Source organism: Aliirhizobium wenxiniae (genome assembly GCF_014201355.1).
In the GTDB taxonomy this organism is placed as follows: Bacteria; Pseudomonadota; Alphaproteobacteria; order Rhizobiales; family Rhizobiaceae; genus Neorhizobium; species Neorhizobium wenxiniae.
Map to the genome: position 1 here is coordinate 171689 of NZ_JACHEG010000007.1, position 56759 is coordinate 228447.

Genomic DNA, 56759 nt, shown 5'->3' on the forward strand with positions numbered 1-56759 from the left:
CGTTTCCACTCTCATGCGCTTCATTCACTTCAGGCTCGTTGGCCCGGCCATCATTGCGGTGGCGGTGCTCATCGCTGGCATGGCGACCATCCCTTATGTGGGCATTGCCCAGATTGACGCGGATCTTCGCCAGCGACAGGAGATGCTGGTCAAACACAATATCGACCTGTGGATCAGCGACATCGAATTCTCGCTGACCGCATGGACCATATGGGATGAATCCATCTCCAAGATCGATAACAGCTTCGATCTCGAATGGACCGACCGCAATATCGGCGCCTCTCTCATTGGAACATCCCGTACCCGCTTTGTCGCAGTACTCGACCACGACAATCAGCTGATTTATTCCCGTGCCGACGACAGTGTGAAGGATCGCGGCTTTTTCACCCGCGGCATTCCTGCCGTCGTCAAGGATGCGGCTGCCTTGGTTGCAAATGTCCGATCAAGAGAAAGCGGACGTGTCGTCGAGGGCATCCCGAAACCGGTCAGCATCAGCCGTATCGAAGTTCTGGGAGACGATGCGGTCCTGATGACGGCTGCGCTGTTTCAGCCGGATTTCGGAACCGCCAGGCCGAAGGGCGAACGCGCGCCGATCCTTATCACCGCTATGCCGATCACCGGCACCATTCAGGAATTCTTCGGCACCCGCTTCCTGCTCGACGATTCCCGGATCGGGACGCTTGCGGGTATCGCGCCGGATCGCGCTCATGTCGAGATCGCAGTCGGCCCGGGTGGCGAACCGCAGGTCCTGTCCTGGCGCCCGCCAAGTCCGGCCGCCGACCTTATGTACCGCTCGCTTCCGTTGCTCATCACCGTCGGCATACTTTTGCTGGCCACGGGCATATTCGCGGTCCGTATATCCAGAAACGCCGCACGCACGCTGCTGTCGCGCGAAAAACGCATGCGCCACGCCGCAACACACGACTTCCTGACAGGCCTCGCCAACCGGGCGCTGCTGCAGCCGGAATTCAGGTCGCTGAGCGAAAAGGCACCCCTCGCCGTTATTTGCCTCGACCTCGATGGCTTCAAATCGGTCAACGACACTTATGGACACGCGGCCGGCGACGACTTGTTGAAGATCGTGGCTTCTCGGCTACGTACGGGCATACGCGAGGCTGACAGGCTCTTCCGCCTGGGTGGTGACGAATTTGCGATCCTCATGCCGGAGGTTTCGGCAAGTCAGGCCGAGAGCATCTGCCGGGATCTTTCGCATTCGCTGGCACAACCGATCGGACTATCTAAGGGTGATGTATCGATAGGGGCTTCATTCGGCATCAAACTGGTCGAAAAGGGTGAGACTTCCTGCGATACGGCGCTAGGTGCAGCCGACGCCGCACTTTATCATGCCAAGGCGTCCCGTCGCGGCAGCGCGATCCTTTCGAGCGATATCCCGCTTGCCCGGCCAGAAGCCCCCGTTGTGATCCGTCGCAGCGCGTAGATACCAGCTATCGCCGCAGCAACCTCAGCGCATTGATCGTCACCAGCACGGTCGCCCCCGTATCGGCTAGGATTGCCGGCCACAATCCGGTGACGCCGATAATGGTGGTCACCAGAAACACGGCCTTCAACCCGAGCGCGATAGTGATGTTCTGCCAGATGTTGCGCATCGTGCGCTTCGACAGGTCGATCATGGCTGCAATGTCCGAAACCCGGCCATGCAGCACGGCCGCATCGGCCGTCTCCAGCGCCACATCGGTGCCACCGCCCATCGCGATACCGATATCAGCCGCCGCCAGCGCCGGTGCATCATTGATCCCGTCGCCAACCTTGCCGACGACAAATCCCTCGCGCTTCAGCTCGCCGACAATGCGGCTCTTGTCTTCCGGCATCAGTTCGGCGCGCACCTCGATCCCGAGATCCTTGCCGATTGCTTCCGCCGTGCGGGCATTGTCGCCGGTCAGCATCACCGTCTTGACGCCCACATCGGCGAGCAGCTTCAGACCCGCCTTGGCATCCACACGCGGTTCATCGCGCATGGCGATCGCGCCCGCCAGAACACCGCCGACGATCAGCACGGAAACCGTCTTGCCTTCATCATTGAGAGCGGTAATTCGGCGTGAATGCGCCATCGGCAGCGACACGCGCTCCACCGCCGCCTTCGGCGACCCGAGAAACACCTCTTCGCCCTCGACGATTGCCGTCACGCCCTTCCCACCCAGTGCCTTCGCCTCGCTTGCCGCTGGAAGGTCCAGCTCGTATTCGGCAACCCTTGCCAGGATCGCCATTGCCAGCGGATGGCTGGAACCGGTTTCCAGCGCCGCAGAAATCCGCAACACGTCGTCGGCATTGCGGCCGAAGGCGATCACGTCGGTCACCTGCGGCTTGCCCGATGTCAGCGTCCCGGTCTTGTCGAAGGCGACGGCCGTCAGCTTGCCTAGCGTTTCGAGCACGGCGCCGCCCTTCAGCAGCAGGCCCCGGCGCGCACCGGACGAAAGCGAGGCGGCGATTGCGGCAGGCGTCGAGATGACCAGAGCGCAGGGGCAGCCGATCAGAAGAATGGCCAGGCCCTTATAAACCCATTCACTCCAATCTGCGCCGGCAACGAGCGGCGGCAGGATAGCAACGAGCGCCGCCACGACCACGACGCCCGGCGTGTAATAACGCGAAAAACGATCGATGAAGCGTTCGGTCGGGGCCTTCTTTTCCTGCGCTTCTTCCACCAGCCGCACGACGCGGGCGATGGTATTGTCCTCGGCTGCAGCCGTCACTCGGATGCGCAAAGCCGCATCGCCATTGATAGTACCGGCAAACACCTGCTCGCCTTCACTCTTGGAAACCGGTGTGCTTTCGCCCGTCACCGGCGCTTCGTCGATCGCACTTGTCCCGGCAATGATGATGCCGTCGGCGGAAATCCGGTCGCCCGGCCGCACCAGAATGACCGAGCCGACAGCAAGGTTTTCCGCCGGCACCTCTGGTGTCTTGCCGCCCTCCTCCAGCAAAGCCGTCTTCGGCACCAATGCCGTCAGGCTCTGGATGCTGGAACGCGCCTTGCCGGCGGCAACGCCTTCGAGAAGTTCTCCGACCAGAAACAGGAAAACGACGGCGGCCGCTTCTTCCGAGGCATCGATGACGACGGCACCGACAGCGGCAATCGTCATCAGCATCTCGATCGAGAACGGCGTGCCTGCAAAAGCCGCCATGATCGCCCGTCGCGCGATCGGCACCAGACCGATCAGCATCGCGGCAGTGAAAACATAGCTGTCATAAGCCGGAATGAGATGTCCCAGGCCGTAGGCAATGACAAGCGCCAGCCCGACGACGATCGTCAGCCGCCCCTTCTTCGATTTCCACCACGGCCTATCCATCGGCGCATGATCGTGGCCATGCAGACCTTCGATTCCTTCTTGGTCATGGTCGTGGTCGGAGTGATCGTGTCCGCCGCCATGATGATGCACATGGTCATGCTCTCCATCGTGGTTGTGATCGCAGCCGGGGCCATGCTCGTGATGATCGTGCGGCTGGCTGATCTCCCCCCTTGTGGGGGAGATGCCCGGCAGGGCAGAGGGGGGTATGCCGCGCTCTGCCTTACTCTTCTTCCCCAAAGCCCTGAGCGAATAGCCAAGCCCGGAAACCTTCTTCTCCATGGCAGCAAGATCGGCACTGCCATCGTGGCTCACCGTCATCGTGCTAGCAGCGACGGAGACGGAAACATCCTCGACGCCCGCAATGCGCCGCACCGCCGTGTCGATCTTCGCCGCGCAGCTGGCGCAATCCATGCCGCCAACCTTGTAGCGCGCCTGATGCGAGGTTCCGTCTTTCGTCCGGCTATCCGACATGTCACTCTCCGCCATAACTTCGAGTAGCTCTTCTAGGACCTCTAGTGACTAGAGCTGCAAGGGGCTTTTTGCGAAAAACTTTCTCCTGCCGACAAAAACCGCAGTAAATGCGCCTTGAAAAAAGTGGACTGCCCGCCAAACAGGCTTGCGAGCCGATCGCTCAAAAAATAGAATTGCCCCCAAAGTCCGGGGGGTATTCCCGGTCAACCGGTTTTCCGAAAGGTCTTCGTCCCGTGAACGTCTCCCGTCTTCTTCGCGCGTCGGCTGTCGCCGTCATCGCCTCCCTCGCCGGCGCGTCCGCCGCCAGCGCCCAGTCGAAGACCCTCACCATTTCCTGGTGGGGCTATAACGGCGAGAAGATGAACGCCAATATCATCGAGCCTTTCAAGAAGATCTGTGGCTGCGACATCGTTTTCGAGACCGGCAACAATGCCGACCGCTTGAACAAGCTGCGCCTGCGCGACGGCAAGGGTGTCGACGTCATTTATCTCTCCGACAGTTTCTCGCAGCTTGGCATCGAACAGGGCCAGTTCCTTGAAATCGACCCCGCCAAGATCCCGAACCTTGCGGAAATCTACGAACTCGGCCGCCAGCCACAGGGCAAGTATGGCCCGGCCTACACGATCGGCCGCGTCGGCATCGTCTACGACAGTGCCAAGGTCAATCCGCCGATCACCTCGTGGAACGATCTGTGGCGCGCCGATCTCGAAAAGTCGATCTCGCTGCCGGGCATCACCACCACGGCCGGCCCGATGGTCGTGCTGCAGGCTGGCAAGCATGGCGGCACGGATGCGTTCGAGGATAGCGAAGCGGCCTTCTCCGCGATCGAGGAACTGAAGCCGAACGTCGTGAAGAACTACAATACCGGTTCCGAACTGGTGAACCTCATCTCCACCGGCGAAGTGCGCGTCGCGATCGCCCAGGACTTCACCCTTGCCTCGATGCAGGCTGCGGTCCCGACCATGACTTGGGCAAAGCTTTCCGACGGCGATATCGCCACCGTCAACACGGTCAATATCCCGAAGGGCTCGGAAAACGTCGAACTCGCCTACCAGTTCATCAACTTCGTGCTGTCGAAGGAAGTCCAGCAGAAGGAAGCCGAACAGGGTGTCGACGCTCCGATCAACACCAAGGTCGAGCTGACGCCGGAACAGGCAAAAATGTGGACCTACGGCGCCGAACAGGTCAACAGCCTGTCGCGTATCGACTATGCCAAGATGAATGAGGCCAAGACCGACTGGATCGACCAGTGGAACGAGCTGTTCGCGCAGTAAGCTCGGCGTAAAATTGCCCCTCACCCTAACCCTCTCGCCGCTTGCGGGGAGAGGGAACGTGCTCTACTCGACGTTTAAATGTGGCAGAACGGATGCGACACCCGCCCTTCTCCCCGCCTGCGGGGAGAAGGTGCCGGCAGGCGGATGAGGGGCCGAGCGAAATCGAGACGAAACTTATGAACAAATTCGCCAAATGGGGACTGACGCTGCCGGCGACGATTGCGGTCGTGCTGCTGCTCGTCATTCCCGTGGTCCTCACCATCGCCACCACATTCGGCGAGCCGAAGGGCGTATTTTCCACCTATACCGCCTTTTTCAACAGTGGCTTCCGCACCAACATCCTTTACCGGACGCTCAGGATCGCGCTGATCACCACGGCGATATCGCTCGTCATCGGCTTCCTGACGGCTTACGTCATCGCCCAGATGCCCGGCCGGCTGAAATCGATCGCCATCATCGCCGCCGTCTTCCCGCTACTGACCGGCGTCGTGGTACGCTCGTTTGCCTGGCTGATCATTCTCGGCAAGAACGGCATCCTCAACAGCTCGCTTCTGTCGCTCGGCATCATCTCCGAACCGCTGTCGATGCTCTATACCGAAGGTTCGGTCATCGTCGCGATGGTCTATCTCTTCGTGCCGCTGATGATCCTGACGCTGACCGGCGTACTCGAAGGCATTCCGCGTGACGTGGTGGAAGCCTCCGCCTCGCTCGGCGCAAAGCCTATCGCCACCTTCTTCCAGGTCATCCTGCCGCTCGCGGTCCCCGGCCTCATCGTCGGCGCGGTGCTTGTCTTCACCGGCAGCTTCACCTCCTACGCCACCCCGCAGCTTCTGGGCGGCGAACAGATGATGATGATGGGAACACTTCTCTACCAGCGCGCCATGGTCACCTTCGACTGGGTTGGCGCTTCCACCATCGCGGCAATCATGGTGGTCATCACCATTGCCATCGTTTCGATCATGAGCCGCATCGCGCGGCGTCTCAACCCGATGGCGGTGTAAGTTCCATGACAGCCCGTATCCACCCGCTTCTCGGAGCCCTCGCCATACTGGTCTTCCTGTTCCTGCTCGCGCCGCTGGTCATCATCATCGGCGCCTCGCTCAGCAACACGACCTATCTCACCTTCCCGCCGCAGGGTCTGACGCTGCGCTGGTTTGCCAATATTTTCGAGATCTCGGCATTCCGCAACACGGCGCTCACCAGCTTCCAGGTGGCGATCCTCGGCACCGGCCTGTCGCTGCTGATCGGTATTCCGGCAGCCTATGCACTGAACCGCTACCGTATCGGCCTGCCGAAATGGCTCGGCACCCTGTTCGTCCTGCCGATCCTCGTGCCGGAAATCGTCTTCGGTTTCTCGCTTTTGAAATCGGTCACGATCGGCATGGGCCTGCCGGTCTATCCGAGCCTGATCATCGGCCATGCGCTGCTCGTGCTGCCCTATTCGGTGCGCGTCGTCGGCGCTTCGCTCGCCTCCTTCGACTTTTCGGTCGAGGAAGCCGCCATCAGCCTCGGTTGCCCGCCGCTCAAAACCTTCTTCACGGTGGTGCTGCCGAATATTCGCGCCGGCGTCATTGCAGCCTTCATTCTCGCCTTCATCACCTCGATCAACGACGTGTCGATCTCGGTCTTCCTCACCGGTCCCGGCATTTCCACCCTGCCGATCCAGATTCTGGCCCATATGGAACAGTTCTTCGATCCGACCATCGCTTCCGTGTCCGTGCTCCTGATGCTCGTCACCGTCGGCGTCATGGCCATCGTCGAGATGACCCTCGGCCTCACCTTCCTGACCAAATAGACAAGAACGCCCCGATCCCATGACCGTATCGCTGACCATCGAAAACCTCTCCGCCCATTACGGCCAGACCCAGGTCCTGAAAGACCTGTCGATCTCGGTCGCGGCCGGCGAACTCGTCTCGCTTCTCGGCTCGTCCGGCTGCGGCAAGACCACGACGCTGCGCATCGTCGCCGGTTTCCTGCAGCCAACCTCGGGCAATGTGAAGCTCGGCGATCGCGACCTCACGACCCTTCCCGCCCATGCCCGCGATATCGGCCTGGTGTTCCAGAACTACGCGCTCTTCCCGCATCTCACCGTGCAGGAAAACGTCGCCTTCGGCCTGAAGCAGCGCGGCATCTCTTCCGCTGACCGGGCCAAGCGCGCAACCGCCATGCTGGAGCGCGTCGGCCTTGCAAACCTTGCCGACCGCCTGCCCGGTGCACTCTCCGGCGGCCAGAAGCAGCGTGTCGCGCTTGCCCGCGCGCTCGTCATCGAGCCGCCGCTGTTGATGTTCGACGAGCCGCTCTCCAACCTCGACGCCAAGCTGCGTGTCGACATGCGCGTCGAAATCCGCCAGCTGCAGAAGGCGAACGGCACGACCTCGCTCTACGTCACCCACGACCAGGAAGAGGCGTTTTCGATCTCTGACCGCGTGGCGATCATGAATGCCGGCCGCATCATGCAGCTCGATACGCCGGAAGTGCTCTATCAGAAGCCGGCCAACGCCTTCGTCGCCCGTTTCGTCGGTTTCGAAAACCTGATCCCGATGAAGACCGTCGCCCGTGATGGTGCGATCGTGACAGTGGAAGCCGCCGGCGGCGCAAGGCTGCATCTGTCGCAGGATGTGTTCGGCCCGATCAAGGACGATTTCGTGCTTGCCACCCGCCCGGATGGCCTGGTTGTCCGCCAAGAGGGGGAAGGCATTCCGACCACGCTCGGCACCCGCACCTATCTCGGCCGCGCGTACCAGTACAAATGTGAGACGGCCGCCGGCGAGATCACCGCGAACGGCGCCCTTTCGGAGCTGTTCGAACCCGGCGCCAAAGCTGTTCTCGTCCCAGTACCGGAGCAGTGCTGCATTCTCGCTCCCGAGAAATAGGCCGTCCTTCGCGCTCTGATTGAAACTGCGCCGCGCAAGCTTCGGTCAATATCGTTGTCCCTTGCCTTCACGCAGATGGAGGCATCTGGATACCATTCAGGCTTCCGCCTCGTGGTTCCTGCATAAAAAGGGAGAAAACATGGTCTACGAGTGGGATGCTCGAAAGGCGCGCCGGGCACGGCTCGTCAGGACTGCGATCGTTTGCCTTGCGATCACGATTGCATTTCTGCCGCTGTCCTACATCACCCTGGGGTGAATGTGGCGCTTATTGCAACTGCGTCACCTGTTTGGGTGACGATTTGCTTATGTTACTATGCTGTCATAAAGGCGGAGTTACCTGAGCTCCGATCTGACTTTCCAGCCTTTCGCCCCTCGCCCAACCAGCGAGGGGCTTTTTCGTTTGGCGACATCAGGCTGAAATGACCACGCGTTGCATCAAGAAAATATGCGCATATAATCTGCGTATATTCTGGAGGTTCTTATGCCGACATCCGCACGCAAAGCCGCCAACCTCTCGCTCGACAGCACGCTTCTCGCCCAGGCGCGCGAGCTGGATATCAATCTCTCGCGTGCCGCCGAAGACGGCATCGCCAAAGCCGTCAAGGCCGAGCGCGAACGTCGCTGGCTGGAAGAAAATGCCGAAGCGATCCGGGTCTACAACGAATATATCGAGAAGAACGGTCTGCCACTCGAAGAATATCGCACGTTCTGATGACCCGGTTCCATATCCACAAGCTCAAGGGCCGTGATGGCTTTATCATGGATCTGCAGGCTGATCTTCTCGACTCCATAGAGACCCGTGTTGTCGCGCCCCTTGTTCCTGTCGCCCAGATTGGACCTGTATTCGTTAAATTGAGTCCTCGTGTCGAGATAGACGGGCAAGCTTATTACATCCTCATCCCTTCGATGGCCTCGGTACCGAAACGGCTCATCGGCGAGTCCGTCCTTGATCTCTCCCACCACTCGGCCGAAATCACCGCAGCCACCGACTTTCTGTTCCAGGGCTTTTGAGAGGCCGCGCCGCGGGTAAACTCTCTCCTGCGTCAAGGAAGGCGACCAGAGCAACCGGATCAAGGCTCTCCGATAAAATTCGTAAAATCAATGACTTGTACTATTTTCGGAGCTGTGAGCAGGCATCAATAAACGCTCGCAACTTCGGCTGACTTTGCGCTGCCTTGGTAAAATACAGAAAGAGACCGTCGCTGCCGGGTGAGTAATCGAGCAAAGCGGGTTCGAGCAGACCACGGGCGAGTTCGCGGGAGGTGTGAAACGTGGACGAATATATGAGGCCGAGACCCTGACAGGCGAACTGGCGCATGAGTTCCCCATCATTCACAGTCATTGGCCCATTAGGTTCCAGACGGACGGTTTGCCCCTGGTCGAGAAACTCCCACCTGTAGATATCCCCCTTTTCCGGGCGTCGAAATCGAATGCACCGGTGTTGGGAAAGTTCGCCAGGTGTTTTTGGTCTCCCCTGTGCCTCGAAATACTCCGGAGAACCGAAAACGGCCCAGTTGAACGGTGGCGACAGCCTGATCGCGATCATTTCCTGCGGCACATAGGATCCGAGCAGGATACCCGCATCATACCCTTGAGCAACAAAATCGTGATGCTGATTGCTGACAGTTATGTCGACATTCACCAGCGGCCAGGCTTTCCGAAACACGGGCATGACCGGCTCCAGGATGTGCGGAATTGCAAGCCTTTCCACGATGAGCCGAAGCGTGCCGGAGGGCTCGCTTGAAGATTGAAGCGTCTCCTCGAAGCTTGCCTCAATCAAATGAGCGGCGGGCGCTACTTTTGCCAGGAGTCCCTCACCTGCTTCAGTCAGCGATATTTTTCTTGTCGTGCGATGAAATAGAGGAGTTGAAAGCCTGCGCTCCAGCTTCTGCAGCGCCTGGCTGATCGCTCCCGGCGTCACGCCAAGCTCCAAGGCTGCCCTCCGAATACTCCTGTGTTTTGCAATCGTCAGAAATTCAGACAGTCCGTCGAATGCATCATTACGCGTCATCTCATCTATCCAATCACATCGTTTTCAGAAGCATCCGTAGAACGCGATAACGCAGTTTCGCTAAACAATTCATATAGAACAAACGCGCTTATGTTTTCAATCAAAGTTGGACATATCACGGGGTGTCAACAACTTGAGGAACGGATATGTCCCTTTTAAACCACGTCGCTAGCATCTGCGTCGCGCTCGCCACCATTGTCGCGTTGCCTGGGAACTCTTTCGCCCAGACGACCGAAACCGCGAAGAAGAAAATTCTCATTGTTGTGTCCAGCCTGGACAAGAAAACACCCGAACTCGTCGGTGGCTACTGGTTCCCGGAGCTGACACATCCGGTGGAAGTGTTCGATGAGGCGGGCGTCGATTTCGATATCGCAAGCCCCAAGGGCGGGCTTTCCCCTTTCGATGGGTTCGACCTGAAGGATCCCGCAACACTCGCATTCTGGACCAACCCGGATCACCGCAACAAGATCGCCAACTCGATCAAGCTTTCTGATGTCGACGCCTCGCAATATGCGGCTGTCCAGCTTGTCGGCGGTCATGGTCCGATGTGGGACTTTACCGACGATACCGACCTACAGGATATTGTCAGGAAGATTTACGAGAGCAACGGCATCGTCAGCGCTGTATGCCATGGTCCGGCAGGCCTTCTGAACGTCAAGCTGAGCAATGGCCAAAGCCTGATCAAGGGGCGCAATCTCACAGGTTTTACTGCCGAAGAGGAAGCTTTTCGCCAGTATGACAAGATCGTCCCTTTCGAGCTCGAGGGCGCGCTGAAAGCCGCAGGTGCAACTTTCGAAGAGGCACCGATTTTCGAGAATAAGGTCGTTGTCGATGGTCGCCTCATCACCGGCCAGAACCCAGCATCGGCGAAGGCTTTCGCCGAGGCCATCGTGAAGGCACTCGAGACCAAGACGCAGTAATCCGAAACTGCCCGAGATGTCACGTCTCCTGCTTTAAAGACGTGACATCAACGCCTGTGAAATATTCGTCGGTTCAGGAATGCGCCACGGATTTATCTGCACGGCAAACAAATCGAGACTGCCTGCAAATCCGATGATGTTGTCTCGTGGCCTTTGTTCGCAACATCTGAAGGCGATGAGGCACCGCAGCAATCAATCCATCGTTGTCGTTCGTCGCAACCGTTGTTGCGTTTGAAGCGCCTCAAAACGCAAGTTCTCCAACAGGTTGCTGGAACCTGGACCGGCCCCAATGAGCGAAGGAACCAAGGTGGCATTTTCGGGATTTCAGATTTTCGTTGGAGCGGCTTTGGCGTTCATCGTGAGCATAGGGTGGCTTGTGCATTGCTGAAACATTCGCCAGTTGGCGTCTCCGGCAAACTCGGGGCGGTTCACATCGCCTGACCAGCAGACGCCGGATCAGGCCTACATCAATGCGCTTTCACCGATGATGGTGGCGAGATGATCGAGGCAGAAATCCACTTGGCGAAATGCCCGGAAGTGTTCAGACAAGCCGTGCCGCCTCCCACCGTTGCAAGCTCTGTTGAGGCGGAAAACGAGACTTCGGTTATGTATCGGATCTTTAGTGATGTGCGGGTTATGCCGGTTCCGCTTGCCAATATGTCCGTAAAGGATTTGATAAGGCTTTTCCCTCAGGCAGGGGCATGATCAGAACAAATAGATTACGATTGCGACGGTATTTTCAGCGTTTGACCCTAGCCTGTGCCTGGGCTGCATCCTTAAACGCCGGAAGTGCGATGGCGGAACCTGTCAGCATGACGGCGGATAAGCTTCTCGACATCTGTGCGTCAATGGACGCGCGGATCGCAAGCCAAAGAGGCGACGCGCTTGGTTGGCATAAGTTGACTGTTGAAGAGACAGAAGATTGGATCAGCACATATATCACCTATGATGCCCAGTCGGTTGAGATGGTCGGCTGGCAGAATACCGAAGGTGGGCAGCGCGAATCCCTTTTATTTTGGGCAACTACCCGCTCAAACGGGCTGAAGACCTGTTCCTATTCATCGTCAAATGTCGGAGATCTGCTCGACAATCTGACAGAACGATTAGGCTCCCCTCACAGCCTCGACAGGGACGACACCAAGAAGAACATCACGGCCAGGTGGGTGCGGAACGATGTCGAATATTCTTTCGTCCAGCTTCGTTCGTCAGTGATTGTGACCATAGGGCCCGCTCGCTGATACAGAAAGTGCGCCGGGTAAATTCTCGAGCGAGATTCAAAGCCCATTGCATTTGATCAAAGTGCGTCTCTCGAGTTAATCGACGTTTTCCTCGCACATTGAACCAGCAACATTGACGGCAACAATGCGCCACTAGCGGACATTGATGACCTCAAAAATCCCAGTCCTCATCTTCCGTGGCAACGGCCTTGCCGATGACATAGGATGACCCTGATCCAGAGAAGAAATCATGGTTCTCATCAGCGTTGGGAGATAGCGCGGAGAGGATTGCCGGGTTCACCTTGCAGGCCTCGGCTGGGAACAAGGCTTCATAGCCAAGATTCATCAGCGCCTTGTTGGCGTTGTAATGCAGGAACTTTTTCACGTCCTCGGTTAGACCGACCCCGTCATACAGTGCCTCGGTATATTTCGCCTCGTTATCGTAAAGTTCGAGCAGGAAGTCGAAAGCGAAATCCTTGATCTCCTGGCGCTTCGCCTCAGGTAGGAGTTTGACGGCGCGCTGGAACTTGTAACCGATGTAATAGCCATGCACGGCCTCGTCGCGGATGATAAGGCGAATGAGATCGGCCGTGTTGGTGAGCCTCGCACGGCTTGACCAGTACATCGGCAGATAGAAGCCGGAATAGAACAGGAAGCTTTCGAGGAAGACGGACGCAACCTTCTTCTTCAGTGGATCGCCTGATGCATATTGCTCCATGATAAGCGCCGATTTCCTCTGCAGGAACTCGTTCTCCTCCGACCAACGATAGGCATCGTCGACATCCGGTGTCGAGCAAAGCGTCGAGAAAATCGAGGAATAGGAGCGTGCATGCACCGCCTCCATAAAGGAGACATTGGATAGCACCGCCTCTTCATGCGGAGTGACCGCATCTTCCATCAGCCGCACCGCGCCGACACCGTTCTGGATCGTATCGAGCAAGGTCAACCCGGTGAATACCCGGATGGTCAGCTGCTGCTCGTTCGGTTTCAACGCCGCCCAGGATGGAATGTCGTTGGAGAGCGGTACCTTCTCCGGCAGCCAGAAATTGCTGGTCAGCCGGTTCCAGACTTCGAGGTCCTTGTCGTCCTCGATGCGGTTCCAGTTGATGGCGCGGATTGCGGATACGGTTTTCGGATTTTTTACCTGGATGTTCATGTCGGTCACCGGATTTAAAGAGCACAGGATACGCAGCCCTGCACTTCCGTGCCGGTCAGCGCCATCTGGCGAAGGCGGATGTAGTAGATGGTCTTGATGCCCTTCTTCCACGCGTAGATTTGCGCGCGGTTGATGTCGCGGGTCGTGGCGGTATCGCGGAAGAACAGCGTCAGCGACAGGCCCTGGTCGACATGCTGCGTGGCCGCCGCATAGGTGTCGATGATCTTTTCCGGGCCGATCTCGTAGGCATCCTGGTAATAATCGAGATTGTCGTTGGTCATGAAGGCAGCGGGATAATAGACGCGGCCGATCTTGCCTTCCTTGCGGATCTCGATCTTCGATACGATCGGGTGGATCGAGGAGGTCGAGTGGTTGATGTAGGAGATTGATCCGGTCGGCGGCACGGCCTGCAGATTCTGGTTATAAAGCCCACCCTGCATGACGGCGGCCTTCAGCCCAGTCCAATCCTCCTGTGTCGGAATATGAATGCCGGCAGCTTCAAAAAGCTCTGCGACACGTTCGGTTGAAGGCAGCCATTCGGTCTCGATGTATTTGTCGAAATATTCGCCGGTGGCGTATTTCGAATTCTCGAAACCCTTGAAGCTTTTGCCCTTTTCGACAGCGATACGGTTCGAAGCGCGCACGGCGTGATAGGCCACGGTGTAAAAATAGATATTGGTGAAATCGATGCCTTCGTCCGAGCCGTAGAAGATGCGTTCGCGGGCAAGATAACCGTGCAGGTTCATCTGGCCGAGGCCGATCGCATGGCTGTCGTCATTGCCCTTGGCGATCGACGGCACGGATTTGATGTTGCTCATCTCGGAAACAGCCGTCAGCGCCCGGATCGACGTTTCGATCGTCTGGCCGAAATCGGTGCTGTCCATCGCGGCGGCGATGTTGAGAGAGCCGAGATTGCAGGAAATGTCCTTGCCCATATGCTTGTAGGAAAGGTCGTCGTTGAACTCGCTTGCGTCACTCACCTGCAGGATTTCCGAGCAGAGATTGCTCATGGTGATGCGCCCGGCGATCGGATTGGCACGGTTCACCGTGTCCTCAAACATGATGTAGGGGTAACCGCTTTCGAACTGGATTTCGGCGATCACCTGGAAGAACTCGCGCGCCTTGATCTTCTTCTTGCGGATACGGCCATCCTCGACCATTTCCTGGTATTTTTCGGTCACCGAAATTTCCGTGAACGGTACGCCGTAGACGCGCTCCACATCGTGCGGTGAGAACAGGTACATGTCCTCGTTGTTGCGGGCGAGCTCGAAGGTGATGTCGGGAATGACCACGCCGAGCGACAACGTCTTGATCCTGATCTTCTCGTCAGCATTTTCCCGCTTGGTATCGAGAAAACGCATGATGTCGGGATGATGGGCGTGCAGGTAAACGGCTCCTGCTCCCTGACGCGCACCGAGCTGGTTGGCATAGGAAAAACTGTCTTCCAGAAGCTTCATGACCGGGATGACGCCGGAGGACTGATTTTCGATCTGCTTGATCGGCGCGCCCATTTCGCGAAGATTGGTCAGCGAAAGCGCCACGCCGCCGCCACGCTTGGACAGTTGCAGCGCCGAATTGATGGAGCGGCCGATGCTCTCCATGTTGTCTTCCACACGCAGAAGGAAGCAGGACACGAGTTCGCCGCGTTGCTTCTTCCCGGCATTGAGGAAGGTCGGTGTCGCAGGCTGGAAACGTCCGGAAATGATCTCGTCCACGAGATCACGGGCAAGCTTCTCATCGCCACGGGCCAGCGCCAGCGCCACCATGCAGACACGGTCCTCGTAGCGCTCAAGGTAACGTTTTCCGTCAAACGTCTTCAGCGTGTAGCTGGTGTAATATTTGAAGGCACCGAGGAAGGTCGGGAAGCGAAACTTCTTGTCATAGGCATGACCGAAGAGGTCGCGGACGAAATTGAACGAATACTGGTCCAGAACCTCCTGCTCGTAATAGCCTTCGACCACGAGGTAATCGAGCTTCTCGCGCAGGTTATGGAAGAACACCGTGTTCTGGTTCACATGCTGGAGAAAATATTGCTTGGCCGCCTGCCGGTCGCGGTCGAGCTGGATTTTGCCGTCTTCGTCATAGAGGTTCAGCATGGCGTTCAGCGCATGATAGTCCAGCGCGGCTTCGGCGCTTTTCTTCGGCTTGTCGAGCACTAGCGTGTCCAAAATCGTTCCAATCCGTGTCTGACGTTGTCGACATCCTCCGGCGTGCCGAGAAGCTCGAACCTATAGAGGAACGGCACTTGGCACTTGGCGGATATGATGTCTCCGGCAATGCCATAGGCCGCGCCGAAATTGGTGTTGCCCGCGGCGATCACGCCGCGGATGTGGCTGCGGTTATTCGCATCGTTGAGGAAGCGGATAACCTGTTTCGGAACGGCCCCCTTCGCTTCACCACCGCCATAGGACGGAACGATCAGAACGAAGGGATTTTCGGCGTGCAATGTCTCGTCGCTGCTGATCGGAATGCGCCGAGCCATCAGCTTCAGCTTTTCAACGAACCGCCGCGTGTTTTCCGACTTGCTCGAAAAATAGACGATCTCGCCCATGATCTCAGGCGTGTGCTGCCGCCAGACCGCTGATCATGTCCGGACGAAACCCGGCCCAGTGCTGTTCTCCTGCGATCACGACGGGAACCTGACGATAGCCGAGACCCTGCACGAGCTCGTAGGCTTCGATATCGGCGGAAACGTCAACGACCGTGTAGTTAATGCCCTGGCGATCCAGGGCGCGGGTGGTCGCAGTGCATTGAACGCAGGCAGGCTTGCTGTAGACGGTGATGGTCATGGTTTTCCTCGTGTCGGAAGGCGTGCGAAAGCGATCGGACAGCCGCCGATGTCCGGGCAAAAATGATGGGAAATGAAGGCAGGCGTTGGCGATTGCCGGGCGTTTATCTGCCCGTCATTCGCGCTGACGTGTATCGAAACTCAAGATCATAAGACTTCACCCCGAAGTGGCTCATGCGGGAAATCAGGGGAAGCGCACGCACGGCAACATCCCGCACGCATACGCGACCTTCCGGACACCCCGCCCGTGGACGTTTTCGTTTGAGGCAGGTCTCCTGGCTCGCGGGTCGTCGCATCCATCTCACCTTCCCGAAACCAGATGGTTTCAGTGGTTACCGAGCGGATGCTCGTCGCTCACAGTTGCGGGGGCAGCTTCGGCATTGTTCCGCCTGTCATAGGCATCACGCACCGTATTCCCGTCTTAGCTTCCGACGCGAATCGGAAGAACCTCGAACACTAGATATAGTAGACGACATGAAATTTCCGTCAACGACTATGATGTTCGAGTTTCGGAAAGTCTGGGGATTGTTTGGTGCAGATATCAATGGCCGTGCAGGACCGACGCTCGCGCCAAGTATAGCAACATCAAAATGGGGCCGACTGCCAAACTGCAGACTCGTACCGCTGGTGCGATAAAGAGGATGTTTGGAAGATTGTCGCGTTCAGGCGGCAAACTGCGAGCTTGGCCAGTATGCCGTCGCTAACCACGACCTGCCGCCGACGATCGACGGGCCACCTCGTGTAAAGGGGGCCGTCAGACCGCAATCCTGCGGTTAGCGCCACTGGCTTCGGCTGCGAACTTTGCGGCCTCGTGTTCCAGCAGTGGTGGAGCGAACAGATAGCCCTGAACACTTGTCCCGCCCAATGCTGTGAGAGCCGCGAGTTCTTCTTCAGTTTCGACACCCTCGATCACGCAATCCAACCCCATGTCTGCACTTAGTGCCAGCAGAGATTTCACGATCTTATAGCTGGACGGCCGCAAATGCAGATCCTTGACGAAGCTGCGATCAATCTTGAACTTTGTCAGCGGCAAGGCGTGAAGGCGCGTGAGGCTTGAGTATCCGGTTCCGAAATCATCAAGCGAGATCCCGCATCCCAGTCTTCGAAGGGTCTCGACGGATTGCGTGACCTGTTCAAAATCGTGGGCGAAAGCCGTTTCGGTAATTTCGAGATCAAGGCGCGTTGGATCAAAGCCACTTCTCTGAATGATGCCCACCAGCATTAAGACGCTGTCGTTGGAGTTCAAGTCGTGGGCAGACAGGTTGAACGACAGGCGCAGAGATGGTCCCCACAGCGAGGCCGCGGCCAACGCCTTCCGGAGGAGCGGCTTCGTAAGTGAGCCGACGATTCCCGCTCGTTCTGCGATAGGGATGAAGCAGGCTGGAGAGATTTTGCCAAGCTGAGGGCTATCCCAGCGTGCCAGAGCTTCAAAACCTATCGTCTGTGGGCCACGGACATCGATAATCGGTTGGAAGACCACTGACAGCTCGTTTTCGAGATCGGCCTGCTTCAGTGCACTTTCTATCTTCGCTTCGAAATTGATTTGATATTCATGATCAGAGTCGAACAACACCGCGCCACCGCGCTGCCTCTTCTTGGCGTGGTATAGCGCATAATCGGCGCGCTCGAAAAGCTGCTCGCAGTTCAGAGCAAGCTCGGGAAACACTGCGATCCCCATTGAGGCCGAGATATGCACCGTACCTTCCGGTAAACGGTAGGGCTCCCTCAGCTTGGCCGCGATGGCGTTGGCATTTATTACTAACTGTGTATTTTCCGGTGGCAGAGGAGCGATGATGGCGAATTCGTCACCACCTAGTCTGAAAGCCGTGCTGGCTGTCAAAGTGGTTGATAGGCGTGCGGCAACCTCGGCCAGGAGACGATCACCAACCGAATGGCCGTAAAGGTCGTTGACGGGCTTGAAACCGTCGAGATCCATGACGCCAAGAGCCAACCGTACTCCATTAGCTTGCGCTCTCGCCAGTTCGGTCTCCAGTTCTGCAAAAAACGCACGCCGATTGCCCAGTCTGGTCAAGCTATCGAGGTTGGCGAGCTTGAAGTTCTCGCAACTCAGTGCCTCGCTTTGCTGTTTCGACACCACCATGCTTTCGAAGTTTCGGTAGTTTGTCAGAAGTATGGACATCATGCCGGTGCAAACGAGCAAGACGTTGATCGCAATGGCAACAAATGTTGGCTGTGCCGTCGAGGCGAAGAAAGCGATAAACGCGCCATTGACGATGAGTGTCACGATAAAGGCCGCCGAACGCACATACATCAGGCAGAAGATGCAAGAGATGACGGTAATGGCCATGTAGAAGGCGACATGCGAGCGGGTATAGGCATCGCCATATGGGATCAGCGCGAAAGACCAGAGTGTGAAAGCCACGGCAATGCCGCCCGCAAGCCGATTGGTGCGCAGGAGTGCAGCATGCGCAAGTTCTGGAGATGGATCTGAATTTTTGGTTCGTAACCAGAAGATCACTCTTAGCAGGCAGCCGCCCGTAAGCAGCGACGGTACACCAAGCGTCAACCACGCGGGCGCGATCCGCATGTGCGTCATAGCAAGCGCCCAGGTGCTAGAGAGCAGGATGAAATACATCATCGGCATTTGTCGCGTGAAGGCCCGATATTGAGCTTTGAGAAGCTCAGGATTCTCCTTTTGCACCGACATGAAGTTCCGGATACCGCGCCACGCAATGTGTGTATTCATAAGTTCGCCCATCAACTGATGAGCGGCTCCTAACATACGCATCATTACAATCGCGCAAATTAGCACGGTTAATCAAACTTGCAGGAGGCCGGTGCCACCTTGCCCACCCGTTACGGGATCCGAGGTCCAGGTGCATTGATCCAATGACCGCATTGGGCCGAAAGCCGTCACGGCAGGAATGCGCCAACAGCGAACTTTCCGGACGCGTCGAATCCCGTATAAAGCAATTTGAGCAATTTCGCGGAGATGGCGATGGAGACTGTAACGCTGTGGCGGCCTGTGGGTCCGGTCGAGCTGAATTTGATGAAGCAGAGTGGTATGAAGGCGTTTCCACCTCGGCTGCCTGATCAACCCATTTTCTATCCTGTTCTTTCTGAAGATTATGCCATTCGGATCGCAAGGGATTGGAATGTCAGCCGGGATGGCGCTGGTTATGTGACGCGCTTCGAAGTCCTGACGGCGTTCCTGACTGCCTACGCTCCGCAACATGCGGGCGGCCGAGCGTTGAGGGAATACTGGATACCGGCTGAAGACCTTGAGAGTTTCAACAAAGCCATTGTTGGTGAAATCGTTGTGACCAAGACGTTCGAACAAAATCCGAATGGCGTCGACCACAACTGATGAAAGTCGACTTGGGGCCGAAAGCGGACCCCACCGCCCTGACATCCTTCACTAGGGGACGATGAAGTCAACGCGCTCCGCGCCGATGTAAAAATCGGAGGAGCGAACCTGTTCAACTGTACGCTCTGTATCGCCTAGGCAGTCAAAGTCGACAAACGTGATGCCGCCTTCAACCGTGATCGCTATTCCAAAAGAAATCACGCTTTGGGTTGATTTGGTGCGCTGCTCGATTCTAAATTCACGAGCATTGTGGAAGTCGATCCGGCAAGATCTCCATGTCGGCTCGTCTGCATCGTCGTCCTGGCATGTCAGCGTGATTTGGATATGCGGAAGAGTGCGCTCCGCATAGTCTACCGATATTGCTCCGAGAACTGAGTCATTGAAGTGGTCAAACCGGCAAAGTACGTCGGATGTCGAGTACGGGATTAGCATTCGGGCGCCTGTCTAAAGATGAACTTGATCAGAGCAGCACAATCCTGTGGCGCCTGCAACCAAGTGATTGAACACCCGCACCCTAACATCTTCGTCGTGACGGTTTGACCGCTTTGCGCCACAAGCGGACATCATATAACCCATGGTAGCGCGTAAACATTCTCGCGAGCTATCGAAAGGTCAATATGCCCAAAGAGGCTGCAGTCATCTCGCTCAAAGAGAGCTTGAGTTCTCACAATATTGAACTCTTCAAATTTGGCACGCCGCTCCTGTCCATCGCAGAGCGGCTTGGGCCACCGAAACGCTGGATAACCAATGCATTCGATCAGCCGGTACCCTTGTATTGGCTCTATCCTGGTGGTCTCGAACTGTCTTTCGAACCAGAGCCGCCCTACGTGTTGACAGCATACAAGCTTTCTCCAGTGGGTGCCCATAAAGGAAGGACAACAAACTTTAGCTACTATGTTCGTATGCGCAACGATTTTCCCATGCTTGAGACTTCGGTTTCGGGCTTCTTGCGAAGTGGTTTATGGGACTTAGAAAGGGTGAAAGTCGGCATCTGCGCCGAACCAAATTATCCCGTTCTTGATATTTGTATCGGATGCCTACGGATACCTTTCCTCATGAGTTCTGAAAACGAGGAGGCACTTGAAGATCAAATCTCCGACTGCGGAAATGATCTAAAAAGGAGGATCGCCTTACTTGATCCGGCTTGTGATTTCTTCGGAGCCTACTTTTCACTTGAAGACGTGGAAGCTGAACGGTTCCCGAGAGATGGCTGGACGACGATTAGCGGTGAAGAATACCTTCGCCAGCTTGACTTAGCGTGACAAGCGTCCACTTCGGTCGGGCCGCTTGTTGTCATCGAGCTCGATAATCTCGCGGCCAATGCAGCGGAACGGCCCTGTTTGTCGTCATATCCACGGCCTTCGAAGCGTTCTCTTCAACAAAGCGCAGCGCCTCTTTCAGAGTTGCCGGGTACTGCACACCAAGCCGATAGTACGGAAAGACGTTTGAAATCAGGAATGATGCCACCGCCCACCCCTTCGTGTCATCTGCAGATCGTGGACGGAAATCTGAGCCAGCCCTATAGGTCATACCAGAGCATCGTGGACACGTTTTCTGCGTCGCATCGGCGGGGCACTTGAAAACCCGCTTGCAGTCCAGACAAGCATATTTGGTAAGCGAGACTTTCATTTGGATACCGTAAAGTAGGTGGCCGATAATTGCTCAACGATCACCTTCGCACAACTGCGGAACGACTGCTTTGGGCCGATACCGGTCATCGCGGGCAACTGCTGCCCAAGACCCAGCAAAACGAGATGCCGGCTAAACGTTCCGAAAGACGGTCTCCTTGAGATCCGGCACAAGGCCGGGGATGATTTCCAACTTCCATGCAATCATTTCAATATCTTGGACAAAATTTCATCCCCTCCCTCGCGCCCCGTGCCTACAATCTCCCCGTTCCGTCACGGATACACCGGCAGTCGTGTCGGCGAGGCGGGACCGGCGCTGGTGGTGAAGGGAGGACGTGAACCGTCACCACCGGGGTCTGCGGAAAATGGTCTCCCTCCGGCGACACGGGGGAAGCGGCAAGGTTTTCGGACCGGCCTGCCGCTTCTGATGCCCGAACGGCGCGTCGGACGTGCCTGTGCGGCACACATGGTGGCCTCAAGGATGGTTTCGCCGGGCGTTCAAGTCCGCTCGTGAAAGCGGGAATCCCGGCGGCGGCGACATGGAGGGTTGGCGATAAGTCGTTTCGCCCGTTTTCCATCAAGCCAGACGAACATCATCCGGCAAGGCAACGGCAGAGGGACCGAAGTCGCGGATAAAAACTGCCGAACGGGGCGCTGAGAGGTGTCACCTATAAACTAAACTCAAGAGGCAGCTTTCAGCGCCCCGACCGACTTCTGGCCCAGGCCAGCGATAAAAATCCGATGATCGCCAAGGGCTTATTCCGTTTTGGAAACCATACCGAAAATCAGGCGTCCATCCTGTCCACATCACACCAATAAGTATGACTTTATTGACGATTGTTCTCGACAGCCGCACCGCCCCCGCGCTATCGAAGGGCGCAATAAATCTCGGGAGGAAATCCGAAATGCCTAAGCCTGTGTCGATCATCCTTGACTGGGGCACGAGCTCGCTGCGCGCAGCGCTCGTGTCGGAAACGGGCGAAACGCTCGACACTCGAGACACGACGAGCGGCGGCATCCAGTTCGTTAAGGACGGCGCTTTTGAGGCTGCGCTGATGGAAACCGTCGGCAGCTGGTTTGCCTCCCACGGCCCGCTTCCGGTGATCGCCTCCGGCATGATCACCAGCCGCAACGGCTGGATCGAAGTGCCTTATGTCGATGCACCTGCCGGGGTTGCGGAACTTGCCGCCGGCACGAAACAACTGACGCTTGAGAACGGCGCAACCGTCACCTTCCTGCCCGGCATGCGAGATCCGGCGGCAAAGCCGTTTCCGGACGTCATGCGCGGCGAGGAAACCCAGATCGTCGGTTTCGGTCTGGACAAGGATTGCACCGTCGTCCTGCCTGGCACCCACAGCAAATGGGCACGCGTCGAGGGAGGCCGCATCGCCGGTTTCCAGACCTACGCGACGGGCGAAGTCTTTTCGCTTCTCACCAAACATTCCTTCATCGCCAAGGCGCTGGAACCTGCCCCCGGAGCCGAACCAGTCTGGTCTGCCTTCGATCTCGGCGCAGAGTTTGCAGCAAGTGACGCCCGCGCCGCCGATGCCTTTCTGTCCGCCGTCTTTTCCGCCCGTACAGGCGTGCTCGCTGGCGTCCTGAAGGCCGAAGATATCGGCGACTACGTCTCCGGCCTCGTCATCGGTTCCGAATTCCGCCAGGCCCGCGCCGCCGGCTGGCTCGTTCCCGGCGAGGCGATCGGCATTGTCGGCAACAACGTGCTGAACAGCCGCTACGGCCGTGTCGCCCCGCTCTTTAATCTCACCGTTATCCCGAGCCCGGCAGATGCCGCCAAGCGCGGCGTGCAGCGGATCGCCGGCCAATTGCAATTGACGAAATAAGGACGTTTCCCATGAACCTCCACGACGCGCTGAAAGAATGCAACCTGATCGCCATCCTCCGCGGCATCAAGCCGGAAGAGGTCGAGGCCGTCGGCGAAACGCTGATCGAAGCCGGCTGGCGCATTCTGGAAGTGCCGCTCAATTCGCCCGATCCGCTGAAGAGCATCGAGAAATTGCAGAAGCGCTTTGGCGACAAGGCGCTGATCGGCGCCGGCACCGTGCTGACGCCTGCCCAGGTTGCCGATGTCGCCGCCACCGGCTCGAAGGTCATCATCTCGCCGAACGCCAACCTGTCGGTCATCGAGGCGAGCGTCGCCAAGGGCATGGTCAGCCTGCCCGGTGTCGCCACCCCGACGGAAGCCTTTGCCGCGATCGGCGCAGGCGCGACCGGCGTCAAGGCCTTCCCGGCCGAAGCCATTCCGCCTTATGTCATCAAGGCCTGGAAGGCCGTTCTGCCGAAGGACATTCCGGTTCTGGCCGTCGGCGGCGTGACGCCCGATAACATGAAGGCTTTCGTTGATGCAGGTGCCGCCGGTTTCGGCATCGGCGGTTCGCTCTACAAGCCCGGCGACAGCGCTGAGGCGGTCGGCGCGAAGGCAAAGCAGTTCATCGAGGCCATGCGCGCCATCAGATAGTCGTTTCACCTCTCGCTTCCTTCTAGCTTCCGACGCAATCGGCAGATAATTTGACTGCCGATTCGTCGTCCCTGAGAGACGACAGGAAGATTTGAAGGAGCCTAAGGTTGACGGATATGAAAAGCGGCCTGGTTGAACTGAAACCGCAGATCACCGTCATCGGTGTCGGTGGTGGCGGTGGCAACGCCATCAACAACATGATCGAAGAGGAACTCCGCGGTGTGGAGTTCGTCGCGGCAAACACCGATGCACAGGTTCTGGCGACCTCCAAGGCGTCGCGCCGCATCCAGCTCGGCGCCCAGATCACCGAAGGTCTCGGCGCGGGTTCGCTGCCCGATATCGGCCGCGCTGCAGCTGAAGAATCCATCGACGAGATCATGGATCATCTTGCCGGTTCGCATATGTGCTTTGTCACCGCCGGCATGGGCGGCGGTACCGGCACGGGTGCGGCACCTGCGATCGCCCGCGCCGCGCGCGCCGCCGGCATCCTCACCGTCGCTGTCGTCACGAAACCCTTCACCTTCGAAGGCCAGCGGCGCATGAAGACGGCCGAAGCGGGTATCCTGGAATTGCGCGATGCGGCCGATACCGTCATCGTCATTCCGAACCAGAACCTCTTCCGCATCGCCGACGCCAAGACCAGCTTTGCCGACGCCTTCATGATCGCCGACCGCGTGCTTTTTTCCGGTGTCGGCTGCATCACCGACCTGATCGTCAAGGAAGGCCTGATCAACCTCGACTTCGCCGACGTGAAATCGGTCATGCGCGGCATGGGCCGCGCGATGATGGGCACCGGCGAAGCTTCGGGCGACAATCGTGCGCTGGCAGCGGCGGAACTGGCGATTGCCAATCCGCTTCTCGACGACATCTCCATGCGGGGCGCCAAGGGTGTGCTGATCTCGATCTCCGGCGGTTCGGACATGACCCTGTTCGAAGTCGACGAAGCGGCAAGCCGCATCCGCGACGAGGTTGAGGCGGATGCCGATATCGTCGTCGGCGCGATCTTCGACCGCAATCTCGACGGAAAATTCCGGGTTTCGGTGGTTGCGACCGGTCTCGACGGCGATCGCGGACCAGCACCGCATCCGGCCGGCTGAAGAAACAGCCTTCGTGACGTCCCCAGACGTCACGCCCGTGTTATTGTCTTACACCGAACAGATCGATCATCTGTTCGGTGTTTTGTTTTGCGGCGCTCCGCCCGGTGGCTTCAGCCCGTCGAAGGAGGTCAGTAAATATTAAAATATTCTAATTCTTCCTGTGGCTGAAGCCAGAAAGACACTTCAACCAAACATGACTGTGAATTACAAAATCTTCATTTGACGCTGCAGCGTCAAATATTCACCGTTTACTCCAGCCGCCATGATGGCGGTTAGAGGCCCGCACGATGTCATCATGTCATCGTGCGGGCTTCGTCCTCTGACCGCCTTCCAGCGCAGGTCAGATTTCCTTGATCAGCTGCTCTGCAATACGAACGCTGAGTGCCGCACCCGTCAGTGTCGGGTTCATGCAGGATGCGGAAGGCATGACGCTGGTGCCGGCGATGAACATGTTCGGATGGTCATGCGTGCGGCAATCGCGGTCGACGACCGAATCCGTCGGATCGTCGCCCATGCGCGTCGTGCCCATCACGTGCTGGCGGTTCTGCCATTTGACGTCGGTCGACAGGACTTCGGCATCCAGCAGTTCGGCGATCTTGTTCAGGTCCTGCAGGCCACGGTCACGGCCGGCATTCCAGTAGTCGGTGACCGAATAATAGAGAACCGGAACCGGGATACCGAGCGCATCGAACTTGGTCTTCGAAGGCGTGACGCGGTTTTCCGCCAGCGGCAGCGGTTCGAAATCGATCGCCCAGTTGAGCGAACGGGCCGAATATTTGCGGATCTGCTCGTCCAGCTTGGAGCCGAGAATGCCCTTCTTGATGAAACCCTCGGTCATCTGCTGGGTCGGCACGGTATTGCGCACCTTGATCTTGTAGCTCGGATAATCCTTGCGGAATTCGCCGTCACGCTGGTTGAGATAGACTAGAAGTTCCGTCGGGCCTTCACCCGGCCACATGTCTTCCTTGGTCAGCATGTTCATGCTGATACCGGTATGGTCCATCAGGTTGCGGCCAACCTGGTCGGAGGAGTTGGCGATGCCGTTCGGATACTTTTCCGAGGTGGAGATCAGCAGAAGCTTGGCGCTCTCGATGCCGTAGGCAGCAAGCACGAAATACTTTGCGGTCAGGCGATGTTCGGAATTATCGGGCTTCTTGTACCAGATCGCCACGATCTTGCCGTCGTCGCCGGCTTCGATCCTGTAGACCGGCGAATTGTCGAGCAGCTTGGCGCCATGACGTTCGGCCTCGTCGATATGCATCGAGCCGTCATATTTGGCGCCGATCGGACAGACCGGATTGCAATTGTTGTTGCCGGCGCAGACCGGGCGGTTGCCATAGGGACGCGAGGCGCGGCCATGCGGTTCGAGCACCGGATTGAAGCCGCCGACCGAGAGCTTTTCCGCCAGCGTGTCGAACATGTAGCTGGTGTTGAGCTGCTTCATCGGGAAGGGCATCGAGCGCGGCGGCATCGGTCCGCCACCCTGACCGCTCTCGTCCTGGCCGTCCGTACCGGTGACGCCGAGTTCCAGTTCGGCCTTGTTGTAATACTGCTCCAGATCGTCGTAACCGATCGGCCAGTCGCGGCCGCGGCCGTAGAGTGACTGGAGCTTGAAATCGTTCGGGATCATCCGCCACAGAGCCGAACCGAAATGCCAGGTCGTGCCGCCGACGACGCGCAGATAGGAGGTGTTGTACTTCACCGGCCCTTCATATTGCAGGTAGTCGCCATAGGTGGATGGCGCCCAAGGCATGCTCGGGAAGGGCGAACCCGCACCTTGCAGCTTGGCATTGGCAAGCGACAGCTTTACCGGCGCATTACGATAGGTCTCGACGATCTCGCGGCGATTGACGCGCGGACCGGCCTCCAGAACGATCACCTTCTTGCCGGCCTTGGCGAGATTGGCGGCAACGATGCCGCCCATGACGCCCGAGCCGATAACGATCAGGTCCGCATCATAGGATGTGTTAGCCATTGTCTTTGTTCCTGTCAGATCTTGCTACCGGGCTTAGGTCCCCAGGCATTCGGGCCGGGACCATAGGACGGGACGGTAAGGAGGCCCTTGGTCGGGCGGTACATGAGCGAATCCGCGTAGGTGATCAGCTCCGCGTCTTCCGGCTCGCCGACAACACCGAGATACCAGGCGGAAACCACTTTGGTGGCGGTCTTCATCAGCGCCGGATCGGTACCGGTCAGCGCCAGAAAGCCGTCCATGTTCGGCACGCCGGATTGCTTGATAAGCCCTGAGAGTGCCGCAAGGCTGGCATCGAGATCGGCATCGCGCTTCTTCAGTGCCGCAAGGAAGCGGGCGCCGAGAACCGGGTCGAGCGTATATCCGGTCAGGAATTCCGACAGCTGGGTGAACGAAGCGACACTGTCGTCGGCGGCAAAGGCCGAGACCGGGCCGGCGAAGCTGGCGGCAAGGGCCAGACCGCCGAGGGCGGCTGTGCCCCGCAGCAGGCTGCGACGGGAAAGAGCTTGGCCGAGAACGGCCGGGGAAGAAGGATCAAAAGGCATCAGGATCTCCGGTGGAGCGTTCAATGCTGAAAGATGAAAGCGATACGAGGCTCAGCCGAGCGCCGGGCGCGAACGACGGCGGCGCGACAACAGCCAGACGATTACGGCAAGCACGATGACGGCGGCGGCGATTGCAGCAGGTGCCGCCAGCGGCGCCAGTTTGACGATCAGAGGCTTCTCGCCACCATCGCGGATGCGTGCCACATCGGCGACTGTGACCTTGACCGACGGGTTGCCGTAATTTGTCAGAACATAGTTGCTGACATCGGCAATATCCTTGTCGGACAAGCGATCCGTGTAGGACGCGTCGGCGCCGAAGGCCGGCATGAAGGCGACGTGATCGCCAACCTTACGGTGCAAGCCGTAGAGGATGGTCGAGACGAGATTGTCGGGACGGTCCTCGCCGGTCGCGGTGTTGTGGAACAGCGACGGATAATGATCGTTGCCCTGCCCTTCAACCTGGTGGCAGGCGGCACAGCTGCCGCTGAAGATGTGATATCCGTTTTCTTCCGGCGACTGGCCGGGAAGGCCGCGCAGCGAAGCTTCGACGACGGCCGAAGCCTTGCCGAGATCGGCACGCGAGGTCTTCTCAGCCGACCCGATCGCCGGAACGTCCTTGAGATAGGTGACGATCGCCTTAAGGTCGTTGTCGGAAAGATGCTGCAGGCTGTTTTCGACGGCTTCCGCCATCGGGCCGGCGGCCTGCGCCTTGCCGGGGACATTGCCGGTCTTGAAATACTGGATCAGCTGATCGTCGGACCAGCCGCCGATACCGGCATGTTTGTCTGAGGTGATGTTGGGCGCATACCACGAACCGACCGAACCACCGGCAAGCGCCTGGCTTGCATCTTCGGCCATGAAGGCGTTGCGCGGCGTATGGCAAGTGGCGCAATGTTCCAGCGCGTCAGCGAGATAAGCGCCGCGGTTCCATTCGGCGGACTTGGCCGGATTGGGCTGGAAGCGCGTCTTGTCGAGGAAGAGCAGGTTCCAGACCGCCATGGAGGTGCGGATCGAGAAGGGGAAAGGCAGCTCGGTCTTCTGCGGCTTGTGATCGTCCGGCTTCACTTCGTTCATGAAGTAAGCGTAAAGCGCCTTCATGTCGTCATCGGTGATCTTGGCATAGGCAGTGTAAGGCATTGCCGGATAGAGATGGCTGCCATCCTTGGCGACCCCTTCACGCACCGCGCGCGAAAAATCCTCTTCGCTGTAATTGCCGATCCCGTCCTGCTTCGACGGCGTGATATTGGTCGAGAAGATCTTGCCGAGCGGCGTGTCGATACCGTAGCCGCCGGCAAAGGGCGTGCCGCCATGCGGCGCGGTATGACAGGCGGCACAGTCGGCTGCCGTCGCAAGATAACGACCGCGCGCCACGAGATCGGACGCATCGTCTGCGAAGCTCGCGCCGGCCGATGCGACCAGCGCGGAAAGACAGAGAATGGCGGGGCGGAGCGAGGCGGAAATCGGCGCAAACAAAGTGCTGCCGAAAGACGTACCGGGCGAGACAGGAGGCTTAGGCATATATCCCCGTGCTTTCATCAAGCATGAACAATCGATATCGGTTCCAGACATGCCTCCCACACGCAGGGCCGATTTTCATCGCCGCAAACCGGGGTGGCACATCGAGAAAATGCCACTCGTATTGAAGCAATTCTTGAACAAAAAAGCTTGATTAACGGGTTCAGGATTAAACCTGAGGCGTGTCGATGTGTCGCGGTGCGACTTGATCTGTGTCATAGCGCCGCAAAAGATGGCTTGTGTAGTCAGTTTGTCGTACAAACAGCCTTCACCAAATGTGAAAGCTCCGTGTCATGAAATTCGACCTTACAGATCTCAGGATATTTCTCTCGGCCGTCGAGGGCGGAAGCCTTACCGCAGCGGCCCAGCAGAACAATGTCGTGGTGGCTGCGGTCAGCGCGCGGTTGCGCAAGATGGAGGAGTCTTTCGGGCTTCCGCTCGTGGAGCGGACCGGACGAGGCATCAAGCCGACCCTGGCCGGCGACATTCTGGTCGGCCATGCGCGCAAGGTACTTGATGATACGAGAAAGCTCGAAGTGGAACTCGATGCCTTTTCGGAAGGGCGTGGCGGCACGATCCGCCTTCTGTCGAACACCAACATGCTTTCCGAGCATATGCCTCAACTGCTGGGATCATTCCTGCGGCAGAACCCGGACATATTCGTCACCGTCACGGACAAGCCCAGTCTCGAAGTGGTCAACCTGCTGAGAAACGGTGAGGCCGATATCGGCATTGTCGCATCATCGGCCGACATGACCGGTCTCGAGCGCTGGCGCTTCGTGCCGGACAGGCTGGTGCTGATCGTTCCTCACGACTGGGCTCTGGAAGGACCGGTTGCCTATGCGCGAATTCTGGATCATCCGCTGATCGCGTTGAGCACGACGGTCGCCCTGTCGCAATTCCTGCGGCGGCTGGCCACCGAGCTTGGCAGACGAGCGAATATCCGCATCCGGGTCGAGAACTTCGAGTCCCTTTGCCGAATCGTAGAATGCGGTGCAGGCCTTGGAATCGTGCCGGAAAGTGCTGCCCGGCGGTATGGCCGTGACATGGGTTTTCGGACGCTTGAGATTGCCGACGGCTGGGCGGAACGCGAACTGTATGTCTGCGTGAGAAATCAGCAACAGCTTCCCCTCTACGCGCAGAAACTGCTGCTGCATTTTCAGACCTATGCCGAGGAAGCGAAAAATGCGGCTTTTTGCGAGGACGTAATCATTAAAGTTTGAAACATTGTCGCAGATTTGACCATCGTCAGTTTCGATCAAAATCCGGAATGACAGTAGTTCATTTCGATGCAAGAAACCCAATCGGGGAATAGGGAGGGTATTTCTTACGGCGAAAGTTTAATTCATGGATGTTTCAGAGTTTCACGATCATTCGCAATTATATCGCGAAATAGAAATCCCGTTCGATTTCACCGAGATCTTCTTCTCCAGGACGGATACGCGGGGAAAAATCCAGTCCGGCAACGAGGTGTTCCAGCGCATAAGCGGCTATTCCTGGAGCGAGCTTGCGGGAAAACCCCATAACATCATTCGCCATGAAGGCGTGCCGCGTGCGGTATTCTGGTTGCTGTGGGACCGTCTGAGACAAGGTCTCCAAACCGGCGCCTATGTAAAGAACAAGAGCAAGGAGGGCCGGTTCTATTGGGTTTATGCCATCATAACTCCGTGCGAAGGCGGTTATCTCTCTGTTCGCATCAAGCCGAGCAGTCCGATATTCGGTATCGTGCAGGCGGAATATGCCGCCCTTGCCCGGATGGAGATTGAAGAGAAACTGTCACCGGCGGAAAGCGCAACGCGACTGATGACGCGCCTTTCGGCTCTCGGTTTCGAAACTTACGATGCCTTCATGGCAACAAGCCTTTCTGCCGAATTCTCGCTGCGTGACGAGAACCTGCAGAAACAGTCGAGGCAGACACTTGCGCTCTATGGACGATTGATGCCCTCTGCCTCGCGGCTTCTGACCGCGGCGCGGCAGATCTCTGAAGGGTATCTCACCTACCGGTTCGTGCCGCTCAACCTGCTGGTTCATGCAGGCCAGATCGGGGAAGCGGGTGCGGCGATCGCAACCATCTCGACGAATTACAACACGCTGTCGGAGGAAATAGAGCGAGGGCTGGACGGCTTTCTGCATGCCGCCCGAACGGTCTCCCACACCATCAATGTCGGGGCGTTTTTACTCGCAACCTCCTACGTACAGCAGGAAATCGCCTGCAGTTTCAGCGCGGAAATCCCCATCGAGGGAGTAGACCATGCGACCGAGACGAATTTTCTGGACCAGCAGAAATCGACCTACCAGGCGGAAGCACTAAAGAGCCTGACCGGCATCGAGGACGAGTTGAAGATCTTCTTCCAGATGGTCTCCGAGATGAAGCGGCTGGCCTCCGGGCTTGCGGCAATCCGTATCATGGGCAAGGTGGAATCCGGGCGGCTGAGCGTTGCCGTCGTCAACGATCTGATCATGGATCTGGAAGCATTTCAGGATATCGTCCAGCGCGGGCTTTCGGATATATTGCAGGCCAATGATGCGCTCAGGATGGATACGTCGCGGCTGCTTGAGGCCTATGCCGCCGAAGACGCCTGACATCGGGCGCAGCTGAAAAATACCGAAACAAACCCGAAATCCGGCTGCGATAAAGTCGGGCGATAAGGCTCCATCGTTTCAGCGATCGGAGCCTTTTCCCTCTCCGGAAACGAGAAGGCCGTGTGAGCGGCCAAATCCGCGAAACCTCGATACGAGAGGACAGACAATGTTGAAATACGCCACCATACTTCTGCTGATGACGGCTGCTACCGCCTCTGCGCAACAGCTGTCGATGAGCGACAAGCTGGCGCTGCGCGACAATTGCAAACAGGACATCCAGAAACTGTGCGCCGACATCAAGCCGGGCGGCGGCCAGCTCATGGCCTGCGTTCAGGAGAAGAAGGCCCAGCTTTCACAGGAATGCGCCGCAACGCTTGCGGACCTGAGGGCCAAGGCGGCCAGGAACTAACCTGACATTTCTACCCGCCACCAGACCGGGCCTTTCGAGCCACGCGGTCTGGTGGCCTGGTCCGTGCTTAAGACACTCAAGCCGGCGAACATGGATCGGTGACAGGAGATCCCTAATGAATATCATCATCAGCATCACCGCCTCTGCATTGTTTGGCCTTGCTGCCCTTCCTTCACCCTCTACCTCCTTCGAAACGACCCAAGCCTCATCTCTTCGGGCACAATCCGGTGAGGCTGATATTGCCTGCGTCGCCGAAGCCTCGGCCTTTGTCGAGGTTGCGGATCTCGCCTATCTCTACCGCGAGAACGGTGAGGTCTTTGCCGGTGCGATCGAGGAACTGCGTGATCAATTGCTGGACTGCCTCGCGACCTTCTATGATGGCGAGGGGCAAAGCGCCTATCCGGCCGGCGACCGGTTGAAACTGATCTGACAGGGGAGCGACAGTCTCAGCGCCCCATTCCTTCGACCGGCAGACAGACGGTGGCGACAAGACCTGAACCTGCCGTCCTGTTTTCAAGCGTGATCGTGCCGCCATGCGCATCGAGGATTTGCCTGACGATGGCAAGGCCGAGGCCAGTGCCGCCATGGCTCCGGTTTCGCGACGGTTCAGCGCGGAAAAAGGGTTCGAAGACGAAGGGCATGTCCTTCTCCTCGATCCCCGGCCCGTCATCCTCGACGATCAGGCAGGCCATGCCATCACGTCTTTCGGTTCTTATCCAGGCATGCGTGCCGTAGCGCAAAGCGTTGGACAGAAGATTGTCGATCACCCTTCGCAGCGCCTTTCGCGGCAGCCGGACATTGAGGGGATCAGCAGACAGGGCCAGGTGAACGGTATCTCCGGCGGGAGCGACTTCCATGGCCGAGGTGCCGACCGCTGCATTCAGCTCCACCGTTTCCGCTTCGGATCCGGCCGAGCTTTCATTGGCGAACAGAAGCACGTCGTTCAGCAACTGCTCCATGGTCTCGACATCAAGGATTGCCTTGTCCCGATGGGTGCCTGCCGGCATCATTTCCAGCCGCAGGCGGAAACGCGTGAGGTAAGTCTTCAGGTCATGCGAGATCGCCCCGAGAAACAGGGTGCGGTTGTTGACGAGGCCGAGAATGCGACCCTGCATGGCATTGATCGCCCGGATCAGGGTTCTCAGTTCCCTTGCCCCCCGCTCCTTCACTTGAACCGGCTCGATGCGGTTTCCGAGTTCATCGACGGTTCGCGCCAACTGGGCAAGCGGCCGCGTTTCGCGCGCCACGGCAAGGACGGCGATGATCGCGACGACGATGCCGAAGAAACCGGCGAGAAAACCGACCGGCAGGTTCCAGACCCGCAATGTCGTCTCGTCGGAAACCGAAAACCGGGCCATCTCTCCGGACTTCAGCCCGACGACAAAGGTCATCAGCGACGAATTGCGCCGATGCTCGCCGGAACTGACCACCCCCACCCGGACACTCCGCCCGGGTTCGAGATCATCGATCATCTTCTGAGTAAGCACGCCCATACGTCTCAGGCTGAAGTCATCCTCGAAGCCTTCGGGCATGGTGGAAATAACCGAGACCTGGAACCCGGAGACGCTCGATACAGCAAGCACGTCCTCACGGTTACGGATATCAGTTTCATCGAGCAGGCGAACGACGGCGACAATACGCTTGGCGATGGCGAAAGGCGGCGGGGGCGATCGCTCGCCATGCAGATAGGAGATCACCACGACCAACTGGCTGACGAACAGCGCCGCCGTGACGATCAGCGCAATACGGGCAACGATGCCGATTTTTCTCAACATTTAGCCGTCCGTCACAGTCGGGTTGAACAGATAGCCGACATTGCGCACGGTCGTGATCACCCGGACATCCGGAGGCAGGCAGGCGGCGAGCTTGGTTCTCAGACGCGAGATCGTCACGTCGATCGTCCGGTCATAGGTTTCAGCCGACGATCCACGGGTGAAATCGAGCAACTGGTCGCGTGAAAGAACCCGCTTCGGCCGTTCGAGGAAACAGGCGAGAAGATCGAATTCGGTGGTGGTGAGCGGCACGCTCGAACCGTCTTCCGTCATGATGCTGCGGGCCTGCGGATCGACGACGAGACCGGCGAAGCGTTTGACCGAATTGCCATGTTCCGATGCCGTTCCCCGCCCCGTCGTGCGGCGCATGACTGCCCGCATGCGGGCAAGCAGTTCGCGCGGATTGAAGGGTTTGCCGAGATAATCATCGGCGCCGAATTCCAGCCCGACGATGCGGTCGATCTCGGCGGTCTTGGCTGTCAGCATGATGATCGGCACCTGGGAGCGCGCCCGGATGCGCTGACAGAATGACAGCCCGTCCTCGCGCGGCATCATCAGGTCGAGAATGATCAGATCCGGCCAGCGACGCTCGACCAGCCGGTCAGCCGATGGCGGGCTGTCGGCGGTCTGCACCAGATAACCTTCGCCGGTGAGGAACTCGTCGAGCAGGTCGCGAATTTCCGGATCGTCCTCGACCACCAGAATTTTCAACTGTTCATCCATTTAACACTGCTCCATCACCCCACCGGGCACGAGCCTATCAGACAGCGCTGCGATTTCGAGACGATTTCGGATTTGTTGCAATTTGTTGCAGGGCCGCCCCGGTGCTGGGCCGATTTGCATGACTGCCTGCAAAATTCTGTAGCAAAGTTGAAACAACCGTTCAAAACTGGCGCGGGAAGATGGCGGCCTCTTCAACACAAGGAGCCGAGCTTTCCATGTCTGCAACTCACCTCTCAAACGACATCCGGGCGGCAGAAGTCCTCGCTTTGATGCCCGCCATGCGGAAGGCCGCGTCTTTGACGATACTGGCGCTGCTGGTGTTCTTCTCTTTCGCAGGCATCAACAAGGCTGCCGCGGCGATCAACGGCGTGGCGGTGACCAGCGTCAACCTGCGCGCCGGGCCGAGCACACGCTATCCGGTGGTGATGGTCATGCCGCAGAGTGCATCGCTTGCCGTCTACGGCTGCACCGGAGACCGGTCCTGGTGTGATGTCAGCTGGTCGGGCGCCCGCGGCTGGGTCGCCGCGAGCTATATCCAGGTCTTCTACAACGGTCGCCCGACCGTGCTGACTGCATCCATCGCACCGGTGGTCGGCATCGCCACGGTCGCCTTCAGCGTCGCATACTGGGACGCGCATTACCATTCGCAGCCCTGGTACGGGCACTGGGACCGCTATTACGTCGGCGGCGGATCGCGTTCGGTGGTTGCCGGTTGCGGAGATCGCGGCTGCGGCGCTGCGGCCGTGACTCGCGGTCCTTATGGCGGCACACGTGCGGCGGCCGCCGGATGCCATGACGGGAATTGCGGCGGGGCTGCCGTGACCAGAGGCCCGAATGGCGGCGGGCGTGCAGCCGTCGGCGGTTGCGGTCCGGAAAAATGCGGCGGTGCGTCGGTCACGCGCGGGCCGCTCGGCAACACGCGCATTCGTCACGGCTCATTCGACCGGCCGTGATGGGATAAAGCGGTTCCGCTTTTCTTGCGAAACCGCTCTATCCATCTTTTTCAACGCAATTCCGGACGCAAAACCGGTTCCCACTTTTGCTGGAATTGCTCATAGCCCGGCTGCGGAACACCAGCCGGGCTATCTAACGCTTTTATCCGTGTGCGAGATCGAAGACGTGATGGTGGATATGCCCGTCGAACATTTCCAGCAGGCCTTTCGTCATCTCGCGGCTCTCGTAGCGAACCGGAGAATCCAAGGCAGCGGCAAGCGCCTCGCGGCTGTCATAGGCGGTCCACAAAACCATCGGAAAGGGCGGAGCCCCCTCGTCCCGTTCGACGGCGTAAAGAACCTTGACCTCGCGGATGCCAGGAAAAGCCAGCCACATCGGCATCAGCTTTTCCGCCACATAGGCCTTGAAGGCGCCTTCCTTGCCGGCATGGATCGAGCCTTCGAAAAATGCCTGACGGATGATCATCGCTGGCTATCCTCAGTTGACGGTGGTCGGCGGCTTTTCGCCGGCAAAATAGGCGGCAAGGTTTTTCAAAACCATCTCGCCCATGCCCATCCGCGTCTCGACCGTGGCGCTGCCGACATGCGGCAGAAGCACGGTGTTCGGCGCGGTGAAAAATTCCTCGCGGATGTTCGGCTCGTTGACGAAGACGTCGAGGCCGGCACCGGCGATCTTTCCGGCAGTCAGCGCGGCGAGCAGCGCATCTTCATCGACCACGGTGCCGCGGGCAATGTTGATCAGATAACCATTCGGACCAAGGGCTTCGAGCATCTCGGCATTGACGATATTGAAGGTCTCGGCATTGGCGGAGATGACGACGCAGAGGACATCGCTGTCCCTGGCAAGATCGAGCGGCGAAGCACAGGCCTTCCAGTCCGTGTCGGTGACCGGAGAACGGTTCCAGTAGCGAACATCCATGCCGAAGGCTTCCGCCTTGCGGCCGACGGTCTTGCCGATCTGGCCGAGGCCGAGAATGCCGAGCCGCTTGCCCTTGGGGCTGGTTGCGAGCGGGAAACCGCCCTTTTTCCAGTTGCCGCTGCGGACATAGCTATCGCCGGCGACGACCTTTCTGAGGACAGCAAGGATGAGGGCGATGCCGACATCGGCGACATCATCGGTCAACACGCCGAGCGTGGTCGCGACATCGACATTACGCTCGCGGGCGAATTTCAGGTCGATCCTGTCGGTGCCGACGCCGTTGACGGCGACAACGCCGAGGTTCGGCAGCTTTTCGATCCACTCGTTGGAGATACCGCCGCCGCCGCCGGTCGCGGCCGCACGGATGCGCGGCAGAGCTTCCTCGATCGACTGTTTCTGGCTCGGGTCATAAGCGCGATGCACGGTGTAGAGGGCATCGAGCTGCTCCTCGATCGGCTTCATCATCTGTTCGAGAAGCAGGAGGTCCGGTTTCATCTGCAGTATCCTTGTTAAGCTTGGATCAGGCGATCTGGCCGAGGAAGTTCTTCAGACGCTCGTTCTTCGGGTTTTCGAAGAATGTATCCGGCGGCCCCATTTCCAGAATTTCACCGCGATCCATGAAGATCACCCGGTCGGCCACCTGACGCGCGAATCCCATCTCGTGGGTTACGCAGAGCATGGTCATGCCTTCCTTGGCAAGGTCGATCATCGTATCCAGGACCTCCTTGACCATTTCAGGGTCGAGTGCGGAGGTCGGCTCGTCGAACAGCATGATTTTCGGGTTCATGCAGAGCGCACGGGCGATAGCCACACGCTGCTGCTGGCCACCGGAAAGCTGGGCCGGGTATTTCTCGGCCTGTTCGGGAATACGGACACGTTCCAGGAAACGGCGGGCGGTCGCCTCTGCTTCCGCCTTGGAAATGCCGCGCACCTTCATCGGCGCGAGCGTGCAGTTTTCGAGCACGGTCATGTGCGGGAAGAGGTTGAAGCTCTGGAAGACCATGCCGGTTTCCTGGCGCACCAGATCGACATTCTTGCCACCGGCGGTCAGGTCGTGACCGTCGACGACGATACGGCCCTGCTGGATGACTTCCAGCTGGTTGATGCAGCGGATCAGCGTCGACTTGCCGGACCCGGACGGTCCGCAGATGACGATGCGCTCACCGCGATTGACCTCAAGATTGACCTCTTTGAGGGCGTGGTAGGCGCCATACCACTTGTTGACGCCTTCCATATGCACGGCCAGATCGGAAGTCCCGCGCACGGCCGCCGCAGTTGCGTTCGCTTTTGCCTCGGTCATGCGAGGAACTCCTTCAGTCTTGAATTACTTCTTCGCTACGAAATCCGGCAGCGGCGAACCGAGCCACTTTTCATGGATCTTGTTGAGTTCGCCGTCAGCCTTGGCCTTTTCGACGAAGGCGTTGACAGCGGTCAACAATTCGGCCGAACCCTTGCGAACGGCGATACCCTGAACCTGCTGGCTCAGCTGCAGTTTCTGGTCGAAACGGCCCGGAGCTGCCTGCTCGATCTGGGTGGCGACGACGTTGGAAACGCCGATCAGCTCGACCTGACCGGACAGCAGTGCCTGAACGGCGCTGGCATCGTCATCGAAACGCTGGATCTTGGCGTCCTTCGGAGCGACCTTGGTGACGGCCGTATCCTGCGTGGATGCACGGGCGACGCCGATCGTCTTGCCCGACAGGTCTTCCGGCTTGGAAACCTTGGTGTCGGAAGCGCCGAAGACGCCGATCGAGATGCCGGCATAGGGCTGCGAGAAATCGACATTCTTGGCGCGTTCCTCGGTAATGCCGAGCGAAGCGACGAGCAGGTCGACCTGATTGCTCTGCAGGTAGGGAATGCGGTTCGGGCCGGTGACCGGAACGATCTGGACCTTGACGCCCCATTCCTTGCCGAGCAGCTTGGCGACGTCGGCGTCATAGCCGTCTGGCTCGTTCGACGTGTTCATGATGCCGAATGGCGGGAAGTCGACCATCATGCCGATCTTGACCGTGCCGGCCGACTTGATGGTTTCGACCGTCTGTGCCGATGCGAACGAAGCGGTTGCCCCGATGACCAGTGCGGCGCCGATGCCGGCCATTGCCATGCGTCTCGAAATGCTCATGTTCCTACCCTTTCTTGTCCACCGGCATCCTCCCGCCGGCAAAGGACCGGTCAACGCGTTGTCGACCGGGAAAACTTCACTTCCATGCGACGTGCGAGCAGCGACAGCGGCCAGCACAGGATGAAATAGACTGCAGCCACGGTGCCGAACACCATGAACGGGCTGAATGTCGCATTGTTGATGATCTGGCCCTGACGCGTGAGCTCGGTGAAACCGATGATCGCGGCAAGCGAGGTGCCCTTTATCAGCTGCACCAGAAAACCGACCGTCGGGGCAATCGCAATCCGGCTTGCCTGCGGCAGGATGATGTAGCGCATGCGGTTGAAATAGCGCAGGCCAAGGGCGGTTGCCGCTTCACGCTGGCCGGGCGGGATCGCCTCGATGCAGCCGCGCCAGATTTCGCCGAGAAACGCACTGGCATGCAGGGTCAGCGCGACGGCTGCCGCGATCCACGGATTGATCGCGAAGCCCAAAATGTTCATGCCGAAGAACACCAGGAAGAGCTGCATCAACAGCGGCGTGCCCTGGAAGATGCGGATGAAACCAGTGGCGAGCAGGCGAGGCCATTTCGCATCGGAAACGCGGGCAAGCGCGATCAGAAGACCACCGATACCACCGCCGGCAAAGGCGATTGCGGAGAGCGCAATCGTCCACTGCGCCGCCATGACGATGATCCAGAATTCGTTGATGCCAAAAGGTCTGATAAGCATGGTCCAGTCCTCCTCAGCGGCTCAACGGATATCGGAAGGCGGCTTTCTCGATCATCGAGAAGACTGCCGAAAAACCGATCGACATGACAAGATACATAGCGGTGATGACGATATAGACTTCGAAGCTGGCGAAGGTCGCAGACTGCAGATCGTTACCGGCGGCCGCCAGATCGTCGGCCGAGATCGCGGAGACGACGCTGGAGGTCAGCATCAGATAAATGAACTGGCTGGTCAGGGCCGGATAAACGGTCCGAAGCGCCGGTTTCATGATGATATAGCGGAAGATCTGCAGCTTGGAGAGGCCAAGCGCCGTGCCGGCCTCGACCTGGCCCTTTTGGATCGACTCGATGCCGGCGCGGATGATTTCCGTGCCGTAGGCGCCGAAATTCACCACCAGAGCAACGAGCGCCGCGCTGTTGGGCGACAGCCGGATGCCGAGAGACGGCAGCCCGAAGAAGATGAAGAAGATCTGCACCAGGAACGGCGTGTTGCGGATGATCTCGATATAGGCATCGATCACCCAGCGCAGCGGCGCAACCCGCGAGGTCTTGCCGGCGGCACAGAGGATCGACAGGATCAGGCCGATCACCATCGCCGCGCAGGACAGCTGCACCGTTACCCAGGCGCCGAGCAGGAGCTTGTCAAAACCCGCCAATACGGGCTCGAAATTGAAAGTGTACAAGGGCTCCTCCGCGCTCGCATGCCGCACCTCCATGCGACGATTTAGATCGATCTAAATCAGTTGTCCGACAACGTCAACCCGATTCTTGGCGCCTTCCCAAGCTGCTTCCACGCCAAATGGCGCTTGATTGGCGAATATGCAGTTGCGGTGCGTTCACGAGTTTGCGAGGCGCCAGATCCGGCTGGGCCAGGCGATCCAGAAGCAGCTTTGCAGCTCCCTCCCCGATCGCTTCGGGAAAGGTTGCAACAGATGTCAGGCGCGGGCGCATTGCCTCGGCATCCGCGACATCGTCAAAACCCACCAGCGAGAAATCGCGACCAATGCTGATGCCGAGATCATAGAGCCCGGCAGAGAGGCCGAGAGCAACGACATCGTTAAAGCAGACAACTGCGCTCGATCGACGGGAACCTTCGGTAAACAATCCGGCCGCCTCCGCGATAGCGGCAATCTGGTGCGGCACGCGGATGACATTTTCGGGGTCGAGCCCACGCGCCTCCATTGCGTCACGAAAGCCGTCGATCCGCTCCTGGTAGGCCGAATGAATCGGACCATGCAGGGCGAAAGCGATATCCCGGTGCCCGAGTTCCGCCAGATGATCCACCGCCTGGCGCATGCCGAAAGCATAATCGACACCGGCATAGTCACAATCGTCGGTGACGCGCCGCAAGACCTGAACGAGTGGCAGGTCCCACTCGACCATCTTTTCGACCAGCGACATCTCCGTTTCAGCGGCCGGGCAGAGGATAATGCCATCGACGCCGTGTTCGCGCATGCGCGTCAGCAATGTTTCCTGACGGGCAACAAGGTCTCCGCTGTTGACCAGGATCACCACCATGCCGGCCGCGTCGATGATCCGATCAATGCCGGCGAGCAATTCGGTGAAGAACGGATTGACGAGGTTGGGAATGACCACCCCGATTGTCAAGCTGCGATCGGCCCTGAGCCTTGCCGCCCCCATATTGTAGACATAACCGAGCTCCTGCATCACCGCCTCGACCTTGGCACGGGTCTCGGTGCTGACCAGCGGGCTCTTGCGGATAACGAGCGACGCCGTTGCGCGCGAAACGCTTGCATGACGGGCAACATCAAGCAGCGTGACGCGATTTTTCTTTCGGCCTTCGGATAACATGGCTGTGCATCGCCCTCCCGAGCCGAAGCAGTATTGCGCCTATAGATTGATCGCTATCAATCTTCGGTCAATCCTTTGGCGAGCACGAAAATGGATTACCCTCAGTTTCCGACAGTCTATCCTATCGCTCCAGAGCGACCGTCTTGATCACCGCAAAAACTGGTTTGCCGATGACAAGCTGTAGCCGCTCCACCGAGAGCGTGGTGATGCGGGCAAGCACGATATCGGCACCAGAGCGGATGTGGATACGCGCCATTCCCTCGCCATCCGGCTCGATTGCCGAAACATGGCCTTCGATGATGTTGAGCGCGCTCAGGCCTTCCGGGCGGATCGTCGCGACCATCACATCCCGTTCCGGAATATGAATGCGCACGCTCTGGCCGGCGACAAGCCTTGCGGTCGGCACGGTCATGCTGGCCGCCGAGAGATTGACCGTTGAAAGGCCGTGCGCAGCATCAACCATCTGGACTGTGCCAGACAGTACTGCACCAGCTTCCCGACGGTCGGTGGATGGCAGGGAGAGAATTTCGGATGGTGTACCGGTTGCTTCGACCCGGCCATCCTTCATCATCACCACCTTATCGGCGAGCTGCGCCACCTCGGCAACCGAATGACTGACATAGACGATCGGCGTTGCTGTCTCGTCGCGCAATCGCTGGAGATAGGGGAGGATTTCGGCCTTGCGGGCTTCGTCAAGTGCTGCGAGCGGCTCGTCCATCAACAGCAGGCGCGGCGCTGACAGCAGGGCCCGGCCGATTGCCACGCGCTGCTTTTCGCCACCCGACAGGCCGCCGGGCCGCCGTTCCAGCAATGCGTCGATGCCGAGCATCTGGATGATGCGGTCGAACTCGGCTGCTTGCGCATTCTTCGGCGCGAACCAGCGGCCATAGGTGAGGTTCCGACGGACCGAGAGATGCGGGAAAAGCCGGCCTTCCTGAAAGACATAACCGAAACGCCGCCTGTGCTTGGGCACGAAGATGCGCTTTTGCGTATCGACCAGCACTTCGCCATCGATCACCAACCGGCCATGATCGGGTTTCGAAAGACCTGCAATGATCCGCACCATCGACGTCTTGCCCGACCCCGAGCGGCCGAACAGCGCGGTGACCCCGCCTTCGGATGAAAAGCCGGCATCGAGCGAGAAGACGCCGAGTTTCTGTCTTGCTTCGACGAGAAGGGTCATTCGGGGCTCACCCTTTTTCCGACGACATGAGCAAGCAGTTCCGAGGCGAGCAATGCGGCAAAGGAGATGACGATCGCAACGATGGTGAGGCGCATGGCACCTAGATCGCCGCCCGGCACCTGGGTGAAGGTGTAGATGGCCGCCGACAGCGTCTGTGTTTCGCCCGGGATGTTGGAGACGAAGGTGATCGTCGCGCCGAACTCGCCCATCGCCTTGGCAAATGCGAGGATCATGCCGGCGATGATGCCGGGCAGGATCAGCGGCAGCGTGACAGTGAGGAATACCCAGGCAGGGCTTGCGCCGAGCGTTCCGGCGGCCTCCTCAAGCTTGCGATCGACGGATTCGATCGACAGTCGGATGGAGCGCACCATCAGTGGAAAGCCCATCACCCCACAGGCAAGGGCAGCTCCGGTCCAGCGGAAGGACAAAACGATGCCGAGATATTCGTTGAGAAAGGAGCCGATGACACCGCGACGGCCGAACAGCACGAGCAGGATGAAACCGGTAACGACCGGCGGCAGGATCAGCGGCAGGTGAACGATGCCGTTGAGGATCGACTTGCCCCAGAATTTTCCTCGCGCCAGAAGATAGGCGGTGACGATGCCGAACGGCAGGCTGACGATCATGGCAATGCCGGAGACCCACAGACTAAGCCTGATTGCCACCCATTCCTCATCGCTCAATACCAGCCAATCCAACGCTTCACTCCGCATGAAAACGGCCTCCGCTGAAGCGGAAGCCGCAATTTCCTGTTATTCAAGACGTTACTTCAGAACCGTAAAACCTTCCTTCTCGAAGAAGGGGGCGGCCTTGGCGGACTTCAGATAGTCGAGATAGGCGGCAGCATCCGGCGCCTTGGATTCGGACAGGATGGCGATCGGGTAGATGATCGGCGCATGGCTTTCTTCCGGGAAGGTGCCGACGACGGCGACACCCGGATCGGCAGCGGCATCGGTTGCGTAGACGATGCCGTAAGGCGCTTCACCGCGGGAGACGAGCGCAAGGGCGGCACGCACGCTTTCGGCACCGGCAACGCTCTTTTCGACCGAAGCCCAAGTACCGAGCTTTTCGAGTGCAGCCTTGCCGTATTTGCCGGCCGGAACGCTGTCCGGCGCGCCCATGGCAAGCTTGCCGCCGTTCAAGAGAGCGGCGAGGTCAAAACCCTGCTTGATATCAACCGGCTTGGCATTTTCCTTCGGTGCGACCAGCACGATGCGGTTACCGAGCCAGTTGGACTTCGTGTCTTCCTTCACGAGCTTCTTGTCGGAAACATATTTCATCCAGTCGAGGTCGGCCGAGATGAAAATGTCTGCCGGCGCACCAGCCTCGATCTGTTTTGCAAGCGCCGAACTTGCTGCATAGGAGGCAGTCACGTCCTTGGCGGTTTCAGCGCTCCAGGCCTTGTTGGCTGCGTCGAGCGCGTTTTTCATGCTGGCGGCGGCAAACACGGTGACTTTTTCCTGCGCGGAGGCAGGCGTCATGGCCGATCCCATGACGGCGAAGGTCATTGCGGCCGCAACTACGGCTTTATTGATCCAGCGACGGTCAACGATTTTCATTGTAAGGCTCCCTCAATCATCGAAATATCCCGGCAAATATATCGAGACGCGCCACCTTGGCCAGCGTTATATTTATCGGGATATAATGATTTTTCGAGGAGTGCTTTTGTCGATCGCCACGCACGCAGCAATCCCGGCTTGGCGGGCGAGCGTATACATCGCTGGAGGAGGTCGAGAAACCTCCTCCAGTAGTCGATGCTCAATCCTTCCATTCGATCCGGTTGAGGAAAATGCTTTCGTTCGGCGTCGGCGTGAAGGAGACCTGTTCGGCGGCTCCGTAGACGACTGAAGCCTGATAGAGCGGGATGATGAGGTTTTCCGCATTCACCTTTTCATGCACCTTCTTGTAGGCAGCCAATCTCTCGTCCTGCGAGAGCGACTTGCGGGCCAGATCGAGCGCTGCATCGATCTCGGCATCCTTTATGCTCGACCAGCCGCTAGAGGAATGCAGCAGAGGATAGAGAATTCCGTCGGCATCCTGGCAGCCGCAGCTCCAACGACTGAAGGCGATTGCGGGGATGACGCCAGGCCCGCCCTGCATCTGCTTCAGCCAGTTGGGCATGTCGGTCATCTCGATCTCGATCTTCATGCCGGCATCGTTGAGCATCTGCTGGATCGCCTGCACGACGCGCTGGTCGTAGACCGGAGAGGTCAGCAGCTTGATCGGTGTATCGGCGCCCGGCGTGGAGGAGATGATCTCTTTCGCCTTGGCCGCATCGAAAGGCGGCGCCTCGATGCCTTCGACCCAGCCCATATGGGCGGGTGATGCGATTTCCGGAACCGGCTTTTCTCCGGTCGCCAGGATACCCTCTGCAATGCCGACCTTGTCGATCGCCATGGCGATTGCCTCGCGAACCGCAGGCTTGTCGAGCGGAGCCTTGGTGACATTCATGCCGAGATAGGCGACACGCTCCGTATTGCCGACCAGTGCCTTGCCCTTGCCCGACGACTGGATCTGCGCAACGAGGTCGCCGTTCAGATAGGTCGCAAGATCACTCGCACCGGCCTGCAGATTGGCAACGCGGGTAGCCGCATCCGGCACGGCGCGGAAGACGGCTTTCGGGAAGGCTCCCTTGTCACCCCAATAGGTATCATTGCGCGCGAGCGTCACCTCGACGCCGCGCTGCCATTTTTCGAACTTGTATGGGCCGGAGCCGACAGGGCTGAGATTGAAGGCGTCCTTGCCTACTTTCTCGACCACGGCCTTCGGCACGATCGACAGTTTGACCAACTGGGCGAAGAGAGGCGGATACGGGCCGTTGGTGGTCAGCGTCATCGTCGTCGGATCGTCAGCGACCGCATCGGTGATCTGGTTGAACTGCCCGAGTTGGGGGCTGGCGAAGGCGGGATCGGTAATGCGCTTCACCGAGAAGGCGACATCTTCGGCCGTCAGCTTGGTCCCATCATGGAAGGTGACGTCATCGCGAATCTTGAAGCGGATCTGCGTATCGGAAAGATAATCCCAGCTGGTGGCAATCTGCGGGACGATCTTGCCTTCGTCATCACGCGTGACGAGATTGTCGAAGACGTTGCGGTAAACGTTGTAGCTGTCCGGATTCCACTGGACATGCGGATCAAGCGACGAGGGCTCGCCCGGCAGATCAATCACAAAAAGATCCTTAGAGGCGTAAGCCTGTAACGGTAATGCAATGCTGGTTGCGGCGAAAATGATGCCAGCGAGAATATGCCTGTGTGATCGCATGAGTTGTTCCCCTTATCAGCGAAAATCAGTTCTCGAAACGCCTTAGCTTGAACTGCAGACCGGCGCAGGTCGTGCAACTTTATTCTAATTCTGAGATGTCAATTAAAATAAATGACATTTCATAAACTCATGTTGACATCTTAAATTTCGCTATGCAATCCTGATTGTCGAGGTGAACAGCCTGACGCCAGAAAGCCGGAAGAGCTGAAGGTGAGAAGGCATGGCCGGACACGGTCGGCTCCAGGAATCCGCTTTGACAAGTTTCGTAAATCTGACGATGAAGGGATCAGAGGACGGCCATTTCGGCTGCCAGAATATAGAATTGAGATACCAGAATGCTTGATAGTGATGCCTATTCGTCGCCGGTGCCCGGTCTGGGCAAAGGTCTCTCTGCCGAACAGACGCTGCGCAGTGCAATCGTGCATTGTGTATTGAAGCCCGGCGAAGTGCTTTCGGAAGCCCGGCTTTGCGACGAGTTCGCCATCGGCCGCGGTGCGGTGCGCATGGCCTTGCAGCGCCTGCAGGCGAGCGGCCTTGTGACGGCGGCACCCCGAAGCGGCTGGCAGGTTGCCCCGGTTTCTGCCGGAGAGATTCGCGAAATCGTTGCCGGCAGGCGTCATCTGGAAGCCATTCTGGCGGAGGTGAAGCTGATCGAGGCGGACCAGGCACATGTGGCGAAGCTCTGCGACATGTATGCTGCCCTTCACGGCCGCAGCGACCCGTCGCTCGATCTACAGGGAACGCTGCGGCGCGCCGAACGCGACCTGCTTTCGCTGCTGGCGACACGGCTCAACATGCCGACGGTGAGCGGCTGGCTTTTCGATCTGTGGGATCGTTCGGCGCGGCTCGTCACCTTCTTCGAGGCACGCAGTGCGGCAAAGCTCAGGGGAGCCGACCGTGCGGCACTTGGAGCCTGCCTGCTTGCCGGCGACCGCGAGGGCGCCAGAGCGCATTTCGCCGCTGCGACCGACCTGCTGGAAGCCTATCTTGCAGCACGTTTTCTTGAATCCTCGGCCGTCCTCAACGAACCGGTCACCCGCCGGAAGCGGGCCGGAAGGACCAAGGCCGAGACAAATGAATTTCAACCGAACCAGGAACGAACAAGGACGAACTGACAATGCCAGGTTTGAGACGTATTACTTCGGCACTTCTGCTTGCTGCCGCTCTGGGCGGCGCAACTTTCCTTAGCGGCCCCGCGAGCGCCAAGGACATGTTCGTCGTCGATCTGGTGAACGAGCCATCCTCGCTCGATCCGCAGAAGCAGTGGAACCCCGACAGCTATTACGTCTACCGCAACGTCTTCGACAACCTGATCACTCGCGACGATGCGGGAAAGATCGCACCGCAGATCGCAACAAGCTGGGAATACAAGTCTCCCTCCGAAGTCGTCTTCAAGCTGCGCAGCGACGTAAAGTTTCATGACGGCGAGAAGCTGACCGCCGAGGATGTCGCCTTCTCGGTCACGCGGATCATCGATCCAGCCTTCAAGAGCCCGCAGCTCAGCCAGTTCAACAAGATCAAGTCGGCGGCCGTTACCGGCGAGAACGAGGTCACGATCACGACGGATGGACCTTATCCGGTTCTGCTTGCGCAGCTGGTAAAGATGTCGATCGTGCCGAAGCATGTGGTCGAGAAAATCGGCGACGACGCCTTCAATGCGGCACCCGTCGGTTCCGGCCCCTACAAGTTCGACCGCTGGGATCGTGGTTCGCTGGTCGCGCTCACCCGCAATGCCGATTACTGGGGCAACAAGGGACCGTTCGAAAAAGCCGAGTTCCGCGCCGTTCCCGATGCCGCTACGCGTCTTGCCGATCTTCAGGCCGGCAATGCAGACCTTATCGTGACACTCGATGCCGACCAGGCGAAACAGCTGGAAGGCAGTGGTTCGGCCAAGGTTCTGAGCGCGCTGACGGAGCGCATCGCCTATCTGAAGCTCAACCCGACGCTTGCGCCGCTCGACAACCCGAAAGTCCGTCAGGCGGTCGCCATGGCGATCGACAAGCAGGGCATTGTCGAAGGCCTGCTCGGCGGCTTCGACAAGCCGGCGTCCCAGATGGCGAACGATACCTATTTCGGTTATGTGCCGGACCTGAAGAACGTGGAATTCGACCCGGAAGGCGCCAAGAAGATCGTCGAGGAGACAGGCGCCGGCAAGACCAAGCTTTCGTTTGCGACCTCGCCTGTCTTCGACCAGCGTATCGTACAGGCGCTCGCACAGATGCTTTCCGATGTCGGTTTCAATGTCGAGATCCAGCTGACCGACATGGCGGCGTATCTGAAGCGTGCCCAGAGCGAACCGGCGCAACAGGCAAACTTCGCCTTCGGCCGCTGGTCCTGCGCTTGCCAGGATGTCGACGGTGTCCTCTTCCCGCTTCTGCATTCCTCAAGCTCGTGGTCGTCACTGCGCGATCCGAAGATCGATGCGCTGCTCGTCACGGCCCGCAACACGCTTGACGAGAAGGAACGCCAGCAGGCCTATGACGGCGTCGCCAAATTTGTCGCCGACGACGTGCCGATGGTGCCGCTCTACGAAGCCGCCGTACTTTATGGCGGCGCCAAGAACCTCGAATGGCAGCCGACCGCCAACGAAAGCATGTTCCTGAACCGCATGTCCTGGAACGACTGATGGAAGCCGGCCGCGATCCGCAATTGCCGAATCGCGGCCTTCCCTACCAGCGGAAAACCCAGCGGGAAACCAAGTGCCGATCTTCTTTGCCAAGCGCCTCTTGCAAGCGCTGATCGCCATCTTCGGCGTGATGACCCTGATCTTCTTCCTGCAGCGACTGGCGGGCGACCCGGTGCTGCTGCTGGTGCCGATGGATGCCTCGCAGGCGGATATCGATCGGATGAGGATCGCGCTCGGCTTCGACCGGCCGGTCGCCATCCAGTATCTCGAATATGTCGGAAACCTGCTGTTCTTCGATCTCGGCCGCAGCTACGTGCAGAACATCCCTGTGGCAGAGCTGATCTGGACCCGTGTGCCCTATACGCTGATGCTGGCCGCTGGCGCGCTGGTGGTGGCCTTCGGGATCGGCATTCCGGTCGGCATCACGCTTGCGATCCGCCGCGGCAAGCCGATCGCGCGTTTGCTTTCCGCCCTCGTGCTTGCCGGACAATCCATGCCGACCTTCTGGAGCGCCATCCTGATGATCATGGTGTTCGGCGTCTGGCTCGGCTGGGCGCCGCCATCGGGTGCGCGTGAACTGTCGAGCATCGTCATGCCCTCGATCGCGCTCGGTCTTTTGTCCATGGCGACCTTCGCCCGTGTCGCACGAACTGCCGTGCTCGATGAGCTGGAAAAGGATTATGTTCGCACCGGCCACGCCAAGGGCTTGCCGATGCGCCGCATCATCTTTCGCCACCTTCTACGCAACGCGTCGATCCCGGTTGTGACGGTCTCGGCGCTGGAGATCGCCAATCTTCTGGCGGGTGCAGTCATTGTCGAGACCGTGTTTGCCTGGCCGGGTCTGGGCCAATTGACCATACAGGCGATCACCGCACGCGACTTCATGGTGGTGCAGGGTGTAGTTCTGCTCGGCGCCATTACGGCCATCGGCCTGAACCTCGTTGCAGACCTGCTTTACAGCCTGATCGATCCGCGCATCCGCATGGGAGCCGGCTCATGAATGCGCAACCGCAATCCGCCACGCCTACCAAACCGGCGCGGTCCTCCAATATCCCCTGGGCTGCCCTGCCCTTCCTCATAATTGTCATAGCCATGGTGCTGCTCGCGATCGCAGCCCCGCTGGTGGCGCCGGTCGATCCGAACACACAGAACCTTCTTGCCCGGCTGAAGGCACCCGGCACCGTTTCGCGCGGCGTCACCTATATTCTCGGATCGGACGAACTCGGACGCGATGTGCTGAGCCGGCTAATCTACGGCGCGCGAATTTCGCTATTCGTCGCCTTTTCCTCGGTTCTCCTGTCCGGCACGCTCGGCAGCATTCTAGGCATGATCGCCGCCTTTTATCGCGGCTGGGTCGAAATCGTCATCATGCGGCTGGTCGACATCGTGCTTTCGGTGCCGGCAATCCTGTTTGCCATCATCACCGTTGCGGTGATGGGGCCGGGCCTCGTCAACGTGGTCATCGTGCTGGCGCTGACCCGCTGGCCACGTTATGCCCGCGTCGCCTATGGACAGACGCTTTCGGTCGCCAACATGCCCTATGTACGGCTTTCGCATTTCATGGGCGCGAGCTGGCTGCGGCTTCTCGGCCGCCATGTCCTGCCCAATATTGCAGGCTCGCTTGCTGTCGTCGCGACGCTCGAATTCGGCCTGATGGTGCTTTTCGAAGCCGGGCTCTCCTTCCTCGGGCTCGGCGTCCAGCCGCCTACGGCAAGCTGGGGCGCGATGCTTTCGACCGGCCGAAACTATGTGGCAACGGCATGGTGGATCGCCACCTTCCCGGGTCTTGCGCTCTTCCTTCTCGTTTTATCGATCAACCTGATCGGCGACCACGTGCGTGATCGCCTCGATCCGAAAGCAAGGTAATCCCGACATGGATTTCAAAAATGAATTTGCCGGCAAGAAGGTCATCGTAACCGGTGCCTGCGGCATCATCGGCGGCTGGATAACCAAGGCATTCGCGGAGGCCGGCGCAGAACTCTGCCTCACCGACCACCGCGCCGAGGCGCTGGCTGCGACCGTTGGCATCTACGGAGATCAGGCTTTCGGTATCACGACGAACCTGATGAGTTCGCCCGACATGGATCGTTTCGCCGGCGAGATCGCCAAGCGCTGGGGCGCGCCGGATATTCTCGTCAACAATGCCGGCATCTATCCGTCGGGCTTTCTGCTCGACATGGACATTGACGATTTCGACGCCATCATGGGTGTGAACCTGAGAGCGCCGTTCTATCTCTCCAAGCTGTTTGCCCGACAGATGGTCGACAAGGGCGTCAAGGGCTCGATCGTCAACATCTCTTCCGGTGCCGCCCGCAAGATGCGGCGCACCGCCGTGACCTATTCGACGTCCAAGACAGCACTCGACCGGCTGACCAAGGGCTTTGCCATCGAGCTCGCCGAATACGGCATTCGCGTCAATATCGTCGAGCCGGGTTTTGCAGCCGGCAGCAACGTCAGCGCCCTGAGCAAAGAACACATAAAGACAGTGACCGACGCCATTCCGCTCGGCCGTGCCTCAAGCAGCGACGATGTGTCGAATGCCGTGTTGTTCCTGTCGTCTTCCGCTGCATCCTACATTACCGGTGCGACGCTTGCCGTTGATGGCGGCAATTCGATCGGCTCGCTCGCCGTCTATCAAGACAAGAAGAAAGCCCTCTAGGCCGAGGAGGAAGCCATGCCAGAACAGAAGCAGGATCCGGCCGCACCACTTTCCGCCTTCCCTGCCTACCAATGGCCGGAGGGAAAGCAATCCGCTGTGCTTTTGTCCGTCGATGTCGATGCCAACTCGCCGTTCTTGTGGTCGCAGGGTGATAGTGCGCCGCAGCGGCTCGGCACCCACGAGATCCGCAATTTCGGCCCACGTACCGGACTGTGGCGGCTGGTCGAACTTTTCGCTCGTTTCGACTTCAAGGCCAGTTTCTACGTGCCTGGCCATGTCGCGGAACAGCATCCGGACATGCTGCCCACCCTGCTGGATGCCGGGCACGAGATCGGCCTGCATGGCTATTTCCACGAGATCGTCTCGGAAATTTCCGATGAAGAGTTTACCGGTGCGATCGAAGCGAGCCTCGAACTGTTCGTCAAGCAGACAGGCAAGCGCCCGACAGGCTTTCGCTCGCCCGCCTGGGAAATGACACCGCATATGCTGTCCGAGGTCAGGCGGCTGGGGCTCAGCTATGACAGCTCGCTCTCCGGTTTCGACCATCCTTACGAGATTGAGGGCGTGACGGAGATCCCGGTTCAATGGGCCGTCGACGACGCTATCTTCTTCAAGTTCGAGGGCGGCGGGCGGGATCGTTTTCCGATGCAATCCGGACGCATGGTGCTGGAGGACTGGAAATCGGAGTGGCGCACCCTGCACCGTTTCGGCGGTCTCTTCACCCTGACCGTGCATGACTGGATTTCCGGTCGCGCCCAGCGCATCGCGCTGCTCGAAGACCTTCTGCAGGAAATTGCAGACGAACCGACCGCCTGGGTCGCGACCGCAGACGAGATCGCCCGTTTCCATCAGGGCTCTGCCAATCAAAACCGCTTCGCCGTCGAGGCAAGAATACCGCAGCCGATCGGCGCGCGGCGATTTGGAAAGAACGCATGACCGAGAGCTGGACCATCCGCAAGGGCGAGACCCGCAGCCGCAACGGGCTGGTCGCCTGCCAGAACCGACTCGCAGCCGAGGCTGGCGCCGCAGTGCTTTCGCGCGGCGGCAATGCCGTCGACGCGGCGGTCGTGACCACACTGGTGCTCAGCATCGTCGAACCCTGGCTTTCCGGCATCGGTGGTGGTGGTTTCATGCTGCGGGCGGACGGCGCAACCGGCGTGGTCGATACGCTCGATTTCAACGTGATTTCGGCGCAGGAACTCGATCCGGAAGATTATCCGCTGACTGCCGGCCGCGACGGCGACTGGTTCAACTGGCCATCGATTACCGGTGACCGCAATCTGATCGGTTATTCGTCGATCTGCACCCCTGGCGCCATCGCGGGACTGGCGGAAGCGCTGGAGAAATTCGGAACACTGACGTGGGAAGAGGCGCTGCAGCCGGCGATCGAACATGCGCGTCGGGGAACGAAACTCGACTGGTTTACCGTCCTGGCTCTGGCAATCGATGCCGCAGGCTTGTCGCGTTTCCCCGCGTCGTCAGAGATATTCCTTGTCGATGGCCGTCCGCCTCGTGCGCCCGAACGCGGCGTCGAGGCTTTTCTGCCGATGCCGGTAAAGGCTGTAACGCTGGAGCGGCTGGCAAAGGCCGGGGCGCGCGACTTTTATGAGGGCGAGACGGCCCGCAAGATCGTGGCGGATCTGCAGGATGGCGGATCGCGCATCGGTGCCGGGGATTTGGCAAGCTACCGTCCGCGCTGGCTCGAACCGCTGAAACACGGCTATCGCGGCCTCGACATCTACGCCATGGGTGGCCTGTCCGGCGGGCCGACGATGATCGACGCGATTTCCGAACTAGACAAGACCTTGCCGACAGAAGATGCTTTGTCCGGCAAAAGCGCGCTCGCCTTTGCGCGAGCGCTGCGCCGGGCATCGGAACATCGTCTGCGCAGCCTCGGCCATGCCGGTGGTGGAAGCTGCACCACCCATGTCAGCGTCGTCGATTCCACCGGTACGATGGTGTCGCTGACCAATACGCTGCTTTCCCGCTTCGGCTCGAAAGTGGTGCTGCCACAGACCGGGTTCCTGATGAACAATGGCATGATGTGGTTCGATCCGCGCAAGGGGCAGCCGAATTCGATCGCACCGGGCGTGCGACCGCTCGCCAACATGTGCCCGATCATCGCTACCCGCGACGGGAAACCCTATATGGCGCTTGGCGCCGCGGGCGGGCGGCAGATCATGCCTGCCGTCGTACAGCTTCTCTCCTATGTTGCTTGTTTCGGACTGTCGCTGGAAGACGCCTTCATGAGCCCACGCATCGATGCAAGCGGGGTGACGATCATGGTCGATCGCCGGGCGCAGGCAGATGTTGCGAACCGGCTGTCCGGCGAGTTTCCGGTCGAGATCGTCGAGGACACGCTTTATCCCGTCAATTTCGCCATCCCTTCCGCGGTGATGCGCGATGGCAATGAGTTCGTCGCCATGGCTCACCCGAACCATCCCTGGGCTGCGACGGCCGAGGAGGCCCGATGACCGGACCTGTCCTGGACGTCAGCGATCTTTCAGTCTCGATCCGCGGCAATACGGTGGTCGACGGGGTCTCGCTTGCGATCGGCGCGGGAGAGATCCTCTCGCTGGTCGGAGAATCCGGCTGCGGCAAGTCGATGACCGCCTTTGCCGTGATGGGGCTGCTTCCCAAGGTGGCAAAGATAGACAGGGGCAGAGTGGAGCTCGGCGGCTCCGATCTTGTCAGCATCAGCGAGGAACGGCGACGGCTGTTGCGCGGCGCGGAACTGGCAATGATCTTCCAGGAACCGATCGCCTCGCTCAATCCGCTGATGCCGATCGGCAGGCAGATCGAGGAAAGCCTGATCATCCATCGCGGCGTGTCCTCGCGCGAGGCAAAATCCGCCGCGATCGACATGCTGGCGGAGGTCGGCATTCCCGAACCGCAACTGCGTTACCGCCAATATCCTTTCGAGCTTTCCGGCGGCATGTGCCAGCGCGCGATGATCGCCATGGCTCTGATCTGTCGACCGAAACTCCTGATCGCCGACGAGCCGACAACCGCGCTCGACGTAACGATCCAGGCGCAGATCCTGGAACTGATGAAACGGCTGAGGGACGAGACGGGCACGGCCATTCTGCTGATCACCCACGACATGGGCGTGGTCGCGGATATGGCAGACCGCGTTGCGGTGATGTATTCCGGCCGGATCGTCGAGGAGGCACCGGTCGAGACGATCTTTGCCAGCCAGCGCCACCCCTATACGCGCCTTCTTCTTTCCACCATTCCCCGGCTCGATGGACAGGCGAAGACCGAACTGCCGGTCATCGAGGGCACGGTCCCCGATATCGGCGCATGGCCAGCCGGATGCCGTTTCAACCCGCGCTGTCCGGTGGCCGGCGACAAGTGTCTGACAGAATTGCCTGCACTTGCGCCACGGCCCGACACCGGCCGCGCTGCCTGCTGGCATAGCGATCGCGTGGAGGCGCTTGTCTGATGGCTCCTCTTCTCTCCGTCCGTGGACTGAAAGTCCATTTTCCGATCAGCAGAGGCCTGTGGGGCCGCGATATCCGTTACGTGAAGGCCGTGGACGGTGTCGATTTCGATATCGCGCCCGGCGAAAGCATGGCGCTGGTCGGCGAAAGCGGCTGCGGGAAATCGACGCTCGGCGCCGCCGTCCTCGGCATGCAGATCCCGACAGCCGGCACGATCTCCTTTGCCGGCGAGGAGGTCAGGCATGGAGAACGTCAGACCCGCATCCGGCTTTCCCGCGATATCCAGACCGTGTTTCAGGATCCGGTTTCGGCGCTCAACCCGAAAATGTCGGTCGGCGACAGCATTGCCGAACCGCTGGCGATCCATGGCGTGGGCGATGCGAAGTCGCGGGCCGAGCGGGTAGCCGAACTGCTTTCGCTTGTTGGCCTGCATCCGCAGCATGCCGAGCGGCGGCCGAACGCCTTTTCCGGCGGACAGCGACAGCGTATCGTCATTGCACGGGCGCTCGCACTGCAGCCGAAACTGCTCATTCTCGACGAGCCGGTTTCGGCGCTCGACGTCTCGATCCGGTCGCAGATCCTCAACCTGCTTCTCGACCTGCAGCGGCGCTTCGGCCTCTCCTACCTGTTCATCAGTCACGATCTTTCAGTCGTGCGTCATTTCGCCGATCGCGTGGCGGTCATGTATCTGGGAAAACTGGTTGAGACCGGGCCTACGGAAGCGGTTTTCGCGCGGCCAGTCCATCCCTATACCGAGGCGCTTCTTTCGGCGGTGCCCCTGCCCGATCCTGTTGCGCAAAGAGCCCGCAAGAGAATCGTTCTGACGGGTGATCTGCCAAGCCCGGCCAATCCGCCGGCCGGGTGTTCTTTCGTCACCCGCTGTCCGCTGGCTGAAGAAATCTGCCGGCAGGCGCCGCCGCCACTGGTGAAGGTTGGTGAAAAACAACAGGCCGCATGCCACGTGCGCGCATACAGGATTAACGAGGAAGGGACGATAGCATGGGCGGAGGACTGAGGATCACGCCGGTCAATGCACAGAATGCACCGCAATCCCTGCATCGGCGCTATTCCCAGGCGGTAGACCTGTCCGGTCACAGCAGGTTGCTGTTCATCAGCGGACAAATTCCAGCCGACGGGCAAGGCAAGGTTCCGGCCGGCTTCGAAGAACAAGCACGGTTCTGCTGGGCCAATCTCATCGCGCAGCTCGAAGCTGCCGACATGGGCCTATCAAACCTGGTGAAGGTTACGACCTTCCTCAAGCGCTACGAAGACCGCGATATCAACGCAAAGGTGCGCTTCGAGGTGATGGGCGAACATCTTGTCGCTCTCTCGACGATCATCACGGATGTCTACGATCCCGAGTGGCTGCTTGAGATCGAGGCAATCGCCGCCGCGTGAGGTTAGGCCACAGATTGTGCGCAGAGGCATGTGCGGTTCAAAGCCAGTTCAGTGGAACTGGCCGCGGCCGCTCAGGCCACCCTCACGGAACAGAGGCCAGGAAGCCATCCGATCTGCCGCCCCCCGGTCCCGATATTCTGGCCGGCACCTTATCGAGCCTGCGGACGGATTTGAAACTTTCGTCGGTGCGAAGATCCGGCATGCTGTGCATCGTTTCGATAAAACGCTGCGCAACCGGCTGGAGTGAACGGTCCGCCTTACGGATAATGCCGACACGGCGATTGAACCAAGGAGCATCCACGAGCTTGTAGGCAAGACCTGTCATATTACCTGCCTCGACAGCAGATGTCGGCAGAATCGCGACTCCGACCCCTGCCCGCACCATGCTCAGCGCCGTCGACATGTAGTTGGCTTCCATGACGACGCTCACCTCGCAGCCTTCACGCTCCATCGAACGCTCGAAAAGCACCCGAACGGTGCTGTTTTTTCGTGTCAGCACCAGCGGATAGGAGGCAAAGTCACTGATCTGCAGGACCGGCGCAGCATTGGCCAGCGGGTGACCGACAGGAAAGAACGCACAGAGGCTATCCGACACATAATCCTCGACCTTGATCGTCCGGTCGGAGCTGATGCGCGTGCCGATGCCGAAATCGACCTCTTCGGCTTTCACGAGCTTGATAATGTCTTCACCGACGACATCCCAGACATTGATCTCGATGCCGGGGTTCTGATCGCGGAAAACCATGATCGCACGCGGAAGGAAACTTGCCGCAACCGATGGCAGGGCGGCGATCTTGACGATACCCCTGCGGGCATAGGTGAGATCCGTCGCGGCGAGCAGGATCTCGTCCATATCCATCGACAGGCGCTCCATCAGCGGCAGGATGTTGCGCCCGGCCGGTGTCAGCTCGACGCGCCGCTTGTTGCGGTCGAAGAGCTTGATGCCAAGCTGCTCCTCGAGCTGGTTGATCTGCACCGTCAATGTCGGCTGGGAAACGTTCAGTTCCTGGGCAGCGCGGGTGAATTTCAAATGATGGACAAGGGCCAGAAAGGCGCGCACCTGGCGGGAGCTGGGAGGAAGGGCCATGGGAACCGGGCTCTTTCGCATAGACGTTTCATTTCGATCGCCTGAGGGCGGGCATTGCGAAATGCCGTCCGCCGAGGCGGGGGATCGAAATCATGGCTAAAGCATCGAGAGCAGGGGGAGATTGATCGTTGTCATGAAACGCCGACAAATCTCTCACTGCACACTATCCCGGTATACAAAAGGGCCGCGGCATTGCACTGCCGCGGCCCACTATTCAGAAATGAACCAGTTCAGCCCTTGATGAAGGCGAGAAGATCGGCGTTCAGGACGTCGGCGTTGACGGTGAGCATACCGTGCGAGAAGCCGGGATAGGTCTTGATCTGGCCGTTCTTCAAAAGCTTGATCGACTTCAGGGCCGCATCAGCGATCGGAACGATCTGGTCATCTTCGCCGTGCAGCACCAGCGTCGGTACGGTGATCGCCTTCAGGTCTTCCGTCTGGTCGGTTTCGGAGAAGGCCTTGATGCCGTCGTAATGGGCCTTTGCGCCGCCCATCATGCCCTGACGCCACCAATTCTGGATCAC

General features: G+C 59.1%; 55 protein-coding genes and 1 riboswitch (1 of these 56 cut by a window edge). Of the genes, 30 read left to right on the forward strand and 25 right to left on the reverse strand.

Going from position 1 to position 56759, the window contains the following annotated elements; genetic code table 11:
* Positions 1-13: 13 nt before the first annotated feature.
* The gene (locus HNQ72_RS23820; protein ID WP_183995974.1) at positions 14-1438 is read left to right on the forward strand and encodes a sensor domain-containing diguanylate cyclase; all 1425 of its coding nucleotides are present in this window, start codon (positions 14-16) and stop codon (positions 1436-1438) included.
* 7 nt (positions 1439-1445) lie between these two features.
* Here HNQ72_RS23820 and HNQ72_RS23825 read toward each other — a convergent pair whose 3' ends face one another.
* Complete coding sequence (locus tag HNQ72_RS23825) at positions 1446-3776, reverse strand: heavy metal translocating P-type ATPase (protein ID WP_183995976.1); 2331 nt, start codon at positions 3774-3776, stop codon at positions 1446-1448.
* A 275-nt stretch (positions 3777-4051) separates the two neighbouring features.
* Here HNQ72_RS23825 and HNQ72_RS23830 point away from each other — a divergent pair, with 275 nt between their 5' ends.
* From HNQ72_RS23830 to HNQ72_RS23855, 6 genes are all read left to right on the forward strand, one after another.
* A complete protein-coding gene (locus HNQ72_RS23830; RefSeq protein ID WP_373289485.1) occupies positions 4052-5050 on the forward strand; it encodes a polyamine ABC transporter substrate-binding protein in 999 nt (332 codons plus the stop codon).
* Positions 5051-5226: 176 nt separating this feature from the next.
* Entirely contained in the window at positions 5227-6051 is an 825-nt protein-coding gene (locus HNQ72_RS23835; protein ID WP_183826111.1) for an ABC transporter permease, read from the forward strand.
* Positions 6052-6056: 5 nt separating this feature from the next.
* Positions 6057-6845, forward strand: coding sequence for an ABC transporter permease (locus HNQ72_RS23840; RefSeq protein WP_183995980.1), 789 nt, complete (start codon positions 6057-6059; stop codon positions 6843-6845).
* A 19-nt stretch (positions 6846-6864) separates the two neighbouring features.
* The gene (locus HNQ72_RS23845; protein WP_183995982.1) at positions 6865-7923 is read left to right on the forward strand and encodes an ABC transporter ATP-binding protein; all 1059 of its coding nucleotides are present in this window, start codon (positions 6865-6867) and stop codon (positions 7921-7923) included.
* 481 nt (positions 7924-8404) lie between these two features.
* On the forward strand, positions 8405-8635 hold the full coding sequence (locus HNQ72_RS23850; RefSeq protein WP_183995984.1) for a type II toxin-antitoxin system CcdA family antitoxin: 231 nt from the start codon (positions 8405-8407) through the stop codon (positions 8633-8635).
* A complete protein-coding gene (locus tag HNQ72_RS23855) occupies positions 8635-8934 on the forward strand; it encodes a CcdB family protein (protein ID WP_183995986.1) in 300 nt (99 codons plus the stop codon). Before HNQ72_RS23850 ends, HNQ72_RS23855 begins: the two co-directional genes overlap by 1 nt.
* Positions 8935-9034: 100 nt before the next feature.
* Here the strand turns inward: HNQ72_RS23855 and HNQ72_RS23860 are convergent, their stop codons facing one another.
* The gene (locus HNQ72_RS23860; protein ID WP_183995988.1) at positions 9035-9934 is read right to left on the reverse strand and encodes a LysR family transcriptional regulator; all 900 of its coding nucleotides are present in this window, start codon (positions 9932-9934) and stop codon (positions 9035-9037) included.
* A gap of 146 nt (positions 9935-10080) precedes the next feature.
* On the opposite strand from HNQ72_RS23860, the gene HNQ72_RS23865 reads away from it, so the two are divergent.
* The 3 genes from HNQ72_RS23865 (at position 10081) to HNQ72_RS23875 (ending at position 12092) form a co-directional block, all read left to right on the forward strand.
* Positions 10081-10854, forward strand: a complete 774-nt coding sequence (locus HNQ72_RS23865) for a type 1 glutamine amidotransferase domain-containing protein (RefSeq protein ID WP_183995990.1) — start codon at positions 10081-10083, stop codon at positions 10852-10854.
* A gap of 498 nt (positions 10855-11352) precedes the next feature.
* Positions 11353-11559 (forward strand): hypothetical protein, encoded by a 207-nt coding sequence (locus HNQ72_RS23870; RefSeq protein WP_183995992.1) that lies wholly within the window; start codon positions 11353-11355, stop codon positions 11557-11559.
* Positions 11560-11648: 89 nt separating this feature from the next.
* A complete protein-coding gene (locus HNQ72_RS23875; protein WP_183995994.1) occupies positions 11649-12092 on the forward strand; it encodes a hypothetical protein in 444 nt (147 codons plus the stop codon).
* Between the two features lie 151 nt (positions 12093-12243).
* Here HNQ72_RS23875 and nrdF read toward each other — a convergent pair whose 3' ends face one another.
* The 5 genes from nrdF to HNQ72_RS23900 form a co-directional block, all read right to left on the reverse strand.
* The gene (nrdF, locus tag HNQ72_RS23880; protein WP_183995996.1) at positions 12244-13227 is read right to left on the reverse strand and encodes a class 1b ribonucleoside-diphosphate reductase subunit beta; all 984 of its coding nucleotides are present in this window, start codon (positions 13225-13227) and stop codon (positions 12244-12246) included.
* A gap of 14 nt (positions 13228-13241) precedes the next feature.
* Positions 13242-15395, reverse strand: coding sequence for a class 1b ribonucleoside-diphosphate reductase subunit alpha (gene nrdE, locus HNQ72_RS23885; protein WP_183995998.1), 2154 nt, complete (start codon positions 15393-15395; stop codon positions 13242-13244).
* On the reverse strand, positions 15383-15778 hold the full coding sequence (gene nrdI, locus HNQ72_RS23890) for a class Ib ribonucleoside-diphosphate reductase assembly flavoprotein NrdI (protein ID WP_183996000.1): 396 nt from the start codon (positions 15776-15778) through the stop codon (positions 15383-15385). The genes nrdE and nrdI overlap by 13 nt, the downstream gene beginning before the upstream one ends.
* A 4-nt stretch (positions 15779-15782) precedes the next feature.
* On the reverse strand, positions 15783-16016 hold the full coding sequence (nrdH, locus tag HNQ72_RS23895) for a glutaredoxin-like protein NrdH (RefSeq protein ID WP_183996002.1): 234 nt from the start codon (positions 16014-16016) through the stop codon (positions 15783-15785).
* A gap of 247 nt (positions 16017-16263) precedes the next feature.
* A riboswitch (cobalamin riboswitch) is annotated at positions 16264-16482 on the reverse strand.
* A 287-nt stretch (positions 16483-16769) separates the two neighbouring features.
* A complete protein-coding gene (locus HNQ72_RS23900) occupies positions 16770-18734 on the reverse strand; it encodes a putative bifunctional diguanylate cyclase/phosphodiesterase (RefSeq protein WP_244654507.1) in 1965 nt (654 codons plus the stop codon).
* A 240-nt stretch (positions 18735-18974) separates the two neighbouring features.
* Here HNQ72_RS23900 and HNQ72_RS23905 point away from each other — a divergent pair, with 240 nt between their 5' ends.
* The 5 genes from HNQ72_RS23905 (at position 18975) to ftsZ (ending at position 24544) form a co-directional block, all read left to right on the forward strand.
* Positions 18975-19343 (forward strand): ADP-ribosylation/crystallin J1, encoded by a 369-nt coding sequence (locus HNQ72_RS23905; protein WP_183996004.1) that lies wholly within the window; start codon positions 18975-18977, stop codon positions 19341-19343.
* A 617-nt stretch (positions 19344-19960) separates the two neighbouring features.
* A complete protein-coding gene (locus HNQ72_RS23910) occupies positions 19961-20605 on the forward strand; it encodes a hypothetical protein (protein ID WP_183996006.1) in 645 nt (214 codons plus the stop codon).
* A 1271-nt stretch (positions 20606-21876) separates the two neighbouring features.
* Positions 21877-22812, forward strand: a complete 936-nt coding sequence (locus HNQ72_RS23915) for a 2-dehydro-3-deoxygalactonokinase (RefSeq protein ID WP_183996008.1) — start codon at positions 21877-21879, stop codon at positions 22810-22812.
* A gap of 11 nt (positions 22813-22823) precedes the next feature.
* Positions 22824-23447 carry a 2-dehydro-3-deoxy-6-phosphogalactonate aldolase gene (locus HNQ72_RS23920; RefSeq protein ID WP_183996010.1) on the forward strand — a complete coding sequence of 208 codons (624 nt, stop codon included), beginning with the start codon at positions 22824-22826 and terminating at the stop codon, positions 23445-23447.
* 116 nt (positions 23448-23563) lie between these two features.
* Complete coding sequence (ftsZ, locus tag HNQ72_RS23925; RefSeq protein WP_373289484.1) at positions 23564-24544, forward strand: cell division protein FtsZ; 981 nt, start codon at positions 23564-23566, stop codon at positions 24542-24544.
* A gap of 340 nt (positions 24545-24884) precedes the next feature.
* Here ftsZ and HNQ72_RS23930 read toward each other — a convergent pair whose 3' ends face one another.
* The 3 genes from HNQ72_RS23930 to HNQ72_RS23940 are packed head-to-tail and all read right to left on the reverse strand — an operon-like array spanning position 24885 to position 28579.
* On the reverse strand, positions 24885-26519 hold the full coding sequence (locus HNQ72_RS23930; protein WP_183996012.1) for a GMC family oxidoreductase: 1635 nt from the start codon (positions 26517-26519) through the stop codon (positions 24885-24887).
* A gap of 14 nt (positions 26520-26533) precedes the next feature.
* On the reverse strand, positions 26534-27061 hold the full coding sequence (locus HNQ72_RS23935; RefSeq protein WP_183996014.1) for a sugar dehydrogenase complex small subunit: 528 nt from the start codon (positions 27059-27061) through the stop codon (positions 26534-26536).
* Between the two features lie 51 nt (positions 27062-27112).
* Positions 27113-28579, reverse strand: a complete 1467-nt coding sequence (locus HNQ72_RS23940; protein WP_183996016.1) for a c-type cytochrome — start codon at positions 28577-28579, stop codon at positions 27113-27115.
* A gap of 290 nt (positions 28580-28869) precedes the next feature.
* Here HNQ72_RS23940 and HNQ72_RS23945 point away from each other — a divergent pair, with 290 nt between their 5' ends.
* From HNQ72_RS23945 to HNQ72_RS23960, 4 genes are all read left to right on the forward strand, one after another.
* Positions 28870-29799 carry a LysR family transcriptional regulator gene (locus HNQ72_RS23945; RefSeq protein ID WP_183996018.1) on the forward strand — a complete coding sequence of 310 codons (930 nt, stop codon included), beginning with the start codon at positions 28870-28872 and terminating at the stop codon, positions 29797-29799.
* A gap of 124 nt (positions 29800-29923) precedes the next feature.
* The gene (locus HNQ72_RS23950) at positions 29924-31159 is read left to right on the forward strand and encodes a PAS domain S-box protein (RefSeq protein ID WP_183996020.1); all 1236 of its coding nucleotides are present in this window, start codon (positions 29924-29926) and stop codon (positions 31157-31159) included.
* A 166-nt stretch (positions 31160-31325) separates the two neighbouring features.
* The gene (locus HNQ72_RS23955) at positions 31326-31568 is read left to right on the forward strand and encodes a cysteine rich repeat-containing protein (RefSeq protein WP_183996022.1); all 243 of its coding nucleotides are present in this window, start codon (positions 31326-31328) and stop codon (positions 31566-31568) included.
* A gap of 115 nt (positions 31569-31683) precedes the next feature.
* On the forward strand, positions 31684-31998 hold the full coding sequence (locus tag HNQ72_RS23960) for a hypothetical protein (RefSeq protein WP_183996024.1): 315 nt from the start codon (positions 31684-31686) through the stop codon (positions 31996-31998).
* Between the two features lie 16 nt (positions 31999-32014).
* Here the strand turns inward: HNQ72_RS23960 and HNQ72_RS23965 are convergent, their stop codons facing one another.
* Positions 32015-33343 (reverse strand): ATP-binding protein, encoded by a 1329-nt coding sequence (locus HNQ72_RS23965; RefSeq protein WP_183996026.1) that lies wholly within the window; start codon positions 33341-33343, stop codon positions 32015-32017.
* On the reverse strand, positions 33344-34063 hold the full coding sequence (locus tag HNQ72_RS23970; protein WP_183996028.1) for a response regulator: 720 nt from the start codon (positions 34061-34063) through the stop codon (positions 33344-33346).
* A gap of 215 nt (positions 34064-34278) precedes the next feature.
* Here HNQ72_RS23970 and HNQ72_RS23975 point away from each other — a divergent pair, with 215 nt between their 5' ends.
* Positions 34279-35016: an SH3 domain-containing protein gene (locus tag HNQ72_RS23975; protein WP_183996030.1), complete on the forward strand. Its 738-nt coding sequence runs from the start codon at positions 34279-34281 to the stop codon at positions 35014-35016.
* A 142-nt stretch (positions 35017-35158) separates the two neighbouring features.
* Here the strand turns inward: HNQ72_RS23975 and HNQ72_RS23980 are convergent, their stop codons facing one another.
* From HNQ72_RS23980 to HNQ72_RS24030, 11 genes are all read right to left on the reverse strand, one after another.
* Positions 35159-35482, reverse strand: coding sequence for an EthD domain-containing protein (locus HNQ72_RS23980; protein ID WP_183996032.1), 324 nt, complete (start codon positions 35480-35482; stop codon positions 35159-35161).
* A gap of 12 nt (positions 35483-35494) precedes the next feature.
* Complete coding sequence (locus tag HNQ72_RS23985; protein ID WP_183996131.1) at positions 35495-36400, reverse strand: 2-hydroxyacid dehydrogenase; 906 nt, start codon at positions 36398-36400, stop codon at positions 35495-35497.
* A gap of 55 nt (positions 36401-36455) precedes the next feature.
* Complete coding sequence (locus HNQ72_RS23990; RefSeq protein ID WP_183996034.1) at positions 36456-37235, reverse strand: amino acid ABC transporter ATP-binding protein; 780 nt, start codon at positions 37233-37235, stop codon at positions 36456-36458.
* A 24-nt stretch (positions 37236-37259) separates the two neighbouring features.
* Positions 37260-38057 carry a transporter substrate-binding domain-containing protein gene (locus HNQ72_RS23995; RefSeq protein ID WP_148147038.1) on the reverse strand — a complete coding sequence of 266 codons (798 nt, stop codon included), beginning with the start codon at positions 38055-38057 and terminating at the stop codon, positions 37260-37262.
* Between the two features lie 50 nt (positions 38058-38107).
* Positions 38108-38767, reverse strand: coding sequence for an amino acid ABC transporter permease (locus HNQ72_RS24000; RefSeq protein WP_183996036.1), 660 nt, complete (start codon positions 38765-38767; stop codon positions 38108-38110).
* Positions 38768-38780: 13 nt separating this feature from the next.
* Positions 38781-39449, reverse strand: coding sequence for an amino acid ABC transporter permease (locus HNQ72_RS24005; RefSeq protein WP_183996038.1), 669 nt, complete (start codon positions 39447-39449; stop codon positions 38781-38783).
* Between the two features lie 73 nt (positions 39450-39522).
* The gene (locus tag HNQ72_RS24010; RefSeq protein WP_183996040.1) at positions 39523-40578 is read right to left on the reverse strand and encodes a LacI family DNA-binding transcriptional regulator; all 1056 of its coding nucleotides are present in this window, start codon (positions 40576-40578) and stop codon (positions 39523-39525) included.
* A gap of 121 nt (positions 40579-40699) precedes the next feature.
* A complete protein-coding gene (gene modC / locus HNQ72_RS24015; protein ID WP_183996042.1) occupies positions 40700-41761 on the reverse strand; it encodes a molybdenum ABC transporter ATP-binding protein in 1062 nt (353 codons plus the stop codon).
* Positions 41758-42474, reverse strand: coding sequence for a molybdate ABC transporter permease subunit (gene modB, locus HNQ72_RS24020; protein ID WP_183996044.1), 717 nt, complete (start codon positions 42472-42474; stop codon positions 41758-41760). Before modB ends, modC begins: the two co-directional genes overlap by 4 nt.
* A gap of 51 nt (positions 42475-42525) precedes the next feature.
* Complete coding sequence (gene modA, locus HNQ72_RS24025) at positions 42526-43320, reverse strand: molybdate ABC transporter substrate-binding protein (protein WP_183996046.1); 795 nt, start codon at positions 43318-43320, stop codon at positions 42526-42528.
* Between the two features lie 199 nt (positions 43321-43519).
* Positions 43520-45022 (reverse strand): ABC transporter substrate-binding protein, encoded by a 1503-nt coding sequence (locus HNQ72_RS24030; protein ID WP_183996048.1) that lies wholly within the window; start codon positions 45020-45022, stop codon positions 43520-43522.
* A 335-nt stretch (positions 45023-45357) separates the two neighbouring features.
* Between HNQ72_RS24030 and HNQ72_RS24035 the strand changes: the two genes are divergently transcribed.
* From HNQ72_RS24035 to HNQ72_RS24080, 10 genes are all read left to right on the forward strand, one after another.
* Entirely contained in the window at positions 45358-46137 is a 780-nt protein-coding gene (locus HNQ72_RS24035) for a GntR family transcriptional regulator (RefSeq protein WP_183996050.1), read from the forward strand.
* 2 nt (positions 46138-46139) lie between these two features.
* On the forward strand, positions 46140-47648 hold the full coding sequence (locus tag HNQ72_RS24040; protein ID WP_183996052.1) for an ABC transporter substrate-binding protein: 1509 nt from the start codon (positions 46140-46142) through the stop codon (positions 47646-47648).
* A 73-nt stretch (positions 47649-47721) separates the two neighbouring features.
* The gene (locus tag HNQ72_RS24045; protein WP_183996054.1) at positions 47722-48648 is read left to right on the forward strand and encodes an ABC transporter permease; all 927 of its coding nucleotides are present in this window, start codon (positions 47722-47724) and stop codon (positions 48646-48648) included.
* Positions 48645-49514, forward strand: coding sequence for an ABC transporter permease (locus HNQ72_RS24050; protein WP_183996056.1), 870 nt, complete (start codon positions 48645-48647; stop codon positions 49512-49514). Before HNQ72_RS24045 ends, HNQ72_RS24050 begins: the two co-directional genes overlap by 4 nt.
* A 7-nt stretch (positions 49515-49521) precedes the next feature.
* Entirely contained in the window at positions 49522-50307 is a 786-nt protein-coding gene (locus HNQ72_RS24055; protein WP_183996058.1) for an SDR family NAD(P)-dependent oxidoreductase, read from the forward strand.
* 15 nt (positions 50308-50322) lie between these two features.
* Entirely contained in the window at positions 50323-51243 is a 921-nt protein-coding gene (locus HNQ72_RS24060; RefSeq protein WP_183996060.1) for a polysaccharide deacetylase family protein, read from the forward strand.
* Positions 51240-52781: a gamma-glutamyltransferase family protein gene (locus tag HNQ72_RS24065; protein ID WP_183996062.1), complete on the forward strand. Its 1542-nt coding sequence runs from the start codon at positions 51240-51242 to the stop codon at positions 52779-52781. The genes HNQ72_RS24060 and HNQ72_RS24065 overlap by 4 nt, the downstream gene beginning before the upstream one ends.
* Positions 52778-53752 (forward strand): ABC transporter ATP-binding protein, encoded by a 975-nt coding sequence (locus HNQ72_RS24070; RefSeq protein ID WP_183996064.1) that lies wholly within the window; start codon positions 52778-52780, stop codon positions 53750-53752. The genes HNQ72_RS24065 and HNQ72_RS24070 overlap by 4 nt, the downstream gene beginning before the upstream one ends.
* Positions 53752-54765: an ABC transporter ATP-binding protein gene (locus HNQ72_RS24075; RefSeq protein ID WP_373289480.1), complete on the forward strand. Its 1014-nt coding sequence runs from the start codon at positions 53752-53754 to the stop codon at positions 54763-54765. The genes HNQ72_RS24070 and HNQ72_RS24075 overlap by 1 nt, the downstream gene beginning before the upstream one ends.
* On the forward strand, positions 54750-55148 hold the full coding sequence (locus HNQ72_RS24080) for a RidA family protein (protein WP_183996066.1): 399 nt from the start codon (positions 54750-54752) through the stop codon (positions 55146-55148). The genes HNQ72_RS24075 and HNQ72_RS24080 overlap by 16 nt, the downstream gene beginning before the upstream one ends.
* A gap of 82 nt (positions 55149-55230) precedes the next feature.
* On the opposite strand, the gene HNQ72_RS24085 is transcribed toward HNQ72_RS24080, so the two are convergent.
* Entirely contained in the window at positions 55231-56235 is a 1005-nt protein-coding gene (locus HNQ72_RS24085; RefSeq protein ID WP_183996068.1) for a LysR family transcriptional regulator, read from the reverse strand.
* A 230-nt stretch (positions 56236-56465) separates the two neighbouring features.
* Positions 56466-56759, reverse strand: partial view of an alpha/beta fold hydrolase gene (locus HNQ72_RS24090; protein WP_183996135.1) — the 3' end only. Its footprint extends 543 nt past the window's final position; 294 of the gene's 837 nt are visible here — the last part of the coding sequence; its start codon lies beyond the right edge, outside the window — the gene reads right to left on this strand; its stop codon occupies positions 56466-56468.

Bases quoted from the DNA above. Each gene is read 5' to 3' on its own strand.
- HNQ72_RS23955 (WP_183996022.1), top strand. From the start codon at position 31,326: ATGTTGAAATACGCCACCATACTTCTGCTGATGACGGCTGCTACCGCC.
- HNQ72_RS24070 (WP_183996064.1), top strand. From the start codon at position 52,778: ATGACCGGACCTGTCCTGGACGTCAGCGATCTTTCAGTCTCGATCCGC.
- HNQ72_RS23975 (WP_183996030.1), top strand. From the start codon at position 34,279: ATGTCTGCAACTCACCTCTCAAACGACATCCGGGCGGCAGAAGTCCTC.
- HNQ72_RS23865 (WP_183995990.1), top strand. From the start codon at position 10,081: ATGTCCCTTTTAAACCACGTCGCTAGCATCTGCGTCGCGCTCGCCACC.
- HNQ72_RS24075 (WP_373289480.1), top strand. From the start codon at position 53,752: ATGGCTCCTCTTCTCTCCGTCCGTGGACTGAAAGTCCATTTTCCGATC.
- HNQ72_RS24085 (WP_183996068.1), bottom strand. From the start codon at position 56,235: ATGGCCCTTCCTCCCAGCTCCCGCCAGGTGCGCGCCTTTCTGGCCCTT.
- HNQ72_RS23860 (WP_183995988.1), bottom strand. From the start codon at position 9,934: ATGACGCGTAATGATGCATTCGACGGACTGTCTGAATTTCTGACGATT.
- HNQ72_RS23990 (WP_183996034.1), bottom strand. From the start codon at position 37,235: ATGACCGAGGCAAAAGCGAACGCAACTGCGGCGGCCGTGCGCGGGACT.
- HNQ72_RS24060 (WP_183996060.1), top strand. From the start codon at position 50,323: ATGCCAGAACAGAAGCAGGATCCGGCCGCACCACTTTCCGCCTTCCCT.
- nrdF (WP_183995996.1), bottom strand. From the start codon at position 13,227: ATGAACATCCAGGTAAAAAATCCGAAAACCGTATCCGCAATCCGCGCC.
- HNQ72_RS23875 (WP_183995994.1), top strand. From the start codon at position 11,649: ATGGCGGAACCTGTCAGCATGACGGCGGATAAGCTTCTCGACATCTGT.
- HNQ72_RS24055 (WP_183996058.1), top strand. From the start codon at position 49,522: ATGGATTTCAAAAATGAATTTGCCGGCAAGAAGGTCATCGTAACCGGT.
- HNQ72_RS23855 (WP_183995986.1), top strand. From the start codon at position 8,635: ATGACCCGGTTCCATATCCACAAGCTCAAGGGCCGTGATGGCTTTATC.
- HNQ72_RS23935 (WP_183996014.1), bottom strand. From the start codon at position 27,061: ATGCCTTTTGATCCTTCTTCCCCGGCCGTTCTCGGCCAAGCTCTTTCC.
- HNQ72_RS23920 (WP_183996010.1), top strand. From the start codon at position 22,824: ATGAACCTCCACGACGCGCTGAAAGAATGCAACCTGATCGCCATCCTC.
- modB (WP_183996044.1), bottom strand. From the start codon at position 42,474: ATGCGGAGTGAAGCGTTGGATTGGCTGGTATTGAGCGATGAGGAATGG.
- HNQ72_RS23835 (WP_183826111.1), top strand. From the start codon at position 5,227: ATGAACAAATTCGCCAAATGGGGACTGACGCTGCCGGCGACGATTGCG.
- modA (WP_183996046.1), bottom strand. From the start codon at position 43,320: ATGAAAATCGTTGACCGTCGCTGGATCAATAAAGCCGTAGTTGCGGCC.
- HNQ72_RS24000 (WP_183996036.1), bottom strand. From the start codon at position 38,767: ATGCTTATCAGACCTTTTGGCATCAACGAATTCTGGATCATCGTCATG.
- HNQ72_RS23905 (WP_183996004.1), top strand. From the start codon at position 18,975: ATGGAGACTGTAACGCTGTGGCGGCCTGTGGGTCCGGTCGAGCTGAAT.
- HNQ72_RS24040 (WP_183996052.1), top strand. From the start codon at position 46,140: ATGCCAGGTTTGAGACGTATTACTTCGGCACTTCTGCTTGCTGCCGCT.
- HNQ72_RS23870 (WP_183995992.1), top strand. From the start codon at position 11,353: ATGATCGAGGCAGAAATCCACTTGGCGAAATGCCCGGAAGTGTTCAGA.
- HNQ72_RS23940 (WP_183996016.1), bottom strand. From the start codon at position 28,579: ATGCCTAAGCCTCCTGTCTCGCCCGGTACGTCTTTCGGCAGCACTTTG.
- HNQ72_RS23825 (WP_183995976.1), bottom strand. From the start codon at position 3,776: ATGTCGGATAGCCGGACGAAAGACGGAACCTCGCATCAGGCGCGCTAC.
- HNQ72_RS23945 (WP_183996018.1), top strand. From the start codon at position 28,870: ATGAAATTCGACCTTACAGATCTCAGGATATTTCTCTCGGCCGTCGAG.
- HNQ72_RS23910 (WP_183996006.1), top strand. From the start codon at position 19,961: ATGCCCAAAGAGGCTGCAGTCATCTCGCTCAAAGAGAGCTTGAGTTCT.
- HNQ72_RS24065 (WP_183996062.1), top strand. From the start codon at position 51,240: ATGACCGAGAGCTGGACCATCCGCAAGGGCGAGACCCGCAGCCGCAAC.
- HNQ72_RS23960 (WP_183996024.1), top strand. From the start codon at position 31,684: ATGAATATCATCATCAGCATCACCGCCTCTGCATTGTTTGGCCTTGCT.
- HNQ72_RS23985 (WP_183996131.1), bottom strand. From the start codon at position 36,400: ATGATGAAGCCGATCGAGGAGCAGCTCGATGCCCTCTACACCGTGCAT.
- HNQ72_RS23930 (WP_183996012.1), bottom strand. From the start codon at position 26,519: ATGGCTAACACATCCTATGATGCGGACCTGATCGTTATCGGCTCGGGC.
- nrdI (WP_183996000.1), bottom strand. From the start codon at position 15,778: ATGGGCGAGATCGTCTATTTTTCGAGCAAGTCGGAAAACACGCGGCGG.
- HNQ72_RS23995 (WP_148147038.1), bottom strand. From the start codon at position 38,057: ATGAGCATTTCGAGACGCATGGCAATGGCCGGCATCGGCGCCGCACTG.
- HNQ72_RS23980 (WP_183996032.1), bottom strand. From the start codon at position 35,482: ATGATCATCCGTCAGGCATTTTTCGAAGGCTCGATCCATGCCGGCAAG.
- modC (WP_183996042.1), bottom strand. From the start codon at position 41,761: ATGACCCTTCTCGTCGAAGCAAGACAGAAACTCGGCGTCTTCTCGCTC.
- ftsZ (WP_373289484.1), top strand. From the start codon at position 23,564: ATGAAAAGCGGCCTGGTTGAACTGAAACCGCAGATCACCGTCATCGGT.
- HNQ72_RS24030 (WP_183996048.1), bottom strand. From the start codon at position 45,022: ATGCGATCACACAGGCATATTCTCGCTGGCATCATTTTCGCCGCAACC.
- HNQ72_RS23850 (WP_183995984.1), top strand. From the start codon at position 8,405: ATGCCGACATCCGCACGCAAAGCCGCCAACCTCTCGCTCGACAGCACG.
- HNQ72_RS23820 (WP_183995974.1), top strand. From the start codon at position 14: ATGCGCTTCATTCACTTCAGGCTCGTTGGCCCGGCCATCATTGCGGTG.
- HNQ72_RS23900 (WP_244654507.1), bottom strand. From the start codon at position 18,734: ATGGGCGAACTTATGAATACACACATTGCGTGGCGCGGTATCCGGAAC.
- HNQ72_RS24010 (WP_183996040.1), bottom strand. From the start codon at position 40,578: ATGTTATCCGAAGGCCGAAAGAAAAATCGCGTCACGCTGCTTGATGTT.
- HNQ72_RS24080 (WP_183996066.1), top strand. From the start codon at position 54,750: ATGGGCGGAGGACTGAGGATCACGCCGGTCAATGCACAGAATGCACCG.
- HNQ72_RS23845 (WP_183995982.1), top strand. From the start codon at position 6,865: ATGACCGTATCGCTGACCATCGAAAACCTCTCCGCCCATTACGGCCAG.
- nrdH (WP_183996002.1), bottom strand. From the start codon at position 16,016: ATGACCATCACCGTCTACAGCAAGCCTGCCTGCGTTCAATGCACTGCG.
- HNQ72_RS24035 (WP_183996050.1), top strand. From the start codon at position 45,358: ATGCTTGATAGTGATGCCTATTCGTCGCCGGTGCCCGGTCTGGGCAAA.
- HNQ72_RS23840 (WP_183995980.1), top strand. From the start codon at position 6,057: ATGACAGCCCGTATCCACCCGCTTCTCGGAGCCCTCGCCATACTGGTC.
- HNQ72_RS24050 (WP_183996056.1), top strand. From the start codon at position 48,645: ATGAATGCGCAACCGCAATCCGCCACGCCTACCAAACCGGCGCGGTCC.
- HNQ72_RS23970 (WP_183996028.1), bottom strand. From the start codon at position 34,063: ATGGATGAACAGTTGAAAATTCTGGTGGTCGAGGACGATCCGGAAATT.
- HNQ72_RS23950 (WP_183996020.1), top strand. From the start codon at position 29,924: ATGGATGTTTCAGAGTTTCACGATCATTCGCAATTATATCGCGAAATA.
- HNQ72_RS23965 (WP_183996026.1), bottom strand. From the start codon at position 33,343: ATGTTGAGAAAAATCGGCATCGTTGCCCGTATTGCGCTGATCGTCACG.
- HNQ72_RS23915 (WP_183996008.1), top strand. From the start codon at position 21,877: ATGCCTAAGCCTGTGTCGATCATCCTTGACTGGGGCACGAGCTCGCTG.